The sequence below is a fragment of the Pseudomonas sp. ASL9 genome (assembly GCF_056680335.1).
The window spans coordinates 1,557,136-1,614,025 of the sequence record NZ_CM155277.1; the positions used below are offsets into that span (position 1 = coordinate 1,557,136).

Below are 56,890 nucleotides of genomic sequence, written 5' to 3' on the forward strand. Positions count from 1 at the left end.
TAAAATTGCAAGATCACTGCAGATCGACGCATTTTAGCGGATTGTCCTACAAAAACGCTCTATCTCGCGTAATTCCAGCTATGGCGCTTAGGCGAAAATGTTGGTAATTTCCGCTCGGTGATCAACACGGAGTTCTAATAATGAAAAAAGTAATGCTCAAGACCACACTTAGCCTCGCCATTGGCATGGTATCTACTCAACTTCTCGCTTCAGGCTTTGCAGTCAACGAGCAGAGCATCAGTGGTATGGGCACTGGTTTCGCGGGGCGCTCTTCATCTGCCGATGATGCAAGCACTGTATTTGGCAACCCTGCTGGCATGTCGCGCCTCAAGAGTGAACAAATCAGTCTCGGTGCTGCCGTTCTCGATGCGAGCACCGATATTCGTAACGGGCATAGCACTTTTGGTGGCACCGAAAAAGGCGATATGGTGCCGCTCATCGCCGTACCTATGGGCTACTACGTCAAGCCAATCGATGATCACTGGGCGGTCGGTGTTGGCATTTACTCCCCCTTCGGCCTAGTCACTCAATATGAAAGCGGCTTCGCAGGGCGTTACTTCGCTAAAAAGAGCGACGTAAAAGTCGTCACTTTGCAGCCGACCATCAGCTATGCCTTCAACGATAAAATTTCCATTGGTTTCGGTCCGACCATCAACCGCATCGACGGTCAACTGACCTCAGCCACCCCGACAATAACCCCGGCTGGCATGGGCCCTGACGGCGAGGTCAAGGTCAAAGGCAACGATACCGCCCTGGGTTACAACATCGGCATTCTGGCTCAGGTCACTGACCGTGCTCGTGTTGGCCTGACCTACCACTCGATGGTCACCTACAAGCTCGAGGGCAACACCACGATCGACGGCCCGGGCTTTGGTCCCTTCAGTGGCAGCAAGTACGACGCAGCACTCGACCTCAATACGCCTGAATCTGCAGACTTGTCGGTTACCTATGACTTGAACGACGACTGGACCCTTTACGCCGGTAGCACCTACACCCGCTGGAGCCGCCTGCAAGACATCACCGTAAAAAACAGCGGTGTCCAGCCGCAATTGGGCGGCGGTGCAGGACCACTCGGCACTATCGTTGAAGAACAGAACTGGCATGACACCTGGGCGCACGCCATCGGTGCTGCCTACAAGCTCAACAAGCAGTGGGTCTTGCGTACCGGCTTCTCGGTTGACCAGTCGCCCACCAACAACACCGACCGCTCCCCACGCATTCCGACTGGCGACCGCATGGCCATCAGCTTCGGTGCTGGTTACAGCCCGACAGACAACGTGACCATCGACCTGGCTTATTCCTACCTCAAGGAAGAAGACGTCAAGGTCAATCTGGCGAGCCCGACCAAGGGCGCCTACAGCTCGACCTACAGCAACAGCGCCAACGGTTTCGGTACGTCTGTGACCTACCGCTTCTGATGAGCCCGTTCGCGGCGGGCTGAAAGGCTCGCAGCCGAATACGAAAAAGCCCTGCATCCGTGACGGATGCAGGGCTTTTTCATGGTCGCGAGTTAAGGCCCACGTGGTCAGGGTTTGGACGTAATGGCCTTCTCAACCGCCGCAATGAAGGCGGAATCATCTGGTTTGGTCAGGCTGGAAAAATGGGCGATCACGTGGCCTTGACGGTCAATCACGTACTTATAGAAATTCCAGCGCGGCTCGCTGCTCTGCTCGGCCAGCACCTTGAACAGATGGGTGGCATTCGGGCCTTTGACCTGCTGTGGCTCGGTCATGGTGAAGGTAACGCCGTAATTGACGTAGCAGACCTTGGCGGTTTCCGCACCGTCCTTTGACTCCTGCTTGAAGTCATTGGAGGGCACGCCGATCACTTCCAGACCCTGCCCCTTGTAGCGTTGATTCAGCGCCTCAAGGCTTTTGAACTGCGGGGCAAAACCACAAAAACTTGCGGTATTTACCACCACCAGCGGCTTGCCCGCAAAGCGCTGGCACAGGTCAATAGTCTCTTTGGCGCGCAACTTGGGCAGTTCGCCCTGCAACAGCGGCGGGCACTCTGCAGCCACTGCAGCGCCGCCCATGGCAAGCAGCAAAACGGGAATCGACAACCAGCGAATTGTCATGACGGCACCCCACAACTTTGATAGAGGTCAATGTGTCTGAAAGGTAAAATTCGCTTCCTTAGCAGGTGCTCATGCCCAACTGCAGCACCCCCAAACCGACGTGCTGCCAGCCCCACCACACCAGCGCCAGCAGCAAAAAACCAAGGATCATGCCGCCGAGCCATGGCCAGACGCTGTTCACAGCACCACGGCCTGAGCCTGCAACCGCGCAACGGGCCGCTCACGCACCGGCCAATTCAGGGCGGCAGCCAACAGGCTGAGCAGGATCGACACGTGCCAGATCAAATCGTAATTCCCCGTGCGGTCATACACCACGCCACCCAACCAGCCACCCAGGAAGGCACCCAATTGGTGGAACAGGAAGACGATACCACCGAGCATCGACAAGTTGCGCACCCCGAACAAGGTGGCGACCGTACCGTTAGTCAGCGGCACAGTGGAGAGCCACAGCAGGCCCATGGCGACGCCGAACAGGTAGGCCGTGGTCTCACTCAGCGGAATCCACAGGAACAAGGCAATCACCACGGCGCGAATAAGGTACAGACCGGTCAACAAACGCGGCTTGGAGACGCGCCCGCCCAGCCAACCAGCGGTGTAGGTGCCGAAGATATTGAACAGACCGATCAGGGCCAACACCGTGGTGCCGACTTTGGCTGGCAGGTGTTGATCGACCAGGTACGCAGGCAGATGCACACCAATGAAGACCACCTGAAAACCGCAGACAAAAAACCCTAGGGCCAAGAGCCAGAAACCCGAGTGTGTGCAGGCTTCATGCAAGGCTTCACGCAGGGTTTGCTCGTGTCCGGTCAATGGCAACGGCACGTCTTTGAGCATCGCCACCAACGGCAGGATCAACGCCACCAGCACGCTCAGCACCAGCAATGCCCCCGACCAGCCAAGCCAGCCAATCAGGCCGAGGGAGCCGGGTAACATAGCGAACTGACCAAATGAACCGGCCGCACTGGCGATGCCCATGCCCATGCTGCGTTTCTCGGGCGGCAACGCCCGACCGACCACACCCAGAATCACCGAAAACGAGGTACCGGACAGACCGAGACCAATCAATACACCGGCGCTCAGGGACAAAGACAACGGCGAATCGGCCATGCCCATGCATGCCAGGCCCAAGGCATAAAGAACCCCGCCGACAAACACTACTTTTGCCGCACCGAAGCGATCCGCCAGTGCACCCGCGAACGGCTGGGCCAGGCCCCAGATCAGGTTCTGGAACGCAATGGCAAAGGCAAACACCTCACGCCCCCAACCAAACTGAGCACTCATGGGCGCCAGAAACAAACCGAAGCCATGCCGAACACCCAAGGACAATGCAAGGATCAACGCACTCCCCAACAAAATCCAACCACTGGTACGCCAGACCGATGTCATTTTTATTCTCCGGCTCGCTCATCAAACTCTGCAAGTAGGCGTATTAGGCCCGTAATCCAACCGCCGAAAATTACGCTTCACGCACAGCGACTGTCAATGAATCAGACAGAGAGGGTGGCTGGCGAGACGCCTTTGCAGCGGGACGCGCAGTTATAGGCCTGCTCCTATCAAAAAATCTTTAAATCATTGGTTTTAAATGATTTTTTTCTGACGCAGTAGATCAACTGTGGGAGCAGGCTTGCCTGCGAAGAGGCTCTATCAGCCGCTACACATCCAACTGCAAAATCGCCACCCGCAATAGCACCTCACTGGCGGTAAAGCGCTGATCGACCGGAGCTCGTCAGATAGCCCTCGTCAAGCCATTCGCAGGCAAGCCTGCTCCCACAACGATCACCTATACCCTGTGTGAGCAGCTTGCCAGGGTTCAAACCAGCGCCAACACCACCAAGACCGCCACTTCCAGCAACTCCAGGAGTGCACCTGCGGTATCACCGGTGGTGCCGCCAAGTCGGCGCAGCATCAGGTGACGCAGCCAGAAAAAGCAAACACAGGCCACCAACAGAGCGATCAGACCGCTCGCTCCCGCCAGTAACACGCACCCTATAGCGGTCGACAGAAGAACCTGCTGACCCAGCGTACGCGGCAGGTGATCGGCCAGCGCTTGCCCCAGCCCGCCCGCCCGCACATACGGCGTGCCAAGAAACAAGGCAAGCATCGCGCTGCGCCCAATCAATGGGGCCAGCAATAAGGCCACACTCTGGTGGCTTTCGATCAATGCCAGCAGTGCGCAGAATTTAAGCAGCAGCACCAGCACCAGGGTAACGACCGCAATCGGCCCGCTACGCGGGTCTTTCATGATGCTCAGGGTGCGTTCGCGGTCACCAAAGCCTCCGAGCCAGGCATCAGCGCTGTCGGCCAGTCCGTCCAGGTGCAGACCACCGCTGAGCAACACCCAGGCCGTCAACAACAAGGCCGCATGCAGCATCGACGGCGTACCGCTCAACAGTGCGTTGAGGCCCATCAGCAGTAGCCCGAACAGCAGCCCTACCAACGGATAGAATAACAACGACCGCCCCAATGCTTGCGGCTGCGGCATGCCAGGCAGGCGAATGGGCAGGCTGCTGAGAAACTGCAGAGCAATCCAGAAGGGCGACAGGTTCATTCGCTCAACACGCAACCACTGCCGACCTGAAGCGTCAGCAGTGCGCCATGCCCGACTTCAACCTGAAGCAACTGTTCACGGGGCAGACCTCTGGCCTGAGCCAGCAACAGGCGCATGACCCCGCCATGACTGATCAGCAACACGCGCTGACCGGCATAAGCCTGATGCAAACGCTCGACCGCCGCCAATACCCGTGCGGAAAACGCCGTCAGCGGTTCAGCCTTGGGTGGGGTGAACGCATAGGGATTGGCCCAGAACAGCCCCAGACTCTCAGCATCGGTCTCCATCAGTTGCGCAGCGCTGCGCCCTTCCCACTCACCGAAATGCAGCTCCTGCAGATCCGCGTCCATGTGCAGCGGCAGGGCCAACTGATCAGCCTGCTCTTGGGCAAAGCGGGCGCAGCGTTGCAGCGGCGAACTGACGATTCGATCCCAAGGGCCAGTCTCGGCAACCGCCGCACGCATCTGCGCCCAGCCCACAGCGGTCAGAGCGTCGTCGAGACTGCCGCGTAGGCCACCGCCCAGCTCGGTTTCACCGTGACGCAGCAGATCCAGGCGCAAGGTCATGCCGGGCGGTCTGCCACTGCTGCTTCGGCGAACGTCGCCATCCCATTGTGCAGCTCACAGGCCAGACGCAACAAAGGCACGGCCAACGCTGCGCCACTGCCCTCACCCAGGCGCAAGCCGAGGTCGAGCAAGGGTTCGGCCTGCAAGGCCTCCAGTACATGCCGATGGCCCGGCTCGGCGCCACGATGGCCGAACAACAGCCAGTCGCGACACGATGGATTCAAGCGCACCGCAACCAATGCGGCGACGCTGCAAATAAAGCCATCGACCAGCACCGCGATGCCTTCCTGAGCACAGGCGAGATAGGCACCCACCAGCGCTGCAATCTCGAAGCCACCCAAACAGAACAAACTGCACAGCGGATCGCCCGCCTGTTCAGCGTGCAACGCCAACGCGCGCTCAATAACCAACGCCTTGTGCGTAACGCCCGCAGCATTGAGACCCGTGCCTGGCCCGACCAGCAACTGCGCGGGGCATTCGAGCAAGGCGCACGCCAGCGCGCTGGCTGCCGTGGTGTTACCGATGCCCATCTCGCCGCCAATAAACAGTTCTGTACCGGAGGCGAGCGCACGGCGAACACTGTCGCGCCCTGCCTCCAGCGCGAGCAAACCTTGCGCGTCGGTCATTGCCGGTCCTTCGACGAAGTTCGCGGTGCCCGCACCCAATTGCAAATGCCGGACACCCGGCAAGCTCAACGGCGATACCGTGCCCAGATCGACCACTTCCAACTGCGCCGAAAGCTGACGCGCCAGCACGCTGATTGCCGCGCCACCGGTCACGAAGTTATGCAGCATTTGCCCGGTGACTTCCTGAGGAAAGGCCGAAACTCCCTCGGCGACAACGCCATGATCGCCCGCAAAAATGGCGATCCACAGGTTGTCGACACAGGGCTTGAGCCGGCCCTGCAACCCGGCGAGTTGCACCGCTACCCGCTCCAACTGCCCGAGGGAGCCGGCCGGTTTGGTCAACTGTTGCTGACGTGCCAAGGCCTCTTCACGCGCCTGACCATTGATTGCCTGCGCAGGCTTCAGCCACCAGGAATTGCTCATATTACGGATCCTTTCAAGGTCAAGGGCAGGCCAGCAACGGTCAACACCACACGCTGACAACGTTCTGCCAAGGCTTGATGCAGCCAGCCGGCCTCGTCGACGTAACGGCGGGTCAGTTCCCCGAGAGGCACGACGCCCAGCCCGGTTTCGTTGCTGACAAAAATAATTTCACCGGGCAACCCGGCAAGGCACGTCAACAGTGCCTCGCGCTCAAGCGCCTGGCGTTCGAGGTCTTCGAGCATCAGCAGATTGGTCAGCCATAAGGTCAGGCAATCCACCAACAGGCAACGCCCGGCACTGGCATGCTCGACCAGTACCCGCGCCAGTTCGAGCGGTTCTTCAATCAAGCCCCAGCTGTCAGGGCGACGTTGACGATGGATTGCCACGCGCTGGCTCATTTCGCCATCCAACGGCTGACTGGTGGCAATATAGATGACGTCAAGGCCGCTTTGGGTGGCCAATCGCTCAGCCAATCGACTTTTGCCCGAACGAGCGCCGCCTAAAATCAGTTGCAGCATGTCAGTTGCTCTCCAAATCAGCGCTGTCCAAACCACACAGGGTCCGCAGGAACGCACCGTCGAGGTGGTTTTCCACCAGGTCGGCCAGTCGCTCGATGTCGCGCTCGCGCAGCGCGTGGTAGTCGACGTGCTGCACATTCTCCAGGCCCGCCCAGCGCAGTAATGCAGCACACGCTGGCGGCGACTCGAACAGGCCATGCAGGTAGGTGCCGAGAATCTGCCCATCTGCGCTTTGCACACCGTCGCATCGACCATCGTCCAACTGCACGGCGGCATGCTCCAGTGCCGCGCCAGTGGTCACCCCCGCGTGAATTTCGTAACCGCTCACGGGCGCCCCTTCCAGCGCGAGATGGCCACGCACATTGCGCAGCTGTTTTTCTTCTTCAAGCACGGTATTTATATCCAGCAAGCCCAACCCGGCACTGGAACCGGGCGCGCCCTCGAGCCCCAGCGGGTCATGCAGCTGCTGGCCGAGCATCTGCAGGCCACCACAAATACCCACTACCTTGCCGCCATAACGCAGATGCCGAGCGATGGCGATGTCCCAGCCGTTGTTGCGCAGGAAAGCCAGATCACTGCGCACGCTTTTCGAGCCAGGCAGGATAATCAGGTCCGCAGACGGGATCGGCTGACCAGGGCCGACAAATTGCAGGTTAACCTGCGGATGCAGGCGCAGCGGGTCGAAATCAGTGTGATTGCTAATGCGCGGCAATACCGGCACCACCACATTCAACACCTGCTCGACCTTGCCGGTCTGGCGCTGATCGAGGCCGTCTTCGGCCTCCAGGTGCAAATCCATCACGTACGGCAGCACGCCGATCACCGGTTTGCCGGTGCGCGCTTCCAGCCAGTCGAGGCCCGGTTGCAGCAGGGCGATATCGCCACGAAAACGGTTGATGATGAAGCCTTTGACCCGCGCCTGTTCACTTGGGGACAGCAGTTCCAGGGTGCCCACCAGATGGGCAAAGACCCCGCCTCGATTGATATCGGCAATCAACAGCACGGGGCAATCCACCGCTTCGGCGAAGCCCATGTTGGCAATGTCGCCAGCACGCAGGTTGATTTCGGCGGGTGATCCGGCGCCTTCGACCATGACCACCGGATAGGCCGCACTCAAGCGTTGATGCGAGGCCAGTACCGCCTGCATCGCGATCTCTTTATAGCCGTGATACGCCACCGCATTCATGGTGGTCACTGCTCGGCCATGGATGATGACCTGCGCGCCCGTGTCGCTGTTGGGCTTGAGCAACACCGGGTTCATGTCGGTGTGCGGCTCAAGCCCCGCGGCCTGGGCCTGCACCGCTTGTGCTCGGCCAATCTCGCCACCGTCCGCCGTCACCGCGCTGTTGAGCGCCATGTTCTGCGGTTTGAAAGGCACCACGCGAACGCCCTGACGGGTCAACCAGCGACAGAGCGCGGTCACCAGCGTGCTTTTACCGGCGTCTGACGTCGTACCCTGCACCATCAAGGTGGTCATGGTATTTCCTTGCTGTATTCGCTGAGGACTTGTTCGAACCGTTGCCAATCGGCTTCTTCCGCCGGCAGACCGAAGCGCACGCTGCTGTGGTGCGGGCTGTTGGTGTTCAAGAACAGGCGCAACAGAATCCCGCGCTGAGCACAGAACTCATACAACCGAGCAGCGTGAGGGGTCGTCAACCATTGAAACAGCGCGCAACCGCCCTGAGGTTTCAAGCCATGACGACTCAGCAGTTCAGCCAGGCGCTGGCTGGCTTGCTCGGTGCGCAAGCGTTGCAGGCGATGCCCTTCGACATCGCTCAAGCACACTTGCCCCAGCACTCGCGTCGGCCCGCTGACCGCCCAGGGACCTATCTGCCGCGCCAGCAAGTTGAGCAACTGAGGCTCGGCAAGGACGAAGCCCAGACGCACACCCGCCAACCCGAAGAACTTGCCGAACGAACGCAACACGATCAACCCGACGCGCCAGGTTTCGGCACTCAGGCTCAACGGCGGCGTGTTATCCATAAACGCTTCATCGACCACCAGCCAGCCACCGCGCTGGGCAAGGTGCGCGTGCCATTCCAGCAAGCGCTCAGGGGCGATGCTAAGCCCGGTGGGGTTGTTCGGATTGACCACCACCAGCACGTCGAGACTGTCGATGAAAAAATCTACTTCGTGCTCGAACACTTCGCGCACGCGAAAGCCATTGGCACGCCAAGCTTCGGCATGTTCGGCATAACACGGCGATAGCACACCGACCTTGCCCGAGCGACGCAAACGCGGCAACGCCTGAATCGCAGCTTGCGAACCAGGGACCGGTAGCACGCGGGATGCACCATAGTAAGCACAGGCCGCCCGCTCCAGACCGTCGTCGGTTTCCGGCAAACGCGCCCAGGCCCGCGCCGGAATTTCCGGGATCGGCCAGGGCCAAGGCGCGATACCACTGGACAGGTCCAGCCAATCGGCCTCAGCAATGCCGTAGTGCAATGCCGCACCGCGCAAGCGACCGCCGTGCTCAAGCATAAAATTCAGTCCCCAAGCACAGAACCAGCAACCACAACCACACCCCGCGCTGAACCAATTGCCAGCCGCGATCAATCGACTGAGCATCAGCAGGCACGCCTTCGCCCAATTGCGGACGCAGGTGTACTTCACCGTGATAGATCGCCGCCCCGCCCAACTCCACGCCTAGCGCGCCCGCGCCAGCCGCCATCACTGGACCGGCATTCGGGCTGTCCCAGCCGGGTGCCTGAGAGCGCCAGCAGCGCAGCGCCAATCGGGTTTTTCCCAGCAGCGCGTAGGTCAACGCCACCAGCCGTGCCGGAATGTAATTCAACACATCGTCGATCTTTGCCGCAGCCCAGCCAAACCGTTCGAAACGTTCATTACGATACCCCCACATGGCATCCAGGGTATTGCTCAAACGATACAACACCACCCCCGGCACGCCAGCGACAACAAACCAGAACAAGGCGGCGAACACTGCATCGCTGCCGTTTTCCAGGACTGACTCGGTGGCCGCGCGGGCGACTTCGGTTGAGTCCAGCTCCGCGGTCTGCCGGCTGACCAGATAACTGACCCGGCGTCGCGCTTCGTCCAGATCATCGCTGCGCAAGGCTTGCGCCACCGGCTCGACATGCTCCCCCAGGCTGCGCAGACCCAGCGCGCAGTACAGCGCCAGAACGTCCACTACCCAACCTATATAAGGCAGCCAACTGAACAGCGTCGCCAACAGTGTCAACGGGATGACTGCGATGAACCAGGCAGTGACGCCATGACTGCGCCAGCCACGCCCAGCCGAATTGAAACGCTGCTCGATCCGATCGGCAAAGCGCCCAAACGCCACCAGCGGGTGCGCCCGTTTTGGCTCGCCCAGCAGCGCATCCAGCGCGACCCCGGCGACGCTCAATAACGCCACGCTCATGGACTCACTCCCCACTGATTTTCATACAGCAATTCACTCAGCGGACGCGCCTGCGCCCATCCCTCAAGCACCAGCATCGGTGCCGGGTAAAACTCAGCCACCGGTCCCAGGCACAGAATCGCCAGCGGTTTGGACCCCTCCGGCATGCCCAACAGGTCAGCCAACGCTTGCGGTTCGAACAACGAAACCCAGCCCATGCCCAGCCCTTCGGCACGGGCCGCCAGCCACAAATTTTGAATCGCGCAGGACAAGGATGCCATGTCCATTTCCGGCAAGGTGCGGCGGCCAAAAATATGCCGCTCGCGATCATCCATCAGCGCCGCGACCAGCACTTCCGCGCAATCGTTAATGCCTTCGACTTTGAGCTTCATGAAATCGTTGGAGCGCTCACCCAAGGCTTCTGCGGTAAGAATCCGCTCTGCCTCGACCTGCGCCTTGATGCTCTCCCGCAGCGACCGGTCGCTGATGCGAATAAAGCGCCATGGCTGCATCAATCCCACGCTGGGCGCTTGATGCGCGGCCTCCAGCAATCGCGCCAGCAGTTCCGGAGCCACGCTGCCTCCGATGAAGTGGCGCATATCGCGACGCTCGGCAATCGCTCGATACACTGCCGCACGTTCGTCGGGGCTGAAAGCCAGATCATTCATGGTTTGAAAAGCGCCGCAACCGCTTGAGGGTTAGAAGGGAAATAGAAGTGTACGTAAGACGCCGTCATGCGCCCGTCACGATAGACCGCCTCGGCACCGCGCCCACCGTTGGGGCTCAGGCCGCGAGCGATGGGCTGCAACTCAGTGCTGGTCAGTGAGTGGTGGTAGGTGTGCCCCCGCAGCAAGCCTTCCGGCAGTTCGACCGCTTGCAAGGCCAGCGCGGCCAAGCGCTTTTGCATCACCGCTTCGCCCGCCAGCAACCCCACCAGCTCCGCACGCTGACCGTCAACATCGGTCAAGGCATCCAGCAGGTAAAGCATGCCGCCGCACTCAGCCAGCAGTGGTTTACCTGCGGCGTGATGGGCGCGAATGGCGGCCAGCATCGGCAGGTTTTGACCCAGCGCGACGTGGTGCAATTCGGGGTAACCGCCCGGCAGATAAAGGCTGTCAGCATCGGGAATGAGCGCGTCGTGGATCGGTGAGAAGAACGACAATTCAGCGCCCATGGCTCGTAACAGGTCGAGGCTGGCACCGTAGGTAAAGGCAAACGCCTCGTCCCGAGCGACGGCAATGCGTACACCCTCAAGCAAGGGTTCAGCGGTGACGATGTCGGGCGCGGCGAACTCGACCGCTGGCGGCAAGGACACCTCGCAGGTACTGGCCAAGGCCGTAGCGGCCGCATCGAGCCGTGCGTCCAGATCATTCAGTTCGCTGGCCTGGACCAGCCCCAAATGACGGCTGGGCAATTCGATCCCGGTTTCTCGCGACAACGCGCCGTACCAGCGCAAGCCCTCAGTCAGGCTGCCTTCGAGCAATTGCGCGTGGCGCACGGTGCCGACGCGATTGGCCAATACCCCGGCAAACGGCAGGTCCGGCTGATAACGCGCCAGGCCCAAGGCCAACGCACCGAACGTCTGGGCCATCGCGGTGCCGTCGATCACGCCCAGCACCGGTACGCCGAAGTGGCGCGCCAGGTCTGCGCTGGACGGCGTACCGTCGAACAAACCCATGACTCCTTCAATCAGAATCAGATCGGCCTCACCGGCGGCTTCCCACAACAGACGGCGGCTTTCGTCAGCGCCGACCATCCACAAGTCCAACTGATAGACCGGTGCGCCACTGGCACGCTCGAGAATCATCGGGTCGAGAAAGTCCGGGCCACATTTGAACACCCGAACCTTGCGCCCTTGATTGCGGTGCAGTCGGGCCAGTGCGGCAGTCACGGTGGTCTTGCCTTGGCCAGACGCTGGCGCGGCGATCAACACCGCCGGGCAGTGACGCGGCGCTCTCATGAAGGGCTACTCATAGTTCGATGCCTTTCTGCGCGCGAATACCCGCCTGGAAGGCATGCTTGACCACGGCGATCTCGGAGACTGTGTCCGCCAGGTCGATCAATTCAGGTTTGGCGCCACGGCCGGTCACCAACACATGCTGCATCGGTGGACGGCTTTGCAGATCACTGAGCACCTGCTCCAGATCCAGATAGCCGTGTTTGAGGGCGATGTTCAGTTCATCGAGCACGATCAGGCCGATGCTCGGGTCGCGCAGCATTTCCCGGGAGACTTCCCACGCAGCTTCGGCGGCGGCGATATCGCGCTGGCGGTCCTGGGTTTCCCAAGTAAAGCCTTCGCCCATGACGTGATAACGCACCTGCTCAGGGAAGCGACGGAAGAACAGCTCTTCGCCCGTGCTGTTGCGACCTTTAATGAACTGCACGACGCCACACTGCATACCGTGGCCCATGGCGCGGGCGAGCATGCCAAACGCAGAACTGCTTTTGCCTTTGCCATTACCCGTCAGTACCAGCAACAGCCCGCATTCATTCGGCGAGCTGGCAATGCGCTCGTCCATCACGGCTTTTTTACGCAGCATGCGCGCCAGATGGCGTTCGTCACGTTCGGGGGATTCGTTCATCTCAGCTCTCCGTTTGAGCAAGGCACGCGAAAGCAAACGGAAGGCACAAGAATTGACTGCCAGCACGGCCAGAAAAAACCGTGCGCAGAGCATCGCCCGCCGTGATGCTGTTGAATGGATCAGGCCGGTCTCCGGACTCATGAGCGGGCGTTGCCCTACTGCACGCCTTCCCACATCATTTAAGACGCAGTGACTGAATGTGCAGCGTTGACTCATTTACCGTTGCGGGGGCAGCGCCGGAATCGGTCGCTAGACGCGCCCTCACCGGCTTCCCTGTTTCACTCCGCCAATCATCGATTGCAGAGCACCTGAAACACGTCGCGAAGGGTAGAGGGTTGGGGGTATAGCGTCAATCGAAGTGCCGTTTGCTTTCACGTAATAATGCCGTACCAGGCGACAAGCTGCTGTTACCTGAGCGCGCCTCGCCGGTGGACTGACATTGAATACGAGTCTCTTTCGCGCGATCTACTAAGCTCGCTAACTATCAACGTGCCCATAGATAAGGTTGAACCTCAACGGCTCAACCTTCTCTATCTCTTGGTATGCACCCTTTGTTTTTCATGGAGATCACCATGTTCACACTCCGACCTCAGCTGGCAGTGCTGCTTGTACTGGCGGCCGGCCTTGCGGCTTGCGGCGAGATGGCCACCCTGCAAGTGGCAGACGGCACCGGCCCGGCACCGACGCTGCCGGAGCCGAACAAGACCCTGATGCCTACCGTGAACATCGCCCCTGCCATGGGCTGGGCACAGGGTGCAAAACCTATCGCGGCGCCAGGCACCCAGGTATCCGCTTTTGCCGAAGACCTGAATCACCCACGCTGGTTGTACGTACTGCCTAATGGCGATGTACTGGTCGCTGAAACCAATTCACCCACCAAGCCCGATGACGCAAAGGGCATTCGTGGCTGGATCATGAAAAAGGTCATGGGCCGTGCGGGCGCGAGTGTAGCGTCGGCCAACCGGATCACACTGTTGCGCGCCAAAAACCATGACGGCGTCGCTGAAACCCGCACCGTATTCCTGGAAAACCTCAATTCACCCTTCGGTATGGCCTTGGTCGGCAACGATTTATATGTCGCTGATACCGATCAATTGCTGCGTTTCCACTATGTAAACGGGCAAACCTCGATTACCGACAAGCCGAGCGTAGTGACGAATCTGCCCGCCGGGGCGATCAATCACCACTGGACCAAGAACGTCATCGCCAGCAAGGACGGTAAAAGGCTGTACGTCACCGTTGGCTCCAACAGCAATGTCGGTGAGAACGGCCTGGACAAGGAAGTCGGTCGTGCCGCGATCTGGGAGGTCGATGCCGCGACGGGCGCGCACCGAATTTTTGCCTCCGGCCTGCGCAACCCCGTTGGCATGGATTGGGAACCGCAGACGGGCAAGCTGTGGACCGCCGTCAATGAGCGCGACGAAATCGGCAGCGATCTGGTGCCCGACTACGTGACCTCAGTGAAGGATGGCGCTTTTTATGGCTGGCCGTTCAGCTACTACGGCCAGCATGTGGATGTGCGCGCCTCTCCACAGAACCCGGCCTTGGTGGCCAAGGCCATCGCGCCGGATTACGCAGTCGGACCCCACACTGCGTCGCTGGGTATGGCCTTCGCCCATGGAAAATCGCTGCCGGCACCGTTTACCCATGGCCTGTTCGTCAGCCAACACGGCTCGTGGAACCGCAAACCCCACAGTGGCTACAAGGTGATATTCATACCGTTCGCCAATGGCAAACCCAGCGGCACACCTGTGGACCTGCTGACCGGCTTTCTCACCGCAGACGAAAAAGCCCAGGGCCGTCCGGTAGGCGTGGTCAGTGATCAGCATGGCGGGGTGTTGGTGGCCGACGATGTCGGCAACAAAATCTGGCGGGTGACGGCGGCGAAGTCACAGTAACCGGGCCGCCTTCGACGCCGCGCTGTCGCGCAGCAAACTTGGTGGCGATTTGTGTGTCGTGATCGGTGATGGTGTGTCGCCTTCGCAGGCAAGCCTGCTCCCACAGGATTTTGATCTGCCTTTGGGATTTTGTGTGAATTGAGTATCGAATTACGGCAAGACCCCTTTTCCAGGAGGCCGAGCGCAGGCGTTGCTCAGGGGGTAACGAGGCAAGGATGCCGAGTAAGCCGCACGGGGCCAGGGACGGCCCCTTGCGGCGACCCCCGGAGCAACGCCGGAGCGAGGGAAATCCGAGCCTAAGCGAGGATCCGTATGGAGGGGCAAGCCTTTTGGCGGGACCTTTTTGCGGTTCGGCGTTCCGACGCTTGAAAAAGGTTCCTCGCTGTAAGAGCGAAACCGTAATTCCAGCACATCCAAATACCGGATATACACATAAAAAACAGCGCCAACACATTGTTTTTAAAAGATTAAAAAAGCAGTCTGACAAGAGGAGATCGCTTCGGATCAGGGGTTATTACGCGCCAAATGCTCTGGCTCGATGACGCGTTTGGCGTTGAGGTAGACTTTCTGCCAATAAACGTTGGCCAGACTGTCCAGACGCACTGTGCCGCCCGTCGCCGGCGCATGCACGAAACGCCCTTCCCCGACGTAAATACCAGCGTGGCTGACCTGTGAGCCGCCTCCGGTAGCGAAGAACACCAGATCCCCTGACTGCAACGCATCGCGACTCACATCCGCCGCCCGCATCACGATCAACTCATGGGTCGAGCGTGGGAGCGCAATGCCCGCCGCGTCGCGGTAGACATAGCCTATCAAGCCACTGCAATCGAAACCCGAATCAGGTGTGTTGCCGCCCCAGCGGTAAGGCGTGCCGACCAAACCCAAGGCACGCAACAACACTTCTTCTGCAGCGGGCGAGGAATAGTCGGAAACGACAGGCGCCGCAGGTCGCATAACCCATGGCTTTGAAGGTGGCGGAGCGTGCCCGGCACACGCGCTGAGCAGCGCAATGGCCAATGTAATCAACCCTAGGCGTACCGTAATCGACATAAACACAACAACCTGATCTGGATGCGGCTTACTCTGCCGAGAGGCGGAACTGCGTGTAATAAGCCGGTGGCTGCTTACACGCCCCGGTAATTACTGGTGCTGGGTCTGGATTGTAGTCGGAGCCATGGCTAATGCTCGCTTGGCTTCGATGAAGGTCTTCTTCCAGTAAGTGTCGTCCAGGCTATCGACCCGAACACCTCCGCTGCGTTTGCTGCTGGAATGGATGAATTGATCATCGCCCAGGTAGATACCGGCGTGGCTGACACGACCGCGACCTTTGGTGCTGAAGAACAGCAGATCACCCGGCTTCAGGTTATTGCGAGCAATCAGCGGAGCATTCAGGTTAATCATGTCGCGAGTGGAGCGTGGCAGGGTCATGCCCGCCTCTTCACGAAAGAGGTAGTTGATGAATCCGCTGCAATCGAAACCGGCTTCGGACGTACCACCGACGCGGTAACGGGTACCGATCAGGGACATGCCGCGTTCAAGGATGCTGTCGGCAAGAACCGGCATACGGTATGGCTTGCTGTCAGCAAACTCAGCCAGTTCTTTTTCGGTGATCAACTCTTCCGACAGCACGGAATCAGATCCGTCGGCCATCTGGGAGGAGCGTGCAGACTGTGCAGTAATCGAGGTATGAGCCTGATTCTGGACCTGCTGCTGGTTCGAGGCAGGCATGTTAGCCGCACAACCAAAAAGGAGTGAAACCAGTGCGAGGGGCACGAGGGGTGCAAAGCGAGCTAGCATGGGCACGACCGTGGCTGATATGTAAAGAAGCCGAGACTATGCCTTCTATCATCCTCATTTGCAAATTCAATCGAGCTAAATGTGACTTACCAGCGCTTCCATAACCTCTAAGGCTCTACAGCCCAGGAAAACATCCATGGCCGCACTGCGGTCGGTCGGCGTCGGATTTATCTCGGCGGTAAAGCCTCCGGACACCCGTGTACGCAGCACCGGCTCGTAAATATACGGGAAACTCGCGGTGGTGCCGATGCTCAACACAGCGTCGAACCCCTTGGCCATTTCTTCGTACAAAATCTCCAGCGCCCGCTCGGGCAACATTTCTTCGAACAACACCACTGGCGGGCGCAATACCCCATGGCACTGCTTGCACAGCGGTGGCAATGGCCGTTGCAGGTGCTCGCTCAGTTCCGGGTCGACAGCGCCACAGGATTGGCAAAACAACGGTGCCAGTTGCCCATGGATCTCGATCAAGCGCTCAGGCGGGCTGCCAGCAGCACGATGGTAGCCATCGACGTTCTGCGTCAGCACCCAGCACTCAGGCTTGATCCGTTGCAATTGCGCGATGGCGTAATGCGCGGCATTGGGTTGCGCGCCGAGACAGGCTTTGCTCAGCTCGGCGATATATTTCCAGCACAGCGCAGGGTCGCGACGCAGCATCGGACCGGATAACGCCATTTCGATGGGCAGACCATCCGCTGTTTTTGCGTTGTACAACCCACCCACACCGCGGTAGGTCGGCAGACCAGAATCGGCCGACAAGCCCGCGCCGGTAATAATCAGGATGCGCTGAGCATGACGTAGCGCCGCCGCTGTTTGCAGCAACAGCTCGCGATCTACCACGGCCGCGTTACCAACCCAGCGTTTCTTTCAGGAAAGGAATGGTCAGCTTCCGTTGCGCTTGCAGAGAAGCCTGGTCGAGACGTTCGAGCAACTCGAAGAGCGCGCTCATGCTGCGGGTGCCTCGGGTGAGGATGAAATGACCGACTTCATCGGTCAGGTGCAGGCCACGGCGCGAGGCGCGCAACTGCAAGGCGCGCAGCTTGTCTTCGTCGGACAGACCCCGCATCTGGAACACCAGAGCCATGGTCAGCCGCGATTTGAGATCGAGAAGTTTGACCGGCAATTCCCGAGGAGACTGGGACGCTGCAATCAACAGGCGACGGCCGCTGTCGCGCAGCCGATTGAACAGGTGGAACAGCGCCTCTTCCCACTCAGGCTTGCCAACCACCACTTGCAGGTCATCCAGGCAAACCAGCTCGTACTGTTCAAGGTTATCGAGCAGCTCGACACCTTGATCGATCACGTCAGCCAAAGGTAGATAGACCGCCAGCTCGCCCAGTTGCTCGAAGCGCAGGCAGGCAGCCTGCAACAAGTGCGTTCGCCCCACGCCGTCCTTGCCCCAGAGATAAATAAGGCTTTCGGTCCAGCCAGCATCGGCTTCGCACAGTCGCTCGACATAGCCGAGTGCTGCGGCATTGGCGCCGGGATAATAATTGATGAAGGTGGCGTCATCACGCAGACGAACACCCAAGGGCAGCTGAATCGGTTTCATGCTGGCTGAACGGCTCAAGCGAGCCGCTAGGGGCCTCTGTGTAAAGTGAGCAAAGTTTATACCGGTGTCGCTTTGCGCACAATGCGGCAGACCACAAGCAAAATCAATGGTTTGCGTTTGCCTCGCGTCATGCGCCGTATCAGACAGATCACCTACAGCTCAGGATCTCCCATGCCGCCGTAAATATCCGACTCTTTATAGAGGTCATGTACATGGCGCACCAGGACCATGATGACGGCGGCCACCGGCAGCGCCAGAAGCACACCCGTGAAACCGAACAGCTCACCGCCCGCCAGGATCGCGAAGATGACCGCCACGGGGTGCAGACCAATTCGGTCCCCCACCAGCAACGGGGTAAGGACCATCCCCTCCAAGGCCTGACCGACCATGAACACCGCGACGATTCCCATCATCGGGTACAGGTCGCCGCCAAACTGGAACAGCCCGGCGATGACGGCGGCACCAATGCCGATCACAAAGCCCATGTACGGCACAATCGCCGCAAGCCCTGCAATCACACCGATCAACAGGCCCAACTCCAGCCCCACCAGCATCAAGCCAGCGGCATAGATAAAGCCCAGGGCGACCATTACCAACAACTGACCACGAATAAAAGCACCGAGGACCTCATGACACTCGCCTGCCAGTTTGACGATCTGCCCTTCACGATGGCGCGGCAACAGGTTGCGAACCCTGCCCATCATCACGTCCCAGTCGCGCAACAGGTAGAACCACACCACTGGGATCAGCACCAGATTGGTCAACCAGCCCATCAGCGCCAGGCTGGATGCGGTCGCCTGAGCCAGCACCATGCTGACGATATCGCCGGTCTGCCCCATGTGCTCGGAAATGGCGGCCTTGACCTTGTCGAACTTCCAGAAACCATCAGCCAGGCCCAATTTGGCCTGAGTCCATGGCAATGCCGTGTGCTGCAACCAATCGAGCATCTGTGGCGCCAGCTCATACAGGCGGAACAACTGCTTGGCCAGCATCGGCACCAGGACCAAGAGCAAGGCCATGAAAACCATCGTGAACAAGCCGAAAACCACGACCACACCCAACGTCCGCGACAACCCGGCAGCTTCCAGCCGGTCCACCAGAGGGTCAGCCATATAGGCCAATAGCAGCGCGATCAAAAAGGGGGTCAGGATCGGATGCAGTAAAAAAACAAACACACACAGCAGGACAATCCCGCCAATCCAGAACCAACGACGTGAGTCAGCCATTACCGCCCCTCAAACCCAAGAATAAAACCGAACAAGGCACGCTTCCCCCCCCGTTACCAACGAAAGTGCAACTGCGGCAGGGAGGACGGCTGAGTCACAGGGACAGCGCCATCGACCGGAGGCTGTTGCGCCGGGACAGCGGCACTGACCTCGCCCGCAGGGACTTCCTGCAATTTGGCCAGCGACAACTGCGAACGAAGCTGATCGGCACTGCCGCTGACCTCATAGGTAATGCGATCACCATTCACCGACTTCAGCTTCGCACCGAATGGATCGAGCAAGCGACTCAGCTGAGCGTAACGCTCAAGGTTCATACCTTGCACTTCCAGCACCAGTCCGGTCGACGCCCCCGGCTTGACCACATAACGCGGTGCCAGACGTTCGCTGACCGCCAGCAGTACGGCGTCGGCCAAGGCTCCGATGTCCGCACCAGTGGCTATGCCCTGCTCACTCTGCTGACCTAGCCACAAGCGCCATTTACCCTGCCATTGGCCATTCTCTTCACGGGCATGCACCGCCAGCAAACCATCCGCGCCATACCGCTCGGAAGCGCCCTTTAGCGGTGCGGGGTCGGTGCCTTCGATATTCTTGGCCGTTCCTACAATCTGCTCGCTCAAATCCGCCAAAGGCAGGCGCAGCGGCAAACCCCGGTGCTGCGCCGCACGACGCAAGGGTTCGGCAGCGCCCTGACCGTCGCCAATCAGGTTGGAGCCATCAGTGGCGTCGCTCAACCACCAACCGAGGAGCGTTGGGCGATTGGTGCCCCACACCGACAGCCCGGCTTGATGCAGCGTGCGCTCAGTGCTGACCGGATCGAAATCCACCAGTAAGCTTTCTGGCGGACCCGCTTCGTAGCCGTACTGAGTGATGATCTGTTGCGGGTCCTTGCGCACCCCGGCCAAGCCAGGGTTTTGCAGCGCTTTGGGATCACCCGTCAGCCGCAGGACCATGGTTTCTAGCGCACGCTGCGTGGCTTGGGTACGCTCATCAGGGGTTTGCCCACTGACCGTCTCACGCACCTGATACAAATTACTCACGGTTTCAGCGAGGCTGGGCAGGCTGATCAATGATAGGCAGCCCACAAATAAACATTTAGAAAGATGCATGGAAGGTTCCCGACGGGCAAAAGCGGCATGAAAAAAGCCGCGTAAAAACGACAGACATGGTTGAGACCACACATTGAGCTGAATCATTCACACAAAATCATTGCTACACCTTATACAGCCGCCGACAAACGAGCCAGCATGAGCGCATGCATCGATTATTTTGGACTGAAGAAGCCTGCCCGTCGGCCTAAGGATGGCCGCTGCCCTGTAAGCCTGATAAAATCGCGCGCCTTCGCAGACTGACGATGGCGGTGGCCCTGAAAACGCAGCGTTCCTTTTATGCAGCGTTTTTCGAGAGGCCCTGCCGACTTCGGTCGATTTCCCGAACCCCCTTAAAGGCCTGGATTATGAGCAAGCAACCCTCCCTGAGCTACAAAGACGCCGGTGTAGACATCGACGCCGGTGAAGCATTGGTCGAACGCATCAAGAGCGTCGCCAAGCGCACCAAGCGTCCGGAAGTCATGGGCGGCCTGGGTGGCTTCGGCGCCCTTTGCGAAATCCCTGCTGGCTACAAGCAGCCTGTATTGGTCTCCGGCACCGACGGCGTGGGCACCAAGCTGCGCCTGGCGCTGAACCTGAACAAACACGACACCATCGGCATCGACCTGGTCGCCATGTGCGTCAACGACCTGGTGGTCTGTGGTGCCGAGCCCCTGTTCTTCCTCGACTACTATGCCACCGGCAAGCTCAACGTCGAGACGGCTGCTCAGGTCGTGACCGGCATCGGTGCCGGCTGTGAACTGGCCGGCTGCTCGCTGGTAGGCGGCGAAACCGCAGAAATGCCTGGCATGTATGAAGGCGAAGACTATGACCTGGCCGGTTTCTGCGTCGGCGTCGTGGAAAAAGCCGACATTATCGACGGCTCGAAAGTCGCAGCCGGGGATGCTCTGCTCGCCCTGCCGTCTTCCGGCCCGCACTCCAACGGTTACTCGTTGATCCGCAAGATCATCGAAGTGGCGGGTGCCAACATCGAAAACATCCAGCTCGATGGCAAACCGCTGACCGAACTGCTGATGGCACCGACTCGTATTTACGTCAAGCCGTTGCTCAAGCTGATCAAGGACACTGGCGCAGTCAAGGCCATGGCCCACATTACCGGCGGCGGCCTGCTGGATAACATCCCGCGCGTACTGCCCGCCGGCGCTCAAGCGGTGGTCGATATCGCCAGCTGGCAGCGTCCTGCCGTGTTTGACTGGTTGCAACAACAAGGCAACGTCGCTGAAACAGAAATGCACCGCGTCCTGAACTGCGGCGTGGGCATGGTCATCTGTGTCGCCCAGGAACACGTCGAAACGGCGTTGAACGTCCTGCGCGAAGCCGGCGAGCAACCGTGGGTCATCGGTCAGATCGCCACTGCCGCTGAAGGCGCTGCGCAGGTCGAGCTGAAAAACCTCAAGGCACATTGATGTCAGAGCAGATGCCTGCAATGTGTGATGTGGTCGTACTGCTGTCCGGTAGCGGCAGCAATCTGCAAGCCATGATCGACAGCTTCAAGGGCGTTGACGACCCTGTCCGGATCAGCGCGGTGATTTCCAACCGCGCCGATGCGTTCGGTCTGCAGCGCGCCAGGGACGCAGGCATCGAAGCCCGCGTCCTCGATCACAAGGCGTTCGAAGGTCGAGAGGCCTTCGATACCGCGCTGATCGAGCTGATTGACACCTTTAAACCCAAGCTGGTGGTACTCGCTGGTTTCATGCGTATATTGAGCGCGGCATTTGTTCGCCACTACCAAGGCCGCCTGCTTAATATCCATCCGTCTCTGCTGCCGCTTTACAAGGGCTTGCACACCCACCAGCGCGCGCTGGACGCCGGAGACCGCGAACACGGCTGCAGTGTGCATTTCGTCACAGAGGAACTCGATGGTGGTCCACTGGTCGTACAGGCAGTAATCCCGGTAGAGTTGAACGACTCGCCAGCCAGCCTGGCGCAGCGGGTTCATGCTCAGGAACACCAGATTTATCCGCTGGCAATACGCTGGTTCGCCGAAGGAAGACTGAGCCTCGGTGAACAGGGTGCATTATTGGATGGCCAGCTACTCGCGGCCAGTGGCCACTTGATTCGAATCTAGGAGATATTATGCGTCGCGCCTTGCTCTTCGCTTTCGCCCTGCTCGCACTGCCTGCTGTTCAGGCCGCAGACCTTCAGCCGTATTCCGCCAGTTACACCGCTGACTGGAAACAACTGCCCATGAGCGGCACTGCCGAGCGCAGCCTCACGAAAAACGACAACGACACCTGGACCCTGAGTTTCAAGGCTTCCATGATGATCGCCAGCCTCAGCGAGGTCAGCACGCTCAAGGTCGACAAGGACACGCTGCTGCCACAAACCTATAACTTCGAACGTGGCGGTCTTGGCAAGTCCAAGAAGGTCAACATGGCCTTCGACTGGACAACCAAGACAGTGACTGGCTCGTATAGCGGCGACGTGGTCAACCTGCCGATCAACCCCGGCATCCTCGACAAGTCGACGTATCAGTTGGCCCTGCAAAAGGACGTCGCTGCCGGCAAGAAGAGCATGAGCTACCAAGTCGTCGACGGTGACTCAGTAGACACCTACGACTTCCGGGTACTCGGTTCGGAGAAGGTCGACACCAAGGCCGGCAAGGTCGATGCGATCAAGGTCGAGCGCATACGCGACCCAGCGCAAAATAAACGCATCACCGTCATGTGGTTCGCAAAGGATTGGAATTACCTGCTGGTTCGCCTGCAACAGGTCGAAACCGACGGTAAGGAATACAACATCATGCTGCAGGACGGCACCGTCAACGGCAAAACAGTCAAAGGCAGCTGATTGACCTGAGCTCGCCAGCACTGCCCAAGCCTCCGCTTTTCAGCGGGGGCTTTTTATTGCGTGGATTTGAGCCTGCCCGACAGGCGCTGAAGACCCAATCCAATGGTGGGACCCAGGTGAAACTGAACGTAACCTGTCTGAAACGCCGGCATTTCGAATAGGCAACTTCCCTGGAACCCATACAGCCTGAGCCCTGGAGCTATTCTTCCATTTCCCGCAAAGGTGTATTACAGATCCCAGCTATTTACCTCGATAGCTAGCTAACTATATAACAGAGGCCTGCGACGTCTTGCCGCAGTTACCAAGAGTCAGGAGCTTACAAAGATGACCGTAAAAGTTACCGAACGCGACGCTTCCCACCTCTCCCACGAAAGCGTGGCCGCTGGCCAGCAGATCTGGGATGTGCATCAGCAGGACTTGCTGGTTGGGATGTTCCATAACGAGACGGACGCTCATCAATACAAAGCAGAACTGGAAACACTGGAAAGCCAGCGCACCACGTAAGACGTTATTTCGGAATCGTTGTAAAAACAAAACCCGCAGAAGCGGGTTTTGTTTGTCTGGGGCCTGGGTTTACCACATCAGGTCATCAGGCACCTGATAGGCCGCATAGGGATCATCAGCATCCGGTGCTTCGGTCGGCGTGTTGAGCAGCACGACTCGACGTGGGTCGCGCTCCTGGATCTTCAGCGCCGCTTCACGCGGGATGATCTCGTAAGCGCCGCTATGATGAACGATGGCCAGTGAGCCGCTACTCAGCTTGTTACGCATCAATGCATTGACTGAGATGCGCTTGACCTTCTTGTCGTCAACGAAGTTGTAGTAGTCCTCGGTGGTCAGCTTGGGCAGCCGCGACACTTCGATCAACTGCTTGACCTGAGCGGTGCGGGCTTTGAGCTCGACCTTTTCCTGCTGTTGACGATTGAGCTCCTGATCACGCTTGGCCTTTTCGGCCATGGCATCCTGCGCGGCGCGCTTTTGCGAGTCATCGGCTTCGATCTGGCCCTTGTGCACCAGACGTTGTTCTTTTTGCTTGTCTTTGCTGACCTGCTTGGCCTGCTTTTGATTGACCAGACCTGCTTTGAGCAACTGGTCGCGAAGGGAAATGCTCATGATGCGTTCTTTTCCTGACGTTTGGCTTCGCCCCAGAGAGCGTCCAGTTCTTCGAGTGTGCAATTTTCAATGGGGCGATGGGTCTGGCGCAATGCCTGTTCGATAAATCGGAAGCGTCTTTCGAATTTAGTGTTCGCCGCACGCAAGGCGCTTTCAGGATCGACCTTAAGGTGTCGGGCCAGATTCACCACCGCAAACAGCAGATCACCGACCTCGTCCGCGATGGCCGGAGCGTCGTTATCAGCCATGGCTTCAAGCACTTCATCAAGCTCTTCACGCACCTTGTCGACGACCGGCAAGGCGTCTGGCCAATCGAAGCCGACCTGCGCCGTGCGCTTTTGCAACTTCGCCGCACGGGACAAGGCCGGTAGCGCGCCTGGCACATCATCGAGCAAGGATAATTGCTCAGGCACATCGGACTTGGCCGCGCGCTCTTCGGCTTTGATTTCTTCCCAACGCTGCTTGACCTGGGCCTCGTCCAGATGCGGCGTTTCCAGCGGCGCATACAGATCGCCAGTAGGAAACACATGCGGGTGACGACGAATCAGCTTGCGGGTGATGCTGTCGACCACGCCCTCGAATTCGAAGCGCCCTTCTTCACGTGCCAACTGGCTGTAATACACCACCTGAAACAGCAGATCGCCCAACTCGCCCTGTAAGTGATCGAAATCGCCGCGCTCAATGGCATCGGCGACTTCGTAGGCTTCTTCAAGGGTGTGGGGCACGATACTGGCGTAGGTTTGTTTGATATCCCACGGACAGCCAAACTGCGGATCACGCAGACGGGCCATGAGGTGTAGCAAGTCTTCGAGGTTGTACATCGATTGTTCTCATTCAAACCAAAGCCAGCGCAATCCCCCCTGTAGGAGCTGCCGCAGGCTGCGATAAGGCCCACCGGGCCTTCATTTTGTGACCGCTTCGCGGTCAATCGCAGCCTTCGGCAGCTCCTACAAGGGTCGCAGGTACTTAGGGTATGCGGTTACGCCGCGTCTCGATGATGTTCGGCAACTGGGAGATCCGTCCCAGCAGTCGTCCTAGCGCATCCAGCCCCGGAATCTCGATGGTCAGCGACATCAATGCCGTGTTGTCTTCCTTGTTCGAGCGGGTGTTGACCGCCAGCACGTTGATCCGCTCATTGAGCAGGACCTGGGAAACGTCACGCAGCAAACCGGAGCGGTCGTAGGCACGGATGACGATGTCCACCGGATAGGTAAGCACCGGCACCGGCCCCCAACTGACCTGGATAATCCGTTCAGCCTCGCGACTGCCCAGTTGCAGCACTGAAGCGCAGTCCTGGCGGTGAATACTCACGCCACGGCCCTGAGTGATGTAGCCCACAATGGCATCACCGGGCAGCGGCTGGCAGCAACCGGCCATCTGCGTCATCAGGTTGCCGACGCCCTGAATCTGAATATCGCCACGCTTGCCTGGCTTGTAACCCGTCGCTTTGCGTGGGATCAGCTCCAGCTGTTCATTGCCGCGTTCCGGCTCGACCAGTTGCTGCGCGGCGTTGACGAGCTGCGTCAGACGCAGGTCGCCGGCACCGAGGGCGGCGAACATGTCTTCGGCGGTCTTCAGGTTGGCTTTTTCCGCCAACTTGTCGAAATCCACCTGCGGCAACGCCAAGCGCCCCAGCTCACGCTCCAGCAGGGTTTTACCGGCCGCAACGTTCTGGTCACGCGCCTGCAATTTGAACCAGTGGACGATCTTCGCCCGCGCCCGCGAGGTGGTGATGTAGCCAAGGTTCGAGTTCAGCCAGTCGCGGCTAGGCGTACCGTGTTTACTGGTGATGATCTCGACCTGCTCACCAGTCTGCAGGCTGTAGTTGAGCGGCACGATACGGCCGTTGATCTTCGCGCCACGGCAGTTGTGACCGATTTCGGTGTGCACGCGATAAGCGAAGTCCAGCGGCGTCGAGCCTTTGGGCAAATCGATGGCATGGCCGTCCGGGGTGAACACGTACACACGGTCGGGCTCGATATCGACCCGCAACTGATCCGCCAACCCGCCTATATCGCCCAGTTCTTCATGCCACTCGAGCACTTGGCGCAGCCAGGAAATTTTCTCTTCGTACTGATTAGAGCCTGATTTGACGTCGGTGCCCTTGTAGCGCCAGTGCGCGCAGACCCCCAGCTCCGCCTCTTCGTGCATGGCGTGGGTGCGAATCTGCACCTCCAGCACCTTGCCTTCCGGCCCGATCACGGCGGTGTGCAGCGAGCGGTAGCCGTTTTCCTTGGGGTTGGCGATGTAGTCGTCGAACTCCTTGGGAATGTGCCGCCAAAGCGTGTGGACAATACCCAGCGCGGTATAGCAGTCGCGGACTTCCGGCACCAACACGCGCACCGCACGTACGTCGTAGATCTGGCTGAATTCCAGACCTTTGCGCTGCATTTTGCGCCAGATTGAATAGATGTGTTTGGCCCGGCCACTGATGTCGGCTTTCACACCGGTGCTTAGCAGCTCGTTTTCCAGTTGGCCCATGACATCGCTGATAAAGCGCTCGCGATCGAGGCGGCGTTCATGCAGTAATTTAGCGATCTGTTTGTATTGATCGGGCTCTAAGTAGCGGAAGGACAAATCCTCCAGCTCCCATTTGATATGCCCGATACCCAACCTGTGCGCCAGTGGCGCATAGATATCAAACACTTCCCTGGCCACGCGATTGCGTTTTTCTTCGTCGGCGTTCTTGACTGCCCGAATCGCACAAGTACGTTCGGCCAGCTTGATCAGCGGGACGCGCACGTCGTCGACCATCGCCACCAGCATCTTGCGCAGGTTTTCCACCTGGGCCTGAGACCCCATCACCAGCGACTGGCGCGGGCTCAGACTGGCACTGATCGCTGCCATGCGCAGCACGCCATCGATCAATTTGGCCACCGTCAGGCCGAAACGCTGACTGACATCCGGCAGCGGGATCTTGCCCTCGCGCACGCCACGGTAGATAACAGCCGCAACCAGTGAGTCCTGATCGAGCTTGAGGTCAGCGAGGATCTCTGCGATTTCCAGGCCGGCCTGAAAACTGGAGGTACCTTCTGCCCATAGATTCTTTGAAGCGTTGTCCTGTTGCTCGGCATGGCGGGCAAACTCACAAGCCTCTTTCAAGGCCTGTCGGTCCAACACAAGGTCGACACTGACTATATGATCTAGCCATGCATCAAGATTGATACTGCCATCGGTGTTGATCGGCTGGTGCGCTCTCACCTGTACCATGTTGCTTACCTTCCCTACGGCGCGATAAAAAGCGCCTTTAGTCGCTGGGTTTCTTGAGCAAACGCTCCTTGCTGGGCAGGCAAGGGCTGTGCGTTCGCGGGCCAGTCGGATTAAACGAGATTCCTTGTGAGCTGCGGACTCATTTCATTAAGCCGTGCCGCTCACTTACTCGCTTCAAATAAAGCCATCGCCTCGACATGGGCCGTTTGCGGGAACATATCAAGGATTCCGGCGCGTTTTAATCTGTAGCCCTGCTTGATCAATTCGACAGTATCGCGCGCCAAAGTTGCGGGGTTGCATGACACATAAAGCAACCGTTTAGCGCCCAATGTCGAGAGCTTGCGTACCACCTCGAAAGCACCGTCACGCGGTGGGTCCAAGAGTACCGCAGAAAAGCCATTTGCGGCCCAGCTCGCAAGTGCCAACGGCTGGGTCAAATCGGCCTGAATGAACTGCACATTATGCAAATCATTGCTCGCTGCATTACCTCTGGCACGTTCGACCATGGTCTCAACGCCCTCTACCGCCACCACTTCGCGGGCCTGTTTGGCCAGCGGTAGCGCGAAGTTACCCAGCCCGCAGAACAGATCCAGAACCCGCTCATCGGCCTTGGGCGCCAGCCAGTCCAGCGCCTGGGCGATCATCGCGGCGTTGACCGCCGCGTTGACCTGAATGAAATCACCCGGCCGGTAGGCCAATTGCAAATCCCACTGTTCCAGTCGATAGCCCAATGACTGACGTGGGTCGACCGGTTGCGGCTCGCCTTCGCCATGCAGCCACAGTTGCGCATCATGGGCCTGACAGAACGCTTGCAGCGTCGCCCGATCGGCCTCGACCAACGGCGCAGTATGGCGCAGGAGCACGGCCGTCGATGAACCGCTGAACAACTCGACATGCCCAATAACCTGCGGCTTGCTGAAACGACGCAGCATGCCTGGCAGCTCGGTCATTATCGGTTGCAAGGCCTGTACCAGCACCGGGCATTCTTCGATGGCGATGATGTCCTGGCTGGACGCAGCCCGGAAACCCACATCAAGCCGTTTGGCCTTGGCGTCCCAGCGTACGGCGACCCGAGCCCGACGCCGATAGGCGAATTCCGGACCGGTCAACGGCGGCGCCCACTCCTCGGGCTCGACACCCGCAACCCGGGTCAGCTGCTCAGCGAGCATGCGCTGTTTCAGGGCAAGCTGTTCGCTATGAGGCAAATGCTGGACGCTGCAACCGCCACACCGGCCGAAATGCGCGCAGGGTGCGGGCCGGCGCAGCGGGCTGGCCTTGAATACGCGCTCAGTGCGGGCTTCCACGACTTTGCCATGGGCGTTGAGTACCCGCGCCTCGACCTCTTCACCGGCCAGACTCCCCGCCACAAACCAGGTGCGGCCTTCGACAAACGCTATGCCGCGTCCGTCGTTAGCCAGGCGTTCAATGATCAACCGTTGTTTCTTGCCGGTCGGCACTTGGGGCGCCTTGGTGCCACCCGTGGGTTGGAAGCGCAGGCCTCTCTCTTGCTTGGCCATCAGTTAGGCACATCGTAGACGCCGGTCGACAAGTAACGGTCGCCCCGGTCACAAATGATAGCGACCATGACCGCATTCTCGACTTCACGGGACAGGCGCAACATGCCGGCTACGGCACCACCGGACGACACGCCGCAGAAGATGCCTTCTTCGCGGGCCAATCGGCGCATCACGTCTTCGGCTTCGGCCTGGGCCATATCGACGATTCGGTCGACGCGATCGGCTTGATAGATCTTCGGTAGATACTCTTCCGGCCAGCGACGAATGCCAGGGATGGAGGCGCCGTCCATGGGTTGCAGACCAATGATCTGCACTTGGGGGTTTTGCTCCTTGAGGTAACGCGAGACGCCCATGATGGTGCCCGTGGTGCCCATGGAACTGATGAAGTGGGTGATGGTGCCGCCGGTCTGCTGCCAGATTTCCGGGCCAGTGCTGACGTAATGCGCTTCTGGGTTATCCCCGTTGGCGAACTGATCGAGCACCTTGCCACGGCCTTCGGCCTGCATACGTTCAGCCAGGTCGCGGGCGCCTTCCATGCCCTCGTCCTTGCTGACCAGAATCAGCTCGGCGCCATAAGCGGTCATCGCCGCTTTGCGTTCGGCACTGGAGTTGTCCGGCATGATCAGGATCATCCGGTAGCCTTTGATCGCAGCAGCCATGGCCAGCGCGATGCCGGTGTTGCCTGAAGTCGCTTCGATCAGGGTATCGCCCTGATGGATCTGCCCACGCAGTTCGGCGCGAGTGATCATCGACAGCGCCGGGCGGTCCTTGACCGAGCCGGCAGGGTTGTTGCCCTCAAGCTTCAACAGCAGGGTATTGGTGGTGTCACCGGGCAGGCGTTGCAAACGAACCAGCGGGGTGTTGCCGACGCAATCGGCGATGGTTTGATACTGCAGGGTCATGGTGTCTTCGCAATCAGACTGCGGGGGTGCCTATCATAACGGCAAACGTCTAAACCCCATATCACGCAAAGTGCGCTGCATAGGGCAAAAAGATATAAGCAACCAATGCGGACTCAACTGCGTTATATAAATAGCCTCGCGAATGAATTCGCTTCCGCCGGGATTGTTGCCTGGACCGTGTAACGCTGACGGCCGACCTGGATTAAGTGAGCGTTGGGTAATTTGCCGGGATTGCCCGCAAGCAACTCGCTACACTGCGGGAATATTGATCGCGGGATGCGGTCTTGAACAGAGTGTGGCGTGGGTGCTGGAGTAAATAACGTGCTAAACAAGCTGGGTATCAAAGGTCGTGTGCTGCTGTTGACCACTGTCCCTGCCCTGTTGATGGCAGTGGTGCTGGGCGGTTATTTCACGTGGATGCAACTGTCCGACCTGCAAACCCAACTGCTGCAACGCGGTGAAATGATCGCCGAAGAACTGGCGCCCCTGGCCGCCCCGGCGCTGGGCCACAGTGACCGGGTACTGCTTGAGCGTATCGCCGGACAAGCGCTGGAGCAGACCGATGTGCGCGCCGTGTCCTTTCTCGGTGCCGACCGCAATCTGCTGGCCCACGCCGGGCCAAGCATGATCAATCAGTCACCCATCGGTAACAGCACTCACTTGCTGCAGCGCTCCGGCAACGACGCCACCCGCTATCTACTGCCGGTGTTCGGCCGTCAGCGTCATCTGAGCGGCGACATCATTCCCGAAGAGGCCGACCGCCTGCTTGGCTGGGTCGAGTTGGAGTTGTCCCATAACGGGACCTTGCTACGGGGTTATCGCAGTCTGTTCGCCAGCCTGCTCCTGATCGCCACAGGGCTGGTTCTGACGGCGATTGTGGCGGTGCGCATGAGCCGCACCATCAACGTGCCGATCAGCCGGATCAAGCTGGCAGTGGCACAACTCAAGGACGGCAACCTCGAAACCCGCCTGCCTCCGCTGGGCAGTATAGAGCTGGATCAGTTGGCCTCCGGCATCAACCGCATGGCAGCCACCTTGCAAAATGCCCAGGAAGAATTGCAGCTCAGCATCGATCAGGCCACCGAAGACGTACGGCAAAATCTGGAAACCATCGAAATCCAGAACATCGAGCTGGACCTGGCGCGCAAAGAAGCGCTGGAAGCCAGCCGGATCAAATCCGAATTCCTTGCCAACATGAGCCACGAGATCCGCACCCCGCTCAATGGCATCCTCGGCTTTACCCATCTACTGCAAAAAAGCGAGCTGACCCCCCGCCAACTGGATTACCTGGACACCATCGAAAAGTCCGCCGACAACCTGCTGGGCATCATCAACGAGATTCTCGATTTTTCAAAAATCGAAGCCGGCAAGCTGGTGCTCGACAGCGTTCCATTCAACCTGCGCGACCTGCTGCAGGACGTTCTGACCATCCTTGCTCCGGCCGCCCATGCGAAACAGCTGGAACTGGTCAGCCTGGTCTATCGCGACACGCCCTTGTCGCTGCTCGGCGATCCGTTGCGGCTCAGGCAGATTCTGACCAATCTGGTCAGCAATGCGATCAAGTTCACCCGCGAAGGCACCATCGTCGCCCGCGCCATGCTCGAAGATGAACAAGAAGACAGCGTACAACTGCGCATCAGCGTGCAGGACACCGGCATCGGCCTGTCAAGCCAGGACGTTCGAACGCTGTTTCAAGCCTTCAGTCAGGCAGACAATTCGTTGTCGCGACAACCGGGCGGCACCGGGTTGGGGCTGGTGATTTCCAAACGACTGATCGAGCAGATGGGCGGCGAAATAGGCGTCGACAGCACGCCGGGGGAAGGCTCGGAATTCTGGATCAGCCTGAACCTGCCTAAAACCCACGATGACCTGGAAGACCTGCCTGCCCCGCCTCTCCTCGGGCGCCGGGTCGCAGTGCTGGAAAATCATCAGTTGGCACGACAGGCCTTGCAGCATCAGCTGGAAGATTGCGGTTTGGAAGCGGTGGTGTTCAACAACCTGGAAAGCCTGATCAACGGCGTCACAGCGGCGCATCAGACACCGCAGTCCTTTGATTTGACGGTGCTAGGCATCACCGCCCATGAGCTCACACCTGAACGATTGCGCCAACACATCTGGGACCTTGAAAACCTTGGCTGCAAAGTGCTGGTGCTGTGCCCGACCACCGAGCAGGGGCAATTTCAGTTGGCCGTGCCCAACGCCCACAGCCAGTTGCAGGTAAAACCTGCCTGTACGCGCAAGCTGCGGCGCAGCCTGGCCGAACTGATCAGCCCCAGACAACAGCGCAGCGATACCGCCCAACCCCTGTCCAGCCGGGCGCCGCACCTGCTCTGCGTCGATGACAATCCGGCCAATTTGCTGCTGGTACAAACGCTGCTCGAAGACATGGGCGCCAAAGTGCTGGCCGTCGACAGTGGCTATGCCGCAGTGAATGCGGTACAGAAAGAGGCCTTCGACCTGGTGCTGATGGACGTGCAGATGCCCGGCATGGACGGGCGTCAGGCCACCGAAGCGATCCGTGCCTGGGAGGTCGAGCGGCAAAGCACCTCTCTGCCAATCGTCGCCCTCACCGCCCACGCCATGGCCAACGAAAAACGCGCCCTGCTGCAAAGCGGCATGGACGATTACCTGACCAAACCCATCAGTGAACGGCAATTGGCCCAGGTGGTACTCAAATGGACCGGTCTGGCGCTGCGTAATCAGGCGCCAAAACGTCACAACGAAAACATGCGTAACGGTGCGGGTCTGCATGTGCTCGACCCTGAAGAAGGCTTGCGCCTGGCGGCAGGCAAGGCTGATCTGGCGGCAGACATGCTGGCGATGCTCCTGGCCTCACTGGACACCGACCGTGAAGCCATCCGCTGCGCCCGCGATACCCACGACAAACTGGCATTGATCGAGAGGGTGCATCGCCTGCATGGTGCAACCCGTTATTGCGGGGTTCCGCAACTGCGTGCGGCCTGTCAACGCAGTGAAACCTTGCTCAAGCAGGATGCACCCGAGGCCATAGCCGCCCTCGACGAGCTGGATATGGCCATCACACGACTGGCCCTCGAAGCGCGGGTGACCGCTTGATCTGCGGCAATGGAAAATTCGAAGGATTGTGTAATCCCTATTGTCAGAACTGACGTCTTCGCGGCGGGACGCGTAGTTGCAAGCCTGCTCCCACAGTGAATCTGAGTTTTGTCACAACATCGTGTGCCTGACCTCGATCCTGTGGGAGCAGGCGTGCCTGCGAATGCCGTCACACAGGAGTGTTTGTCATGCGTACCCTTTTATTCAGCAGTCAGAACTACGACCGCGACAGTTTTCTCGCGGCCCGCTTACCGGGGGGCGTGGAGCTGCATTTCCAACCGGCACGCCTGAATCTGGACACGGTTGAGCTGGCGCACCACTGTCCGGTGGTCTGCGCCTTCATCAATGACGACCTCAGCGCGCCGGTGCTCGAACAACTGGCCGCAGGCGGTACGCGCCTGATCGCCTTGCGCTCGGCAGGTTACAACCATGTGGATCTGGCGACCGCGCGCACACTCGGGCTCAGCGTCGTGCGCGTGCCCGCCTACTCTCCGCACGCCATAGCCGAACATGCCGTGGCCTTGATTCTGGCCCTCAACCGTCATCTGCACCGTGCGTACAACCGCACCCGCGATGGAGACTTCACCCTGCATGGGCTGACCGGCTTCGATCTGGCGGGTAAAACCGTGGGCGTCGTCGGCACCGGTCAGATCGGCGCGACCTTCGCCCGGATCATGTCAGGGTTCGGTTGCACGCTGTTGGCTCACGACCCCTACCCTAACCCGCAGGTCGAAGCCCTGGGCGCGCGCTACTTGAGCTTGCCGGAACTGCTGGCGCAGGCACAAATCATCAGCCTGCACTGCCCGCTGACCGCGCACAGCAAACACCTGATCAACAGCGCATCCCTGGCGCAGATGCAACCCGGCGCGATGCTGATCAACACCGGTCGTGGTGCATTGGTCGACACGCCAGCGCTGATCGACGCGCTGAAAAGCGGGCAATTAGGCTATCTGGGACTGGATGTGTACGAAGAAGAAGCGCAACTGTTCTTCGAAGACCGTTCCGACCTGCCCTTACAGGACGATGTGCTGGCCCGCTTGCTGACATTTCCCAACGTGATCATTACCGCTCATCAGGCTTTTCTGACCCGCGAGGCGCTGGGAGCCATTGCCCAGACTACTCTGGACAACATCGCGGCGTGGGCCGAGGGCTCGCCGCAGAATCTGATCGAGGGTTAATAACAGGCTGCGTGCTAGGATGCGCGCAGATTTGGAGGACCCATGGTCGAACACGATTTCCGCTACAGCCTGCTTAACCCACAACACACACTGACAGAGGTCCGCGCACTGGCCCCCGGTCGTTATCAAGTCACCGGCAACGGCGGCTCGATCCACGCTGATGATGTGCTCTTGGTCACCCTTAAAGGCAGCAAGGACTTGTCCATGCGCCTGACCGTGGACAAAGTCCGGCACCTGATCAACCCTCGCGGCCAATGGGTCGCGGTGACGCAGGGTCCGGTCTTCGCTGAACTGGCGATTCATCAGTGGAAGGTCAGTTGCAACGGTTGCGCGAAAGAGCTGAACGTCGAGTTCGCAGTCGACGCCAAGCTCGGCATCAAAGCGCAAAAGCCCGCAGCCGTCGCTCGCATTGCCGAGCTGGGCTGGAAAACCGAGGGTGACAAGCACTTTTGCTCGAAGTGCCAGGAGAAAGCCGCATGATTCGCGCGGTCCTGCTTGGCCTGCTCGGTAGCACCCTGATGGGCTGCGCCGATAAACCAGTAGAGTTGACCCGCGATCGGGGCTACATGCTGGAATGGATCGGTGAAAATCCGCTGATCGACCGCAGCCACCTGACCATGACCCTCGGCGAGGATGGTCGTGCTTACGGTACTGCGGGCTGCAATCATTGGTTCGCGCCGTTTACGGTGGAGAACGACACGATCAGTTTCGGCATGGTCGGCAGCACCCGCAAGATGTGCGCGCCAGCCTTGATGGAGCAAGAACAACGCTTCCTCGATGCCCTGACCAAAGTGCAACGCTGGGACATCTCGCCGATCGACCAACTGCGGCTGTGGCCTACCGAAGGCAAACCGCTGCGATTCTGGCTGGAAGACAGCTGATTTAACTGCACCGCCTTCGCGAATGAATTCACTCCCACAGAAGATATGCGATCCCCTGTAGGAGTGAATTCATTCGCGAATGGCTCGCGGTGACTGACCTGCGCTACCCCTCGCTCCGCAATGCCGCCAACCGCTTGCTTACGCCATCTGCCGTCTGCTCGCCGAGCAACTGCTCCCGCACCTTACCCTTGTCGTCGATGATGTACGTCACCGGCAGGGCTTCGTTGTGGGGCAGATCGTAATGTTCGGCCGGGTCCTGGACCAGGACGGTGAACGTAATACCCAGAGCCCCCATGGCGGATTTCAGGTCCTCGCCTTGCAGGCCGTCGAAGTTGACCCCGAACACGCTTACCGGCTGGTCTTTGAGCTGATTGGCCAGCGCGTTGAGTTCCGGGATCTCCGTACGACATGGCCCACACCACTCAGCCCAGTAATTGATCACTAGCCAATGCTTGTCGATCCGTTCACTGGCAACCTGCTGCCCGTTTTGATCGGGCCCCAGATCCGCACCACAACCACTGAGCAGCAAACTGCCGATGAGCGTCACTATCGCAGCCAATCGCCTTGTCATGTGCCATTCCTTTATCAAGATATTCACTTTAACTGCGACCAATCACCGCCCAAGGTTCAGGAGCAGACCTCACACAGGTAGAATAGCCGCCACATTACGCAAGATGCGACCCGCAAATGACCGATCTGACGCTTTATCACAACCCGCGCTGCTCGAAATCTCGCGGTGCGCTAGAACTGCTCGAGGCCCGAGGCCTGACGCCTACCATTATCCGCTACCTGGAAACCCCGCCAGACGCCGCGCAATTACGCGACCTGCTGGGCAAACTGGGCATTGGCGCCCGGGAATTGCTGCGCACCGGCGAAGATGAATACAAAACCCTGAACCTGGCGGATACCCGCCTGAGCGATGAGCAACTGATCGCCGCAATGGCTGCGCACCCAAAACTGATCGAACGGCCGATCCTGGTCGTTGGCGACAAAGCCGCCATCGGCCGTCCGCCAGAAAGCGTGCTGGAGATCCTGCCGTGAGTACGCCGTACATTCTGGTTTTGTTCTACAGCCGCAACGGCTCGACCAGCGAGATGGCCCGGCAGATTGGTCGGGGTATCGAGTTGGGCGGCATGGAAGCGCGGCTGCGCACCGTGCCCGCGATTTCGTCCGAAATTGAAGCTGTTGCGCCCAGCATCCCCGAGCAAGGCTCTTTATATGCCAGCCTCGACGACCTGAAAAACTGCTCCGGCCTGGCCTTGGGCAGTCCGACGCGTTTTGGCAACATGGCCGCGCCACTTAAATATTTTCTCGATGGCACCAGCACGCTGTGGCTGACCGGCGCCTTGGTCGGTAAGCCCGCCAGCGTGTTCACGTCCACCGCCAGCCTGCACGGTGGCCAGGAAACCACGCTGATGTCGATGCTCTTGCCGTTGCTGCACCACGGCATGCTGGTCACCGGCCTGCCCTACAGCGAAGCCGCGCTGCTGGAAACCAGCGGCGGCGGTACGCCGTATGGTGCCAGCCACCATGCCGGTGCTGACGGCAAACGCGCGCTGGATCAACACGAGATCACCCTGTGTCGCGCCCTCGGCCAGCGTCTGGCTAAAACCGCATTGTTGTTGGAGACGCCTCGTGGCTAAAAAGCCTAAAGTTCTGCCCGCGCTGGAATGGCTGGAGCCGCGCGTGCGTCTCAGCCGGATCGCCAGCCTGATCTGCTTTTTCGGCCTGATCCTACTGCTGGCCGCGCATGACCTGATCTTCGCCGACCTGCATGGCGCGCGCCCTTGGGTGATCCTGCTGATCGAACTAGTGCCGTTGATGGTGCTCATCCCCGGCATGCTCTCCGGCAGCGCCCGTGGTCATTCGTGGACCTGTTTTGTGATCAACCTGTATTTCATCAAAGGCGCACTGGCCTTTTTCGACCCCAATCGCAGCCTGTTCGGTGCCTTGGAGATGCTGGCGAGTCTGGCGGTGTTCATCAGCGCCTTGCTGTATGTGCGCTGGCGCTTTCAGTGCGACCGCAAGCTGGCAGGGGAAGGTGCGGTCTGACAGCCCCCTTCGCGAATGAATTCGCTTGGAATTGCACAATCCTTGTGGGAGCGAATTTATTCGCGAATGACTTGATCCGATGTCAGTGGTTGACGGTATACGCCAGCATCAACGACAGCTGACACATCGGCCGGCCACTCTCGGCGTGCCACTGGTTGAACGCGCCTTGCACGGTGGCGAGGTCCTTGAGGCTGGTGGGCACTTTGTCGATGATGCCCTGCGCATTGAGCCCGGCGACCACGTCGTAGGTCGGGATGAACGTGTCTTTGCCGACCATGCGCAGAAAACTCGGCGCTGACATCCCACCCAGTTGGTGCCCGTGCTTGGCCAGATACTTCCACAGGCCAACGATATCGGTCACCGGCCAATCCGCGATGAAATGACCGAAGCTGCCCTTCTCTTTGCTGATGTCCAGAATCATCTGCGCATTGCGCGGCACGCTTTTCAGTTTGCCCAAATGACGAATGATCCGTGCGTCCTGCATCAGGCGTTCCAGGTGTTCGGCCCCCATCAGCACGACCTTCTCCGGATCGAAGCGAAAGAACACTTCTTCGAACATCGGCCATTTGGCGTCCACCAGACTGTGCTTGAGACCTGCGCGAAACACCCGACGGGCGAGCGCCGACAGGTAACGATCATTGCTGATTTGGCGAAGTTGCACCGAGGAATTGGGGACGGGCAAATGCGCTTCGAGCGCCGAGGCCGACCCAAAACGGTTCAGGCAATATTCATGAAGCCATTTGTAATCGCGCATGCCCTTTCCTACTGACAATTGATAGAGGTCTGACACCTTGCCAAGGTCAGGTGTCATGCAGCAAATAGAACAGAGCGTCGGGGTCGGTCAGAGGTTCACGATATCGACGAAGCGCGAGGCCGCGGTTTCATCGATACGCAGGTGGGTGAAGTCGAACAGATTACGGTCCGCCAGCTGCGACGGCTGCACGTTCTGCAAGGCGCTGAAGATGCTTTCGGTGCGCCCCGGGGTTTTGTGTTCCCACTCCAGAAGCATGTCCTTGATCACCTGGCGCTGCAGGTTTTGCTGAGAACCGCAGAGGTTACACGGAATGATCGGGAAGGCTTTGAGATCGGAAAAAGCCTGAATATCGCTCTCGGTGCAGTACGCCAGGGGGCGGATAACCACATTGCGGCCATCATCAGCCCGTAACTTTGGCGGCATGGCCTTAAGCGTGCCACTGAAAAACAGGTTGAGAAAAAAGGTCTCAATGATGTCGTTGCGGTGATGACCCAGCGCCATCTTGGTCGCACCGATTTCGTCGGCAAAGGTGTACAGCGTGCCCCGGCGCAGACGCGAGCATAGAGAGCAGGTGGTCTTGCCTTCAGGAATAAGCTCTTTGACCACCGAGTAGGTGTCTTTTTCGACGATGTGGTACTCAACGCCCAGCGCCTTGAGGTACGCAGGCAGCACATGCTCGGGGAAACCTGGCTGCTTCTGGTCCATGTTCACGGCCACAATGTCGAACTTGATCGGCGCCACTTTCTGCATATGCAGGAGCACGTCGAGCAGGGTGTAGCTGTCTTTACCGCCAGACAGGCACACCATGATTTTGTCGCCCTCCTCAATCATGTTGAAGTCGGCCACGGCTTCGCCCGCGAGCCGACGCAGGCGTTTTTGCAGTTTGTTCTGAGTGACTGAAAGGGTGCCCATGGCGCTGATATCCGCTAGCGGTGACGCAGTAAAAAGCCAGCATTTTACGCGACAAGGGTCATAGGTGCATGCCGATTTAGTGTCGGCACTGAAATAGCGCGTCGCGATTAACAGCGGCCGTTAGAGCGCAAACTACTCTAAAGCGCCGCTTCTTCCCTTCCTATACTGCGTCTTAAGGTCCCACCCATTCCTGTAGCGAGGCTGTGGCCTTATACCTGCCGTGGCACTTAAGTCCGACAGGCGCTCCGCTGGGGGGCGACGGTAAAATAAAAAGGAGTGACCGGCATGATCCATCACGTTATCGGACTGTTCACCCATCCTGATCAAGAATGGCAGCAAATACGTGGCGAAAAAGAAGAAAGCATAGGCCACATGTACCTCACTCACACCCTGATTCTCGCGGCGATTCCCGCCATATCAGCGTATATCGGTACGACCCAGGTGGGCTGGGTAATCGGCAGTCGAGCGGCGGTCATGCTGACCCCCGTAAGCGCGCTGTGGATGACCATCATGTCCTATATCGCCATGCTCGCTGGCGTGGCGGTCATGGGCGCGTTCATACACTGGATGGCACGTACTTATAACGCCAGCCCGAGCCTGGCGCGCTGCGTCGCCTTCGCCACCTACACCGCAACACCGCTATTCATCGGCGGCTTGGCGGCACTGTATCCACATATGTGGCTGGGGATGATCACGGGTGTGGCGGCCATCTGTTACACGGTCTATCTGCTGTATGTCGGCTTACCGACGTTCATGAAAATCCCTTCCGATGAAGGTTTCATGTTCTCAAGCTCCGTATTGGCCGTGGGCCTGGTGGTGCTGGTCGCCATCATGGCGTTCACCGTCGTACTATGGGGCGTCGGTGTAGGGCCTGAATACACCAATTGAACGCATTTGAATGACAGTTAACCGCTGATCATGAGCCGCCCTTTGAGGCGGCTCATTTGTTAAATGACGACCATTGGGCACCTTCAGTTTTCAGCCAATCAGGGCTTTACGGCATACTTGCCACCTCTGGAGAGCCTTTAAGAATGCCCGAACAGCTCAATACCCGCCTCGAAGTCTGTTATCAACAAGCCGAAGCCTTTTTCAAACGCCCCTTCAAACGTCCGGTGGTCAGCCTGAAGCTGCGCGGTCAAAAAGCGGGCGTCGCCCATCTGCATGAGAACCTGCTGCGCTTCAACCCACAGCTGTACCGAGAGAACAGTGAAGACTTCCTCAAGCAGACGGTCGCCCACGAAGTCGCTCACTTGATCGCCCATCAATTGTTTGGCGAACGCATTCAGCCCCATGGCGAAGAATGGCAGTTGATCATGCGCGGGGTGTACGAACTCCCGCCCAATCGTTGCCACACGTATGCGATCAAACGCCGCAGCGTGACCCGCTACATCTACCGCTGCCCCTGCGCCAGCAGCGATTTTCCGTTTTCCGCCCAGCGCCACATGCTGGTCAGGAAGGGTCGACGTTATTTGTGCCGTCGCTGCCGCGAGACGCTGGTGTTCAGTGGAGAAGTGCGGGTCGAGTGATGCGGCGTGTCAGGGGCACCGCGTACAGCCATTCGCGAAAGCGGTCACGCTATAACCCCTGCCACCCGCAACTCAGCGATCCGCTCAGCGCTATAGCCCAAACCCGCCAACACTTCCTCACTGTGCGCACCCAACCTCACACCGATATGACGGGGCTCAGGCAATCCCTCGGAGAATTTCAGCGGACAGGCAATCTGCGCCTGCAAGCTACCATCTTCACGAGGTACTTGGCTGACCAACTCCCGCGCCTGCAATTGTGGGTGCTTGACTGCCTCGGCAACGCTTAGCACCGGCTCGACACACGCATCCAGACCGGCGAAGCACTCGCGCAACGCATCGAAGGAGCGCTTCTCGAATTCGACCTTCAATTCGCGTTTTAACGACGCTTGAACTTCGGGGCTCGGCGACAGGCCTAGCGCGGCCAGTTCCGGACGTCCCAGGGCGACGCACAGTGGTTGCATGAACGCAGGCTCCAGACTGCCCACGGAGAACCAACGGCCATCGCGACTGCAGTAGTAGTCATAAAAGCTGCCGCCATTGAGCATCTGACTTTCCCGGGCAGGCTCCACGCCGCACGCCAGATAGCCAGCCCCGGCCATCGCATTGAGGCTGAACACGCAGTCGGTCATGCTGACATCGACATATTGCCCGAGCCCCGTTTGCTGACGCGCAACCACCGCAGCCAGCAGGCCGATCACCCCATGCAGCGACCCTCCCGCCACATCCGCCGCCTGAATCCCCAAGGGAATCGGCCCGCCATCCTGGCGCCCGGTATAGCTGGCGATCCCGGACAGTGCCAGGTAGTTGATGTCATGCCCGGCGCGATCCCGATAAGGCCCCGTCTGGCCGTAACCGGTGATCGAGACATAAATCAGCTTCGGGTTGATCGCCCTCAAGGCTTCGTAGCCCAACCCCAAGCGATCCATGACGCCCGGTCGAAACTGTTCAAGCACGATGTCGTATTCAGCCACCAACTGCCTGACCACCTCCAGCGCTTGCGGCTGTTTCAGGTCCAGGGCGAGGCTGCGTTTATTGCGATTGAGGTAGGCGTGGCTGGCAGAAGTCCCATGATCGTGGGGCGGCAATACCTTCAGCAGATCCATGCGTGTCGGCGACTCGATGCGCAGCACTTCGGCGCCCATGTCAGCCAGCAGCAACGACGCGAACGGGCCCGGCAACAATGTGGAGAAATCGAGAATCTTGAGCGATGTCAATGGTCCTTGCATGTGTACCCCTTAGCAGCCTTGTATCCAGACTTCATACCTGAGGTCTCCACAGTAAGCAGCTCATTGCTACGCTTCAATGGCCTCACCACTCATCATCGCTGACTGATTCGATCAAACGCCACGCGTAAAAAAACCCATCCGAAGATGGGTTTTTTCATCACTGCGCAGCGTTATGCAGTTTTATGCGAGGCCGTGGATGCAGGTGCAGTTGGAATCGCCCCTTCATTCACGCCCAGATCATCTTCTGGACCGGCATTGGAGATCCCGCGACCACCGGAAGACAATTCGATGTGCAGTTGGTCTTCGTCCAGCTCCTTGACCCACTTGGCCACGACCAAGGTCGCAACAGCGTTACCGACCAGATTGGTCAGCGCGCGGGCTTCGGACATGAAGCGGTCGATACCCAGGATCAGCGCCAGACCGGCAACCGGCAGGTGGCCAACGGCAGACAGGGTGGCGGCCAACACGATGAACCCACTGCCCGTGACGCCGGCTGCGCCCTTGGAGGACAGCAACAACACCACCAGCAAGGTGATCTGGTGAGTGATGTCCATGTGGGTGTCAGTCGCCTGGGCGATGAACACGGCAGCCATGGTCAGGTAGATTGCAGTACCGTCGAGGTTGAAAGAGTAGCCGGTTGGAATAACCAGACCGACGACCGATTTCTTCGCCCCCAGGCGCTCCATCTTGATCAGCATGCGCGGCAAGACGGATTCCGAAGAGGACGTACCGAGTACGATCAGCAACTCTTCACGGATGTAACGGATCAGCTTGAGTATGCTGAACCCATGAGCCCGAGCGATGCCGCCCAGCACCACCAGCACAAAGATCACGCAGGTGATGTAGAAGCACAGCATCAACTGGCCGAGCTGCACCAGCGAACCTACACCGTAGGCACCGATGGTGAAGGCCATGGCGCCGAAAGCACCCAGCGGCGCCAGCTTCATGATCATATTGATGATGTTGAACATCACGTGGGCGAAGCGATCAATGAAGTCCAGCAGCGGCTTGCCGTAAGCACCCAGGCGATGCAGGGCGAAACCGAAAATCACCGAAAACATCAACACTTGCAGGATATCGCCGTTGGCGAAAGCGCCGACAATGGTGTTCGGGATGATATTGAGCAGGAAGCCGGTGATGCTCTGGTCAGCGCCTGCAGCAACGTAGGCCGCGACTTTGGAGGCGTCCAGGGTAGACGCGTCAATATGCATGCCGGAACCCGGCTGCACGATATTGACCACGACCAGGCCGATCAGCAGCGCAATAGTGGAAACGATTTCGAAGTACAGCAGCGCGTAACCACCGGTTTTACCGACTGACTTCATGCTCTGCATGCCAGCGATACCGCTGACGACCGTGCAGAAAATGATCGGGGCGATGATCATTTTGATCAGTTTGATGAACCCGTCACCCAGCGGCTTGAACGCCACACCGGTTTGCGGATAAAAGTGGCCAATCAGAACACCGATAACAATGGCTACGATGACCTGGAGATACAGGGATTTATACAGTGGCTGACGAGTCGTCATTGCAAGTTCCTCAAGAGCACCGTCAGGCATCATCCATCTGATGCACGCGATGCCATAAAGCGCTAACCCTCCTGCACTGGAGGGATTTGTTTTGTCGAGTTGCGGGGCGGACCCTTCGCAAACCTCTTGGTGTCTTATAGCAAAGCCCGCGCCACTTTCTAGAAAACCGCTTTGGGTCAATTAATCCAGGGGCCTGCGCCAGCATTGGAGCCATTAGCGGCCTAAAATATGGCGGTTTTCCGCCGGTTACCACAAAAACACCCTCTGCATTGGCGGTTATCCGCCTTGTCCATGACCCATCCGATGGCTACCATCGACCCGTCCCCGGATGAGCACCCTTAATGCGCCAACGCACAATAGCCAGCCATTTCGCTCGCGCCGCCCTCAGTGGTGCGCAACGACGTGGCATTGAGTGTTCGAGCCTGCTGCTGCAATCGGGCATTGCGCCTGAGCTGTTGAGTGAACCTCGCGCCCGGATCGCTCCGGAGCAGTTCGCTCGCCTGATCCAATTGGTCTGGCAGCACCTGGACGACGAATACATGGGCTTCGGCCAGGGCCCGAGCAAGCGCGGCACGTTTGCCATGATGTGCCATGCGCTGATCCACTGCCGCAGCCTCGAAAAAGCACTCAGTCGCGGCTTATTATTTTATAGCCTATTCCCCGATGCTCCGCGCCTGAGTTTGCACCGCGAGGGCGATTGGGCGCGGCTGAGCCTGGACGATTCCGCACTGCGGGACCCGGATCATTTTCTCAGCGAATGCCTGATGGTGATCTGGCATCGCCTCGGCAGTTGGCTGATCGGCCAGCGCATCCGTCTGGAGCAAGCGACATTCAGTTATGACACGCCAGAACACAGCCGCGAATATGAACTGCTGTTCCCTTGCTCGACCCTGTTCAACGCCGAGAGCACCAGTCTGCTGTTTCACACGCGCTACCTGAACATGCCGCTATTGCAGGACGAGCGCACGCTCAAGCGCTTTCTCGAACGCTCCCCCGCCGACCTGCTGGCTCGCCCCGACGATGGCGACAGCCTCAGCAATCAACTGCGACGCCTGCTCAGCCGTGACTGCAATCGCTGGCCCGATCTGGAAAGCGTCGCCGAGCAGATGCACATCAGCCCGCAGACCCTGCGCCGGCATCTGCGTGAAGAAGGTACGAGTTTTCAGGGATTGAAGGATCAACTGCGCCGCGACATGGCGATTTATTACTTGAGCCACGCCGAGCTGTCACTGCAACAGATCGCCGAACAGTTGGGGTTTTCCGAACCGTCGGCCTTTCATCGTGCGTTCAAGAAGTGGACCGGGCTGACACCGGGAGCTTACCGGGCTCAGGAGGTCTGACTGGTTGGCACCGCCCCCTCAGTAGCGGCGTGCCAGATATATATATATATATATACCGCGTGAAGCCATTCGCGAATAAATTCGCTCCCACACAGCCTGTACTGTGGGAGTGAATTCAAGGTCACCGGACGCTTCAACTGGCCGGAAAATGAATCCGGAATGCTGCCCCGCCCAAGGGTGAATCATCCAGGGTCAGGCGAGCGTTGTAGCTTTCGATGATGTCTTTAACCACCGCCAAGCCGATACCCTGCCCCGGATTCTGCCGATCCAGCCGCTCACCACGCTGTAAAATCCGCGCCCGATGGCTCTCAGGTACGCCTGGGCCATCGTCTTCGACGCACAACTCACTGCCGGACTGCGACAGACGCATGCTGATGCGTACTCGGCCCAGGCACAGGCGATAAGCGTTTTCCAGCAGATTGCCGAGCATTTCCAGCAATGCGCCCTGCTCCATCGGCACCTGGCATCCGTTAGGCAGATCAAAATGGACGCGGACTTGCTTGTCGCGATAGACCTTGTCCAAGGTATTACACAGGCTTTCGACCACCGGCCGCAAAACCACGTGGTGCCGCACCAGCCCACTTTTGCGCAGGCTGGCACGTTGCAACTGGTAACTGATCTGCTGACTCATGCGTTCGATCTGCGATTGTAGGAGGCGTGCCTGCTCCAGCTCTTGCGGACGTTTGGCCATGGTTTCGCTGACGCCTTGCAACACCGCCAGCGGCGTTTTCAAGCTGTGGGCCAGGTCGCCCAGGGAATCACGGTAGCGGATGCGCTGCTCGCGCTCGCTGAGCAGCAGACGGTTCAACGAGCCCGTCAGGCGCAACAACTCTATCGGGTGCTGCTCGCTCAGGCTTTCCCGATCGCCCGCCTCCACTTGGTCCAGCTCCTGGCTCAACCCCTTCAACGCTTGCAGGCCCCAGGTCAGGCCCATCCAGAGTAAGGCCAGCAACACCACCAAGGCAGCACCAAAGCCCAGATAGAGTTTCTCGCGTAGCGCAGAGATGATCACTTCGTATTCGCGCACTGGCTGTAAAGCGACGATGCTGAACGCTGCACTTCTGCCGCCAAGCAGTTTGATTTCTACGTCATAGACGAAAAACTCTTCGCCGTTGGCTTTCTTGATCTTGGCGAACTGATTACCCGACCCGTCATAACGCGGGCGGTAGTCGATGTCTGCTTTTCCGGTAGCTCGCGAACGCCAAACCAGTTCGCCATTACGGTCGTAGATATAACCGAGCAAGCGGCTGTCGGGCAGATTGAATTGCTCGCCCGGCAACAGCAGGGGCATCAGCAAATGGCCTTCCTCGACCCGTGCAGCGGAAATCATCGTGGTCACGTCCGAGGCCAGGCGCTGCTCAATGGCGTCCTGCAGGGCCAGGCTGTAAGCACCCTGCAACGCTGGCAACAGCGCCAGCATGAAGATCACCGCCAGAATCGTGGCGGCCATCATCAGCCGTAGGCGCAGCGAACGAATCATCGACAGCGCTCAGTGAACAGATAACCCAAACCACGCACTGTTTCGATGGGTTTGAACCCCAACGAGCCCTCCAGCTTACGACGCAAGCGTCCGACCAACACCTCGATCACATTCGGATCGCGCTCGTCGTCATCAGGATAGAGCTGCTCCATCAAGCGCTCTTTGGCGACCACCTGCTGATGGTGACGCATCAGGTATTCGAGAATCCGGTATTCGTAGGCGGTCAGCGCCAGAGGCTGTTCGTCCAGAGAGGCCTGCTTGCGGTTCAAGTCCAGCAGTAACGGGCCAGCAATGATCGTCGACTGGATAAAACCACTGGAGCGGCGCAACAAGGCATTGAGACGCGCCTCCAGCTCTTCGAACTGGAACGGCTTGACCACATAGTCATCCGCGCCGGCGGCCAGCCCTTCGACTTTGTCCTGCCAGTTGCCTCGGGCAGTAAGGATCAGGATCGGGAACGCCTTGCCTTGGGAGCGCAATTGGCGAATCAAGTCCAGCCCGCCCATGCCAGGCAAGCCCAAGTCGATGACCGCCAGGTCATGGTTGAACTGCCCGGCCTGATACAGCGCCTCCTCGGCATTGGCCACCGCCTCGACCACATGGCCGCTCTCGGTCAGTCGGGTTTGCAAGTGATGGCGCAACAACGCCTCATCCTCAACCACCAGCAGTTTCATGAAGCTCTCCCAGACAAAATCATTCCTCTCCAGGCTAAGATTATTACAACGTGCCCCATAGAACATCGCCCAGCCCGCTGAGTGTGCGGGCTGGGCGGAAAATGTCCAGCAACAGTCTTCTGGTCAAAAGGTGAAAGTGGAGCGCCGCGTCGGGTCGAAGCTGCCGAGCAGCATGGCGTGGCTCAGTGGAATACCGTTATAAGTGCCCGTAACGTCAAGGTGACTCGAGCGATAGTGATTCCGGACAGCCTTCAGATCGGCACCCGGTTTGTCGATTTTCGCGCCAGTTTTCGCCTGAACGAGATTGCCGGTAGCGTCAGCGGCGTGGGCAGCGGTGCTACCACCCAGAAAAGCCAAAGCATAAAAAAGCCTATTGGAAGTGAGCATAGTGATGTTCTCTTGCGCCAAGCGCTATTGGGGGTACACCGCAAGACTAATCACCCCGCCCTGAACACCCCCTGAACACGCCCTGAACCTAAGCTGAACGGAGCCACCCCCTCTGCGCCGAACAATCGGCTAGGCTCTAGACGACAAATCCACACACCTTAATGACAACAGGAGTCACCGACCATGCGTTTCTGGATAGCTTTAGTGATGGTGGCCCTGAGCGGGCTGGCTCAGGCCGCGATCAAGACTGAAACCATCAACTATCAGAGTGAAGACGGCACCAAACTGATCGGCTATTACGCCTACGACGAGGCAATCAAGGGCCCACGCCCCGGCGTGCTGGTAGTACACGAATGGTGGGGCCTGAACGACTATGCCAAAAGCCGCGCCCGTGAGCTCGCTGCATTGGGCTACAGCGCCATGGCCGTCGACATGTATGGCGAAGGCAAAAACACCGAACATCCCAAAGACGCCATGGCCTTCATGATGGAGGCGATGAAAAACAGTGCCGGCGCTGCTCAGCGCTTCGACGCAGGGCTTGCGCAGCTCAAAAAACAACCACAGACCAACCCGAACAAAATAGCCGCCATTGGTTACTGCTTTGGCGGCGGCGTAGTGCTTGACGCTGCGCGCCGTGGTGAGCCCTTGCTCGGGGTGGTAACGTTCCACGGCATGCTGGCCACCAAGACACCTGCTGCGCCCGGAAGTATCAAGGCCCGCATTCTGGTGGAACACGGAAACAGCGACACCATGATCACCCCGGACAGCGTCGTGGCCTTCAAGTCAGAAATGGACAAAGCCGGGGCCGACTATAAGTTCGTCGGCATCGACGGCGCCAAACACGGCTTCAGCAACCCCGACGCCGACCGCCTGGGCAAAGGCCCCAATGCCCCGGACATCGCCTACGACAAAGCCGCCGACAAGCATTCATGGGCGGACATGCAGGCATTTTTGAAGAAGGTGTTTGGCTGAATACCTGATCCTGCAAGAGATCTATGGCGGGCCTCAATCTGTAGGAGGCCTCGCCGCGTCTTCGACGCTGCGCTGTCGCGGAGCAAACTGGGTCCCTGTAGGAGCTGCCGAAGGCTGCGAAAAGGTCGGCACGACCTTCAGCAATCCAGAGTTTACGACTGCTATGCAGCCGATCGCAGCCTTCGGCAGCTACTACAGGGTCAGCGTTTGGCTAAAAATTTAATAATATTTATTCTTTATTTTTCAATTGGTTATAGGTTGTTTGATGAGAGATGACTTGTCTGCGAATAGCTTAACGCGGTGTATCTGACACACCGCCTTCGCGGACAAGTCCGCTCCTACAATTAATCTATGCCCGACGCAGCCCCAGCGACACACACTAGAGATCGGATGGGTGTCCAACTTCTGGGGCGCAGTTCAATTAATCTGTGCCCCTACCCAGCCCGCCTCCGACACGGCAAAATGCCGGGCATGACTCAGCCCTTGACCCTCCCCGCCTGTTGCCCCGCGCTCATCAACCAGTGGCCGCTGCCCTTTGCCCTGCCTGGCGCGGTGTTGGTCAGCGGCGTGTTCGATCCGCACGCTCTGGTTGAAGGCGACTTTCAGCGCTGCCTGATTGAATCGCCCGCCAGCATTCAACGCTCCGTCGCCAAACGTCAGGCCGAGTTTCTGGCCGGGCGTTTATGCGCCCGGGAAGCTTTGCAGCAGCTTGACGGCCGGCTCTATGTGCCGAGCACTGGCGAAGACCGCGCACCTATCTGGCCAGCGGATATCTGTGGCTCGATCACCCACAGCCACGGCTGGGCGGCGGCCATCGTCGGACACCAACAGCAATGGCGCGGTTTGGGTCTGGACATGGAACACCTGCTCGACAGCGAACGCGCCCGGCGCCTGGCCGGGGAGATTCTGACCGACGATGAATTGCAACGGATGGCTGCAGGCCCAGAGGAACAGGTTGCACTGCTGGTCACCCTGACCTTTTCCCTGAAAGAAAGCCTGTTCAAGGCGATCTACCCCCTCGTGCAAAAGCATTTCTATTTCAAAGACGCGCAATTGCTGGAGTGGTCGGACAGCGGCAGCGCCCGTCTGCGCTTGCAGATCGACCTGTCCAGCGAGTGGCGCAACGGCACCGAACTGGACGCACAGTTCAGCGTGCAAAAGGGTCAGTTACTGAGTCTGGTCAGCATCGCCGCGCGTTGACTTACGGCTTTTCCTGCTGACGTGGCCACGCGAGGCTGAAGCAGGCGCCGCCTAGATTTTTGCTTTGACTGATCAGCGCCCGACCGTTGTGCCAGTAAATGATTCGCCGCACGATCGACAGGCCCAGGCCATGCCCCCCCGAAGCGCGGGTGCGACTGTCATCCAGGCGCATGAAGGGCGTAAATATCCGCTCCCACGCGTTTTCCGGCACACCAGGACCATCGTCCTCGATGTCGACGCGGCAGCGCAATTGACCGACCTGATAACTGACGGTGACCCGGGATTCGGCGTGACGCATGGCGTTGCTCACCAGATTCTGCAATGCCCGGTGCAGATAACGCGGCTCAGCCTCGACCCACGCCCCATCGTTGTCGGCCGCCGCCAGGCACTGCCCACGCGTGACAGTGACGTTGCCGCGCAACGGTGCCAGTTCGGCGATCACCTGATTGACCAACGCATCCAGATCGATGCGCTGGAAACTCAGGGTAGGCGAACCCTGCTCCAATCGCGCGTACGTCAGCATCTCATCCACCAGCTTGTCGAGATCCTGAATATCGCTGTCCATGCCGAGCCTGTATTTATCCCGGGCCTCTTGGGTGGTCGCCTCGCCGATCATTTCCAGACCGAAACGCAAACGCGCCACCGGCGTGCGCAGTTCATGGGAGACCGCGCGTACAAGCTCCCGCTGCATTGCCAGCGAGCGCTGCAAATGCTCAGCCATGCCGTTGAACGCCGCCGCCAGCCTGCCAACCGAGTCAGCTCCGGTCGTCGGCACGCGGGTTTCCAGGCTGCCCTTGGCAATGCGCGTGGCCGCCGACTCCAGGCCCAACAGACGTCGTTCGAGCCGACGTACCAACAGGTAAACCACCACGCCGATAAAACACAGGCCCAGAAACGCAATCAGCACCAGCAACTCAGGCGGATAAGGGTTCATTTGGTAAAGAGGCCCGATTTCCAGCACCCACGGCGTATCGACCATGCCCGCGAACACGCGGATCGAATCACCGCCCTTGCCCAGCGCCATCACGGTATCGCCTTCATCGACCCGACGCCGCTGATCCTCATCGACATCGGCCTGCTCAAGACGGATCAGGCTGATGTCAAAACCAAAGCCCTTGTCCCGCTTCAGGGCAGCCAGGCGGCTGGGCTGTTCATCGATGGGGAAGCGCACCAGTTCGTCGGTCAGCAGATAAATCGTCGCCCGCGCCAATTGCTCGCTGATTTGCTGCACTTCACCGGTCAACACCAACTGCTCAGCCTCGCTGACCAGCCGAAACACCTTGGCCGCATGGGGCCCGGTTTGTTCGACCACCGCCTGCCCGTGCAGCAAACGACTTTGATCACCGCTGTCGAGATGGGCTTCACTGACCGTTTGCAGGGCCAATGGAATCCCCAGCAAACGCTCCCACACCGCCAGCGAACGACGACGGTCGATGGCGTTCATCGGTTGCAGATTGTCGGCCATCAGGGTGAAGGTGCCGTGGGCCAGGCGCTCGCGGTACTGCTCGCCGCGTACCTGATTGACCAGGTGCAGGGTCAGCACACCCAGCAACGCCACCAGCACCAACACGCCCAGCATGCCGCCGTAGATGCGCAGGAAGATGGAGTTCATGGCGTCAGGTGTTCAGCACGTAGCACGTCAGGTCTTGTGCCGCTTCCGGGACGAATAGATAACCTTTGCTGCGAATGGTCTTGATCAAGCGGGGATGAATCGGATCGTCGCCGATTTTGGGTCGAATCCGCGAGATGCGCACATCGATGGAGCGATCCTGACCGTCATAACCGAAGCCGCGCAGCACGGTGAATATTTCTTCGCGGGAAAGAATGCGCCCGGCGTTGACCACCAGCAGCCATAGCAAGTCGAACTCGGCGCTGGTCAATTCGATGCTGTTGTCTTGCAGCCAGGCTTCGCGCAAAGCGTTGTCGACGACCAGCGGGCCGAACACCAGACGCCGGGGGTTCGTGGCCGCCTCAGGCTCAGGCCCTTCGCTGCGCCGCAACAACGCATGAATGCGCGCCAACAACACACGAGGGTGCACGGGCTTGCAGACAAAGTCGTCGGCGCCCATGTCCAGACCCTGAATGTGATCGGTGTCATCCGTGCGTGCGGTGAGCATCAGGATCGGGCCGTCGTAATGATCGCGCACCTTGCTGCAAATGCTCAGGCCGTCTTCGCCAGGCAGCATCAGGTCGAGAATCACCAGATCCGGCTGCTCGGCGATGATCCGTGCAGCAGCGCGAGCGCCATCGCCTTCGATCGTCACCTGCAGACCATTACTCTCAAGGTAGTCACGGGTCAGTTCAGCCAGACGCTGATCATCCTCGACAATAAGCACCTGCCAGGCTTCTTGCTCCACGGGTTACCTCTTCTGCCACTGTTCTTATTAGGAGAGACATCTTTAACAGAATCATCGCGCCGAACAGCCTTTGTCAGCGCGAGATCGACGGCGATTGTAGCAACCGCTCGCCCCTAGCACACGACATGCCAAAATAACCTTGCGAACAGTGTTTTCTGTGATAGGGTTCGCGCCCGCAAAAACCCGTATAAACCAAAAAAACAGTGACAGACGGCCCAGTCCAGCAGCAGCGCGGCCTACACGCGACTTCACGATTTCATACACGAATTACCCACAGCTTTATCCACAAGGCCACGTTGCAATCCATCCCCAAAACGCTTTATCTTGTATGTCGCGGCGAAAAAAACCCTACATGTAGGGTTTTAGACCAAAAACCAAACACATTTCAATCGAGAAACTCAAGCAGTTTTCTTGTGTCAGTTTGGTTGAACTTAAGCATTTTTCAGTAGACCAAACCGCTAAGGCGGATGGCAACCTCTCTACCTCCAGCATCCGGGTAAATAGGTACACGTGTTGCGATAAAAACGAACACCCTCCAAAAGATTTCTGGTAGCGGGGATTGCCCCGACACCATCGACTTCAAAGCCCAGGAATGGCGGCAAAAGCCTTCCTTATCCGTTTTGGGGTCTTTATAGCGGACGTTTGTCAGCTGACTGCCTCAAGACGGAACGGTGGGCACGCATTCAGTGCCCAAACAAACATAGAGAACGTGGAGACACCCATGCAAACCGACACAACCCGCGAGAATCCGCAGGCCACTGCGCCGCAGGCTGGCGAATCCCTTCAGGATCTGTCCGCTACCGCACCTGGTCAGCTGCGCGTGATCAAGCGCAACGGCACTGTCGTTCCTTATACCGATGACAAAATCACCGTCGCCATCGCCAAAGCGTTTCTTGCAGTTGAAGGCGGCACCGCTGCTGCCTCGTCGCGTATCCATGATACCGTTGCGCGCCTGACCGAACAGGTCACTGCCACGTTCAAACGTCGTATGCCTTCGGGCGGCACTATCCATATCGAAGAAATCCAGGATCAAGTCGAACTGGCCCTGATGCGTGCCGGCGAACAGAAAGTCGCCCGCGACTACGTGATCTACCGTGATTCGCGCGCCAAAGAACGTGCTGTTCGCTCTACCGAAGAACCCGTACAAGCGCACCCGTCGATCCGCATCACCCGCGCCGACGGCAGCCTTGCTCCGCTGGACATGGGTCGCCTGAACACCATCGTCACCGAGGCCTGCGAAGGTCTGGCAGAAGTCGATCCGAAGCTGATCCAAAGCGAAACCCTGAAAAACCTCTACGACGGCGTAGCGCTCAAAGACGTCAACACCGCCCTGGTGATGACCGCGCGCACCCTGGTAGAGCGCGAGCCTAACTACTCGTTCGTGACCGCTCGCCTGCTGATGGACACCTTGCGTGCCGAAGGCTTGAGCTTCCTGGAAGTGGCCGACAGCGCCACCCACCACGAAATGGTCGACCTGTACGCCAAGGCTCTGCCGTCCTACATCGCCAAAGGCATTCAGCACGAATTGCTGAACCCGATTCTGGCCACCTTCGACCTGGAAAAACTGGGCAAGGCGATCAACCACGAGCGTGATCAGCAGTTCACCTACCTGGGCCTGCAAACCCTGTACGACCGTTACTTCATCCACAAGGATGGCGTGCGTTTCGAACTGCCGCAGATCTTCTTCATGCGCGTGGCCATGGGCCTGGCGATCGAAGAGAAGAACAAAGAAGACCGCGCCATCGAGTTCTACAACCTGTTGTCGTCCTTCGACTACATGTCGTCGACCCCAACCCTGTTCAACGCCGGCACCCTGCGTCCACAGCTGTCCAGCTGCTACCTGACCACCGTACCGGATGACCTGTCGGGCATTTACCACGCCATCCACGACAACGCCATGCTGTCCAAATTCGCAGGCGGTCTGGGTAACGACTGGACCCCGGTTCGCGCGCTGGGCTCTTACATCAAGGGCACCAACGGCAAATCCCAGGGCGTCGTGCCGTTCCTCAAAGTGGTCAACGACACCGCCGTAGCAGTCAACCAGGGCGGCAAGCGCAAAGGCGCAGTCTGTGCTTACCTGGAAACCTGGCACATGGACATCGAAGAGTTCATCGAGCTGCGCAAGAACACCGGTGATGATCGTCGTCGTACCCACGACATGAACACCGCCAACTGGATCCCTGACCTGTTCATGAAGCGCGTCTTCGATGACGGCCAGTGGACCCTGTTCTCGCCATCGGAAGTGCCAGACCTGCACGACCTGACCGGCAAGGCCTTCCAAGAGCGTTACGAGTACTACGAAGCCCTGTCCCAGTACCCTGGCAAGATCAAACTGTTCAAGACCATTCAGGCCAAAGACCTGTGGCGCAAGATGCTTTCGATGCTGTTCGAAACCGGCCACCCATGGTTGACCTTCAAAGACCCGTGCAACCTGCGCAGCCCGCAGCAGCACGTCGGCGTGGTCCACAGCTCGAACCTGTGCACCGAAATCACCTTGAACACCAACAAGGACGAAATCGCCGTTTGCAACCTGGGCTCGATCAACCTGCCGAACCACATCGTCAACGGCAAGCTGGACACCATCAAGCTCGAACGCACCGTCAACACCGCCGTGCGCATGCTCGATAACGTGATCGACATCAACTACTACTCGGTGCCGCAAGCGAAGAACTCCAACTTCAAGCACCGCCCCGTCGGTTTGGGCATTATGGGCTTCCAGGACGCGCTGTACCTGCAGCACATCCCGTACGCCTCCGACGCTGCCGTCGAGTTCGCCGACCGTTCGATGGAAGCTGTCAGCTACTTCGCCATCCAGGCTTCCTGCGACTTGGCCGACGAGCGCGGCGCTTACGAGACGTTCCCGGGCTCGCTGTGGTCCAAAGGCATCCTGCCGCTGGATTCGCAACAGATCCTGATCGAACAACGTGGCCAGAAGTACATCGACGTTGACCTGAACGAAACCCTGGACTGGGCGCCTGTCCGTGCCCGTGTACAGAAAGGTATTCGTAACTCCAACATCATGGCCATCGCACCGACCGCGACCATCGCCAACATCACTGGCGTATCGCAGTCGATCGAACCGACGTATCAAAACCTGTACGTGAAATCGAACCTCTCCGGCGAGTTCACCGTGATCAACCCGTACCTGGTTCGCGACCTCAAGGCTCGCGACCTGTGGGACTCGGTCATGATCAACGACCTGAAGTACTACGACGGTTCCGTACAGCAAATCGACCGCATCCCACAGGAACTCAAAGACCTGTACGCCACCGCGTTCGAAGTCGACACCAAGTGGATCGTCGATGCCGCCAGCCGCCGCCAGAAATGGATCGACCAGGCGCAATCGCTGAACCTGTACATCGCCGGCGCATCGGGCAAAAAACTCGACGTGACCTACCGCATGGCTTGGTACCGTGGCCTGAAAACCACTTACTACCTCCGTGCCCTGGCCGCGACCAGCACCGAGAAGTCGACCATCAGCACCAGCAAGCTCAACGCAGTCTCGAGCGGCAACCACGGCGACGACTCCGTACTCGCCGCCCCTGCCGGTCCGGCGCCAGTGCCTAAAGCCTGCTCTATTGATGAGCCGGATTGCGAAGCCTGCCAATAAGTAACAGGGGGCGCCTCTAACAGGCGCCCTTACTCCGGCGATTCCCTGTAGGAGCTGCCGAAGGCTGCGATCAACCGCACCAGCGGTTACAAGGACCGAAGGTCCTTCAACCTTCGCAGCCTTCGGCAGCTCCTACAAAGGCTCGCGCCTGAGCCCCACAATAATTTCATGTTTTTTGCGTGCAGCACCGTAACGCAAGCAACACACCTCAAGATCCACAGGCCAGTCGAACCGACTGACCCTCACGCAGGAGACGAACATCATGCTGAGCTGGGACGAATTCGATAAAGAAGACGGCGAAGTAGTCGCCAAAGCGACCAACGCCGGGCACGCCAACGAAGCCAACATGGACCGCCTCGACAGCGCCGGTGGCGCCGCCGCCCTCGCCGCCCGCGCGGTCACGAACACCGATTCGGCCGCGATCATCCGCGCCAAGGCCGCCCTGGACAGCCTCGACGTCGCCGAAGGTCTGGCTGAACTCGAAGGCACCAGCGCTCGCGTTGCCGTTGACGAAAAGATGATGATCAACTGCCGCGCCGACCTCAACCAACTGGTCCCTTTCAAATACGACTGGGCCTGGCAGAAGTACCTCGACGGCTGCGCAAACCACTGGATGCCGCAAGAAGTCAACATGACCGCCGACATCGCCGTCTGGCGTGATCCGGAAGGCCTGACCGACGACGAACGCCGCATTGTCATGCGCAACCTCGGCTTCTTCTCCACCGCCGACTCCCTGGTTGCCAACAACCTGGTACTCGCCGTATACCGCCTGATCACCAACCCGGAGTGCCGCCAGTACATCCTGCGCCAAGCCTTCGAAGAAGCGATCCACACCCACGCCTACCAGTACTGCATCGAATCGCTGGGCATGGACGAAGGCGAGATCTTCAACATGTACCACGAGATCCCATCAGTCGCCAAAAAGGCAGCCTGGGGCCTCAAATACACCCGTTCGATCTCCGATCCGAAGTTCGAAACCGGCACCGTCGACACCGACAAAGAACTGCTGCGCAACCTGATCGCCTACTACTGCGTGCTGGAAGGCATCTTCTTCTACTGCGGCTTCACCCAAATCCTCTCCATGGGCCGTCGCAACAAAATGACCGGCGTCGCCGAGCAGTTCCAATACATCCTGCGCGACGAATCCATGCACCTGAACTTCGGCATCGACGTGATCAACCAGATCAAAATCGAAAACCCACACCTGTGGGACGCTGAAATGAAGGAAGAAGCCAGCCAAATGATCCTCCAGGGCACCCAACTGGAAATCGAATACGCCCGCGACACCATGCCTCGCGGCGTACTGGGCATGAACGCGGCAATGATGGAGGACTACCTCAAATTCATCGCCAACCGTCGCCTGTCGCAGATCGGCTTGAAGGAAGAGTATCCAGGCACGACTAACCCATTCCCATGGATGAGCGAAATCATGGACTTGAAGAAAGAGAAAAACTTCTTTGAGACCCGGGTTATTGAGTATCAAACAGGTGGGGCGTTGAGCTGGGATTGATTCTGGCTTGATAGCTTAGCGAATGTTTGAAATGGAAAAGCCAGAAGCGGTTGCTTCTGGCTTTTTTGTTTGGGGGATTCTCGGTGGTGAGATAGACACCCACCCACTGTATGAGCGGACTTGTCAGCGAAGACTGAATAATAAACGCCAACACCCCAACTGCTTAAACATCGATTTACCGCGAGGTACTCACTCAGCTGATGGGCTTGTAACATCAGGCGCCTGCTTCAATTCAATAACCGTGTCGCACTCAGCTACTGCAGCCGCCGTCACAAAAATAAACGGCTTCTCTATTGCGAAAAATGTGATCACGGAAGAGGCTGAAACTAAAACAAGCACAACCGGCAATAAAACAACATAGTGAAATACGTCACCCTCTTCAACAGGGATCACATCAAACACCGAAAACAACACA

The 56,890-nt window shown here is 58.9% G+C and carries 56 protein-coding genes and 1 riboswitch (1 of these 57 cut by a window edge); of the genes, 21 read left to right on the forward strand and 35 right to left on the reverse strand.

Features of this window, described 5'->3' with window-relative positions; translation table 11 throughout:
* The first annotated feature begins 140 nt into the window (after positions 1–140).
* Positions 141–1,418 carry an OmpP1/FadL family transporter gene (locus tag AC1ME2_RS07260; RefSeq protein ID WP_480440094.1) on the forward strand — a complete coding sequence of 426 codons (1,278 nt, stop codon included), beginning with the start codon at positions 141–143 and terminating at the stop codon, positions 1,416–1,418.
* A gap of 107 nt (positions 1,419–1,525) precedes the next feature.
* On the opposite strand, the gene AC1ME2_RS07265 is transcribed toward AC1ME2_RS07260, so the two are convergent.
* The 13 genes from AC1ME2_RS07265 to cobO form a co-directional block, all read right to left on the reverse strand.
* A complete protein-coding gene (locus AC1ME2_RS07265) occupies positions 1,526–2,077 on the reverse strand; it encodes a glutathione peroxidase (RefSeq protein ID WP_480440095.1) in 552 nt (183 codons plus the stop codon).
* Positions 2,078–2,135: 58 nt separating this feature from the next.
* Positions 2,136–2,258 (reverse strand): hypothetical protein, encoded by a 123-nt coding sequence (locus AC1ME2_RS07270; RefSeq protein ID WP_480442423.1) that lies wholly within the window; start codon positions 2,256–2,258, stop codon positions 2,136–2,138.
* On the reverse strand, positions 2,255–3,463 hold the full coding sequence (locus tag AC1ME2_RS07275; protein ID WP_480440096.1) for an MFS transporter: 1,209 nt from the start codon (positions 3,461–3,463) through the stop codon (positions 2,255–2,257). The genes AC1ME2_RS07270 and AC1ME2_RS07275 overlap by 4 nt, the downstream gene beginning before the upstream one ends.
* A 424-nt stretch (positions 3,464–3,887) precedes the next feature.
* Positions 3,888–4,619, reverse strand: coding sequence for an adenosylcobinamide-GDP ribazoletransferase (locus tag AC1ME2_RS07280; protein ID WP_480442044.1), 732 nt, complete (start codon positions 4,617–4,619; stop codon positions 3,888–3,890).
* 2 nt (positions 4,620–4,621) lie between these two features.
* The gene (gene cobC / locus AC1ME2_RS07285; RefSeq protein WP_480440097.1) at positions 4,622–5,191 is read right to left on the reverse strand and encodes an alpha-ribazole phosphatase family protein; all 570 of its coding nucleotides are present in this window, start codon (positions 5,189–5,191) and stop codon (positions 4,622–4,624) included.
* On the reverse strand, positions 5,188–6,240 hold the full coding sequence (cobT, locus tag AC1ME2_RS07290) for a nicotinate-nucleotide--dimethylbenzimidazole phosphoribosyltransferase (RefSeq protein ID WP_480440098.1): 1,053 nt from the start codon (positions 6,238–6,240) through the stop codon (positions 5,188–5,190). The genes cobC and cobT overlap by 4 nt, the downstream gene beginning before the upstream one ends.
* Positions 6,237–6,758 (reverse strand): bifunctional adenosylcobinamide kinase/adenosylcobinamide-phosphate guanylyltransferase, encoded by a 522-nt coding sequence (gene cobU, locus AC1ME2_RS07295; protein ID WP_480440099.1) that lies wholly within the window; start codon positions 6,756–6,758, stop codon positions 6,237–6,239. Before cobU ends, cobT begins: the two co-directional genes overlap by 4 nt.
* 1 nt (position 6,759) lies before the next feature.
* Positions 6,760–8,235 carry a cobyric acid synthase gene (locus tag AC1ME2_RS07300; protein ID WP_480440100.1) on the reverse strand — a complete coding sequence of 492 codons (1,476 nt, stop codon included), beginning with the start codon at positions 8,233–8,235 and terminating at the stop codon, positions 6,760–6,762.
* Entirely contained in the window at positions 8,232–9,239 is a 1,008-nt protein-coding gene (gene cobD, locus AC1ME2_RS07305) for a threonine-phosphate decarboxylase CobD (protein ID WP_480440101.1), read from the reverse strand. Before cobD ends, AC1ME2_RS07300 begins: the two co-directional genes overlap by 4 nt.
* The gene (gene cbiB, locus AC1ME2_RS07310; protein ID WP_480440102.1) at positions 9,232–10,140 is read right to left on the reverse strand and encodes an adenosylcobinamide-phosphate synthase CbiB; all 909 of its coding nucleotides are present in this window, start codon (positions 10,138–10,140) and stop codon (positions 9,232–9,234) included. The genes cobD and cbiB overlap by 8 nt, the downstream gene beginning before the upstream one ends.
* Positions 10,137–10,787: a 5,6-dimethylbenzimidazole synthase gene (bluB, locus tag AC1ME2_RS07315; RefSeq protein WP_480440103.1), complete on the reverse strand. Its 651-nt coding sequence runs from the start codon at positions 10,785–10,787 to the stop codon at positions 10,137–10,139. Before bluB ends, cbiB begins: the two co-directional genes overlap by 4 nt.
* Complete coding sequence (locus AC1ME2_RS07320) at positions 10,784–12,079, reverse strand: cobyrinic acid a,c-diamide synthase CobB (protein ID WP_480440104.1); 1,296 nt, start codon at positions 12,077–12,079, stop codon at positions 10,784–10,786. Before AC1ME2_RS07320 ends, bluB begins: the two co-directional genes overlap by 4 nt.
* Before the next feature lie 10 nt (positions 12,080–12,089).
* A complete protein-coding gene (gene cobO / locus AC1ME2_RS07325) occupies positions 12,090–12,701 on the reverse strand; it encodes a cob(I)yrinic acid a,c-diamide adenosyltransferase (protein ID WP_330200354.1) in 612 nt (203 codons plus the stop codon).
* A 105-nt stretch (positions 12,702–12,806) separates the two neighbouring features.
* Positions 12,807–13,028, reverse strand: a riboswitch (cobalamin riboswitch).
* 245 nt (positions 13,029–13,273) lie between these two features.
* On the opposite strand from cobO, the gene AC1ME2_RS07330 reads away from it, so the two are divergent.
* Entirely contained in the window at positions 13,274–14,599 is a 1,326-nt protein-coding gene (locus AC1ME2_RS07330) for a PQQ-dependent sugar dehydrogenase (protein ID WP_480440105.1), read from the forward strand.
* Positions 14,600–15,103: 504 nt separating this feature from the next.
* Here AC1ME2_RS07330 and AC1ME2_RS07335 read toward each other — a convergent pair.
* From AC1ME2_RS07335 to AC1ME2_RS07360, 6 genes are all read right to left on the reverse strand, one after another.
* Positions 15,104–15,649: a C40 family peptidase gene (locus AC1ME2_RS07335; protein WP_480440106.1), complete on the reverse strand. Its 546-nt coding sequence runs from the start codon at positions 15,647–15,649 to the stop codon at positions 15,104–15,106.
* A gap of 90 nt (positions 15,650–15,739) precedes the next feature.
* Positions 15,740–16,396, reverse strand: coding sequence for a C40 family peptidase (locus AC1ME2_RS07340; RefSeq protein WP_480440107.1), 657 nt, complete (start codon positions 16,394–16,396; stop codon positions 15,740–15,742).
* A gap of 75 nt (positions 16,397–16,471) precedes the next feature.
* Entirely contained in the window at positions 16,472–17,236 is a 765-nt protein-coding gene (locus AC1ME2_RS07345; protein ID WP_480440108.1) for an NAD-dependent deacylase, read from the reverse strand.
* Between the two features lie 7 nt (positions 17,237–17,243).
* Positions 17,244–17,948, reverse strand: a complete 705-nt coding sequence (hda, locus tag AC1ME2_RS07350; protein WP_480442046.1) for a DnaA regulatory inactivator Hda — start codon at positions 17,946–17,948, stop codon at positions 17,244–17,246.
* Between the two features lie 152 nt (positions 17,949–18,100).
* Positions 18,101–19,174: an AI-2E family transporter gene (locus AC1ME2_RS07355; protein WP_480440109.1), complete on the reverse strand. Its 1,074-nt coding sequence runs from the start codon at positions 19,172–19,174 to the stop codon at positions 18,101–18,103.
* Between the two features lie 53 nt (positions 19,175–19,227).
* Complete coding sequence (locus tag AC1ME2_RS07360; protein ID WP_480440110.1) at positions 19,228–20,280, reverse strand: DUF2066 domain-containing protein; 1,053 nt, start codon at positions 20,278–20,280, stop codon at positions 19,228–19,230.
* Positions 20,281–20,627: 347 nt separating this feature from the next.
* On the opposite strand from AC1ME2_RS07360, the gene purM reads away from it, so the two are divergent.
* From purM to AC1ME2_RS07380, 4 genes are all read left to right on the forward strand, one after another.
* A complete protein-coding gene (gene purM, locus AC1ME2_RS07365) occupies positions 20,628–21,686 on the forward strand; it encodes a phosphoribosylformylglycinamidine cyclo-ligase (protein ID WP_480440111.1) in 1,059 nt (352 codons plus the stop codon).
* Positions 21,687–21,697: 11 nt separating this feature from the next.
* On the forward strand, positions 21,698–22,348 hold the full coding sequence (gene purN / locus AC1ME2_RS07370) for a phosphoribosylglycinamide formyltransferase (protein ID WP_480442048.1): 651 nt from the start codon (positions 21,698–21,700) through the stop codon (positions 22,346–22,348).
* A gap of 8 nt (positions 22,349–22,356) precedes the next feature.
* On the forward strand, positions 22,357–23,070 hold the full coding sequence (locus tag AC1ME2_RS07375; protein ID WP_480440112.1) for a DUF3108 domain-containing protein: 714 nt from the start codon (positions 22,357–22,359) through the stop codon (positions 23,068–23,070).
* A gap of 324 nt (positions 23,071–23,394) precedes the next feature.
* Positions 23,395–23,574, forward strand: coding sequence for a hypothetical protein (locus AC1ME2_RS07380; protein WP_480440113.1), 180 nt, complete (start codon positions 23,395–23,397; stop codon positions 23,572–23,574).
* A 69-nt stretch (positions 23,575–23,643) separates the two neighbouring features.
* Here the strand turns inward: AC1ME2_RS07380 and AC1ME2_RS07385 are convergent, their stop codons facing one another.
* The 5 genes from AC1ME2_RS07385 to cysM all read right to left on the reverse strand — a co-directional run bounded on the left by AC1ME2_RS07385 (position 23,644) and on the right by cysM (position 29,812).
* Positions 23,644–24,183, reverse strand: coding sequence for a DUF2058 domain-containing protein (locus AC1ME2_RS07385; protein ID WP_480440114.1), 540 nt, complete (start codon positions 24,181–24,183; stop codon positions 23,644–23,646).
* Entirely contained in the window at positions 24,180–25,004 is an 825-nt protein-coding gene (gene mazG, locus AC1ME2_RS07390) for a nucleoside triphosphate pyrophosphohydrolase (RefSeq protein ID WP_480440115.1), read from the reverse strand. The genes AC1ME2_RS07385 and mazG overlap by 4 nt, the downstream gene beginning before the upstream one ends.
* A gap of 145 nt (positions 25,005–25,149) precedes the next feature.
* On the reverse strand, positions 25,150–27,393 hold the full coding sequence (gene relA, locus AC1ME2_RS07395; protein ID WP_480440116.1) for a GTP diphosphokinase: 2,244 nt from the start codon (positions 27,391–27,393) through the stop codon (positions 25,150–25,152).
* Positions 27,394–27,554: 161 nt separating this feature from the next.
* Entirely contained in the window at positions 27,555–28,910 is a 1,356-nt protein-coding gene (gene rlmD, locus AC1ME2_RS07400; RefSeq protein ID WP_480440117.1) for a 23S rRNA (uracil(1939)-C(5))-methyltransferase RlmD, read from the reverse strand.
* A complete protein-coding gene (cysM, locus tag AC1ME2_RS07405; RefSeq protein ID WP_480440118.1) occupies positions 28,910–29,812 on the reverse strand; it encodes a cysteine synthase CysM in 903 nt (300 codons plus the stop codon). The genes rlmD and cysM overlap by 1 nt, the downstream gene beginning before the upstream one ends.
* Before the next feature lie 321 nt (positions 29,813–30,133).
* Between cysM and AC1ME2_RS07410 the strand changes: the two genes are divergently transcribed.
* The 4 genes from AC1ME2_RS07410 (at position 30,134) to AC1ME2_RS07425 (ending at position 34,946) form a co-directional block, all read left to right on the forward strand.
* On the forward strand, positions 30,134–32,887 hold the full coding sequence (locus AC1ME2_RS07410) for a response regulator (protein ID WP_480440119.1): 2,754 nt from the start codon (positions 30,134–30,136) through the stop codon (positions 32,885–32,887).
* Between the two features lie 188 nt (positions 32,888–33,075).
* Positions 33,076–34,065: a 2-hydroxyacid dehydrogenase gene (locus AC1ME2_RS07415; RefSeq protein WP_480440120.1), complete on the forward strand. Its 990-nt coding sequence runs from the start codon at positions 33,076–33,078 to the stop codon at positions 34,063–34,065.
* 42 nt (positions 34,066–34,107) lie between these two features.
* Positions 34,108–34,545: a hypothetical protein gene (locus tag AC1ME2_RS07420; RefSeq protein ID WP_480440121.1), complete on the forward strand. Its 438-nt coding sequence runs from the start codon at positions 34,108–34,110 to the stop codon at positions 34,543–34,545.
* Positions 34,542–34,946 carry an META domain-containing protein gene (locus AC1ME2_RS07425; RefSeq protein ID WP_480440122.1) on the forward strand — a complete coding sequence of 135 codons (405 nt, stop codon included), beginning with the start codon at positions 34,542–34,544 and terminating at the stop codon, positions 34,944–34,946. Before AC1ME2_RS07420 ends, AC1ME2_RS07425 begins: the two co-directional genes overlap by 4 nt.
* A 103-nt stretch (positions 34,947–35,049) precedes the next feature.
* Here the strand turns inward: AC1ME2_RS07425 and AC1ME2_RS07430 are convergent, their stop codons facing one another.
* Positions 35,050–35,517: a TlpA disulfide reductase family protein gene (locus tag AC1ME2_RS07430; protein ID WP_480440123.1), complete on the reverse strand. Its 468-nt coding sequence runs from the start codon at positions 35,515–35,517 to the stop codon at positions 35,050–35,052.
* A gap of 116 nt (positions 35,518–35,633) precedes the next feature.
* Between AC1ME2_RS07430 and arsC the strand changes: the two genes are divergently transcribed.
* From arsC to AC1ME2_RS07445, 3 genes are read left to right on the forward strand one after another with little or no spacing between them, the layout of a single operon-like run.
* The gene (gene arsC / locus AC1ME2_RS07435; RefSeq protein ID WP_480440124.1) at positions 35,634–35,987 is read left to right on the forward strand and encodes an arsenate reductase (glutaredoxin); all 354 of its coding nucleotides are present in this window, start codon (positions 35,634–35,636) and stop codon (positions 35,985–35,987) included.
* Positions 35,984–36,589 (forward strand): NAD(P)H:quinone oxidoreductase, encoded by a 606-nt coding sequence (gene wrbA / locus AC1ME2_RS07440; protein WP_480440125.1) that lies wholly within the window; start codon positions 35,984–35,986, stop codon positions 36,587–36,589. The genes arsC and wrbA overlap by 4 nt, the downstream gene beginning before the upstream one ends.
* Positions 36,582–36,998: a DUF2069 domain-containing protein gene (locus tag AC1ME2_RS07445; RefSeq protein ID WP_480440126.1), complete on the forward strand. Its 417-nt coding sequence runs from the start codon at positions 36,582–36,584 to the stop codon at positions 36,996–36,998. The genes wrbA and AC1ME2_RS07445 overlap by 8 nt, the downstream gene beginning before the upstream one ends.
* Positions 36,999–37,080: 82 nt before the next feature.
* Here the strand turns inward: AC1ME2_RS07445 and AC1ME2_RS07450 are convergent, their stop codons facing one another.
* Positions 37,081–37,752, reverse strand: coding sequence for a DNA-3-methyladenine glycosylase I (locus tag AC1ME2_RS07450; protein WP_480440127.1), 672 nt, complete (start codon positions 37,750–37,752; stop codon positions 37,081–37,083).
* 87 nt (positions 37,753–37,839) lie between these two features.
* Positions 37,840–38,664 (reverse strand): tRNA 2-thiocytidine(32) synthetase TtcA, encoded by an 825-nt coding sequence (gene ttcA, locus AC1ME2_RS07455; protein ID WP_480440128.1) that lies wholly within the window; start codon positions 38,662–38,664, stop codon positions 37,840–37,842.
* 285 nt (positions 38,665–38,949) lie between these two features.
* Here ttcA and AC1ME2_RS07460 point away from each other — a divergent pair, with 285 nt between their 5' ends.
* Together AC1ME2_RS07460 and AC1ME2_RS07465 are read left to right on the forward strand one after the other, a co-directional pair.
* A complete protein-coding gene (locus tag AC1ME2_RS07460; protein WP_480440129.1) occupies positions 38,950–39,552 on the forward strand; it encodes a Yip1 family protein in 603 nt (200 codons plus the stop codon).
* Between the two features lie 143 nt (positions 39,553–39,695).
* Positions 39,696–40,190 carry a SprT family zinc-dependent metalloprotease gene (locus tag AC1ME2_RS07465; RefSeq protein WP_480440130.1) on the forward strand — a complete coding sequence of 165 codons (495 nt, stop codon included), beginning with the start codon at positions 39,696–39,698 and terminating at the stop codon, positions 40,188–40,190.
* A 44-nt stretch (positions 40,191–40,234) separates the two neighbouring features.
* Here the strand turns inward: AC1ME2_RS07465 and AC1ME2_RS07470 are convergent, their stop codons facing one another.
* Both AC1ME2_RS07470 and AC1ME2_RS07475 read right to left on the reverse strand, forming a co-directional pair.
* Positions 40,235–41,416, reverse strand: coding sequence for a CaiB/BaiF CoA transferase family protein (locus AC1ME2_RS07470; protein WP_480440131.1), 1,182 nt, complete (start codon positions 41,414–41,416; stop codon positions 40,235–40,237).
* Between the two features lie 170 nt (positions 41,417–41,586).
* The gene (locus AC1ME2_RS07475) at positions 41,587–42,945 is read right to left on the reverse strand and encodes a dicarboxylate/amino acid:cation symporter (protein WP_480440132.1); all 1,359 of its coding nucleotides are present in this window, start codon (positions 42,943–42,945) and stop codon (positions 41,587–41,589) included.
* 341 nt (positions 42,946–43,286) lie between these two features.
* On the opposite strand from AC1ME2_RS07475, the gene AC1ME2_RS07480 reads away from it, so the two are divergent.
* Complete coding sequence (locus tag AC1ME2_RS07480; protein WP_480440133.1) at positions 43,287–44,285, forward strand: AraC family transcriptional regulator; 999 nt, start codon at positions 43,287–43,289, stop codon at positions 44,283–44,285.
* Positions 44,286–44,418: 133 nt separating this feature from the next.
* Here the strand turns inward: AC1ME2_RS07480 and AC1ME2_RS07485 are convergent, their stop codons facing one another.
* The 3 genes from AC1ME2_RS07485 to AC1ME2_RS07495 all read right to left on the reverse strand — a co-directional run bounded on the left by AC1ME2_RS07485 (position 44,419) and on the right by AC1ME2_RS07495 (position 46,826).
* Positions 44,419–45,765, reverse strand: coding sequence for an ATP-binding protein (locus tag AC1ME2_RS07485; protein WP_480440134.1), 1,347 nt, complete (start codon positions 45,763–45,765; stop codon positions 44,419–44,421).
* Entirely contained in the window at positions 45,762–46,439 is a 678-nt protein-coding gene (locus AC1ME2_RS07490) for a response regulator (protein WP_480440135.1), read from the reverse strand. Before AC1ME2_RS07490 ends, AC1ME2_RS07485 begins: the two co-directional genes overlap by 4 nt.
* A 123-nt stretch (positions 46,440–46,562) precedes the next feature.
* Positions 46,563–46,826, reverse strand: coding sequence for a hypothetical protein (locus tag AC1ME2_RS07495; protein ID WP_480440136.1), 264 nt, complete (start codon positions 46,824–46,826; stop codon positions 46,563–46,565).
* A 183-nt stretch (positions 46,827–47,009) separates the two neighbouring features.
* Between AC1ME2_RS07495 and AC1ME2_RS07500 the strand changes: the two genes are divergently transcribed.
* The 3 genes from AC1ME2_RS07500 (at position 47,010) to AC1ME2_RS07510 (ending at position 48,998) form a co-directional block, all read left to right on the forward strand.
* Entirely contained in the window at positions 47,010–47,798 is a 789-nt protein-coding gene (locus tag AC1ME2_RS07500; RefSeq protein ID WP_480440137.1) for a dienelactone hydrolase family protein, read from the forward strand.
* A complete protein-coding gene (locus tag AC1ME2_RS07505; protein ID WP_480440138.1) occupies positions 47,791–48,021 on the forward strand; it encodes a hypothetical protein in 231 nt (76 codons plus the stop codon). Before AC1ME2_RS07500 ends, AC1ME2_RS07505 begins: the two co-directional genes overlap by 8 nt.
* Positions 48,022–48,269: 248 nt before the next feature.
* Positions 48,270–48,998: a 4'-phosphopantetheinyl transferase family protein gene (locus AC1ME2_RS07510; protein WP_480440139.1), complete on the forward strand. Its 729-nt coding sequence runs from the start codon at positions 48,270–48,272 to the stop codon at positions 48,996–48,998.
* 1 nt (position 48,999) lies between these two features.
* Here the strand turns inward: AC1ME2_RS07510 and AC1ME2_RS07515 are convergent, their stop codons facing one another.
* Positions 49,000–50,610, reverse strand: coding sequence for an ATP-binding protein (locus tag AC1ME2_RS07515; protein ID WP_480440140.1), 1,611 nt, complete (start codon positions 50,608–50,610; stop codon positions 49,000–49,002).
* A gap of 4 nt (positions 50,611–50,614) precedes the next feature.
* Positions 50,615–51,355, reverse strand: coding sequence for a response regulator (locus AC1ME2_RS07520; protein WP_480440141.1), 741 nt, complete (start codon positions 51,353–51,355; stop codon positions 50,615–50,617).
* A 721-nt stretch (positions 51,356–52,076) separates the two neighbouring features.
* Here AC1ME2_RS07520 and AC1ME2_RS07525 point away from each other — a divergent pair.
* Positions 52,077–54,965, forward strand: coding sequence for a ribonucleoside-diphosphate reductase subunit alpha (locus AC1ME2_RS07525; RefSeq protein WP_480440142.1), 2,889 nt, complete (start codon positions 52,077–52,079; stop codon positions 54,963–54,965).
* A gap of 262 nt (positions 54,966–55,227) precedes the next feature.
* Positions 55,228–56,475 carry a ribonucleotide-diphosphate reductase subunit beta gene (locus AC1ME2_RS07530; protein WP_480440143.1) on the forward strand — a complete coding sequence of 416 codons (1,248 nt, stop codon included), beginning with the start codon at positions 55,228–55,230 and terminating at the stop codon, positions 56,473–56,475.
* A gap of 189 nt (positions 56,476–56,664) precedes the next feature.
* Here the strand turns inward: AC1ME2_RS07530 and AC1ME2_RS07535 are convergent, their stop codons facing one another.
* Positions 56,665–56,890 carry the 3' end of an acyltransferase family protein gene (locus tag AC1ME2_RS07535; protein WP_480440144.1) on the reverse strand. The gene runs 965 nt beyond the window's last position, so only the last 226 of its 1,191 coding nucleotides appear in the window; the start codon falls outside the window, past its right edge — the gene reads right to left on this strand; the stop codon is at positions 56,665–56,667.

Excerpts from the sequence above, each read along its gene's own strand:
- AC1ME2_RS07260 (WP_480440094.1), top strand. The coding sequence starts at position 141 with ATGAAAAAAGTAATGCTCAAGACCACACTTAGCCTCGCCATTGGCATG.
- AC1ME2_RS07265 (WP_480440095.1), bottom strand. The coding sequence starts at position 2,077 with ATGACAATTCGCTGGTTGTCGATTCCCGTTTTGCTGCTTGCCATGGGC.
- AC1ME2_RS07275 (WP_480440096.1), bottom strand. The coding sequence starts at position 3,463 with ATGACATCGGTCTGGCGTACCAGTGGTTGGATTTTGTTGGGGAGTGCG.
- cobC (WP_480440097.1), bottom strand. The coding sequence starts at position 5,191 with ATGACCTTGCGCCTGGATCTGCTGCGTCACGGTGAAACCGAGCTGGGC.
- cobT (WP_480440098.1), bottom strand. The coding sequence starts at position 6,240 with ATGAGCAATTCCTGGTGGCTGAAGCCTGCGCAGGCAATCAATGGTCAG.
- cobU (WP_480440099.1), bottom strand. The coding sequence starts at position 6,758 with ATGCTGCAACTGATTTTAGGCGGCGCTCGTTCGGGCAAAAGTCGATTG.
- AC1ME2_RS07300 (WP_480440100.1), bottom strand. The coding sequence starts at position 8,235 with ATGACCACCTTGATGGTGCAGGGTACGACGTCAGACGCCGGTAAAAGC.
- cobD (WP_480440101.1), bottom strand. The coding sequence starts at position 9,239 with ATGCTTGAGCACGGCGGTCGCTTGCGCGGTGCGGCATTGCACTACGGC.
- cbiB (WP_480440102.1), bottom strand. The coding sequence starts at position 10,140 with ATGAGCGTGGCGTTATTGAGCGTCGCCGGGGTCGCGCTGGATGCGCTG.
- bluB (WP_480440103.1), bottom strand. The coding sequence starts at position 10,787 with ATGAATGATCTGGCTTTCAGCCCCGACGAACGTGCGGCAGTGTATCGA.
- AC1ME2_RS07320 (WP_480440104.1), bottom strand. The coding sequence starts at position 12,079 with ATGAGAGCGCCGCGTCACTGCCCGGCGGTGTTGATCGCCGCGCCAGCG.
- cobO (WP_330200354.1), bottom strand. The coding sequence starts at position 12,701 with ATGAACGAATCCCCCGAACGTGACGAACGCCATCTGGCGCGCATGCTG.
- AC1ME2_RS07330 (WP_480440105.1), top strand. The coding sequence starts at position 13,274 with ATGTTCACACTCCGACCTCAGCTGGCAGTGCTGCTTGTACTGGCGGCC.
- AC1ME2_RS07335 (WP_480440106.1), bottom strand. The coding sequence starts at position 15,649 with ATGTCGATTACGGTACGCCTAGGGTTGATTACATTGGCCATTGCGCTG.
- AC1ME2_RS07340 (WP_480440107.1), bottom strand. The coding sequence starts at position 16,396 with ATGCTAGCTCGCTTTGCACCCCTCGTGCCCCTCGCACTGGTTTCACTC.
- hda (WP_480442046.1), bottom strand. The coding sequence starts at position 17,948 with ATGAAACCGATTCAGCTGCCCTTGGGTGTTCGTCTGCGTGATGACGCC.
- AC1ME2_RS07355 (WP_480440109.1), bottom strand. The coding sequence starts at position 19,174 with ATGGCTGACTCACGTCGTTGGTTCTGGATTGGCGGGATTGTCCTGCTG.
- AC1ME2_RS07360 (WP_480440110.1), bottom strand. The coding sequence starts at position 20,280 with ATGCATCTTTCTAAATGTTTATTTGTGGGCTGCCTATCATTGATCAGC.
- purM (WP_480440111.1), top strand. The coding sequence starts at position 20,628 with ATGAGCAAGCAACCCTCCCTGAGCTACAAAGACGCCGGTGTAGACATC.
- purN (WP_480442048.1), top strand. The coding sequence starts at position 21,698 with ATGCCTGCAATGTGTGATGTGGTCGTACTGCTGTCCGGTAGCGGCAGC.
- AC1ME2_RS07375 (WP_480440112.1), top strand. The coding sequence starts at position 22,357 with ATGCGTCGCGCCTTGCTCTTCGCTTTCGCCCTGCTCGCACTGCCTGCT.
- AC1ME2_RS07380 (WP_480440113.1), top strand. The coding sequence starts at position 23,395 with ATGACCGTAAAAGTTACCGAACGCGACGCTTCCCACCTCTCCCACGAA.
- AC1ME2_RS07385 (WP_480440114.1), bottom strand. The coding sequence starts at position 24,183 with ATGAGCATTTCCCTTCGCGACCAGTTGCTCAAAGCAGGTCTGGTCAAT.
- mazG (WP_480440115.1), bottom strand. The coding sequence starts at position 25,004 with ATGTACAACCTCGAAGACTTGCTACACCTCATGGCCCGTCTGCGTGAT.
- relA (WP_480440116.1), bottom strand. The coding sequence starts at position 27,393 with ATGGTACAGGTGAGAGCGCACCAGCCGATCAACACCGATGGCAGTATC.
- rlmD (WP_480440117.1), bottom strand. The coding sequence starts at position 28,910 with ATGGCCAAGCAAGAGAGAGGCCTGCGCTTCCAACCCACGGGTGGCACC.
- cysM (WP_480440118.1), bottom strand. The coding sequence starts at position 29,812 with ATGACCCTGCAGTATCAAACCATCGCCGATTGCGTCGGCAACACCCCG.
- AC1ME2_RS07415 (WP_480440120.1), top strand. The coding sequence starts at position 33,076 with ATGCGTACCCTTTTATTCAGCAGTCAGAACTACGACCGCGACAGTTTT.
- AC1ME2_RS07420 (WP_480440121.1), top strand. The coding sequence starts at position 34,108 with ATGGTCGAACACGATTTCCGCTACAGCCTGCTTAACCCACAACACACA.
- AC1ME2_RS07425 (WP_480440122.1), top strand. The coding sequence starts at position 34,542 with ATGATTCGCGCGGTCCTGCTTGGCCTGCTCGGTAGCACCCTGATGGGC.
- AC1ME2_RS07430 (WP_480440123.1), bottom strand. The coding sequence starts at position 35,517 with ATGACAAGGCGATTGGCTGCGATAGTGACGCTCATCGGCAGTTTGCTG.
- arsC (WP_480440124.1), top strand. The coding sequence starts at position 35,634 with ATGACCGATCTGACGCTTTATCACAACCCGCGCTGCTCGAAATCTCGC.
- AC1ME2_RS07450 (WP_480440127.1), bottom strand. The coding sequence starts at position 37,752 with ATGCGCGATTACAAATGGCTTCATGAATATTGCCTGAACCGTTTTGGG.
- ttcA (WP_480440128.1), bottom strand. The coding sequence starts at position 38,664 with ATGGGCACCCTTTCAGTCACTCAGAACAAACTGCAAAAACGCCTGCGT.
- AC1ME2_RS07460 (WP_480440129.1), top strand. The coding sequence starts at position 38,950 with ATGATCCATCACGTTATCGGACTGTTCACCCATCCTGATCAAGAATGG.
- AC1ME2_RS07465 (WP_480440130.1), top strand. The coding sequence starts at position 39,696 with ATGCCCGAACAGCTCAATACCCGCCTCGAAGTCTGTTATCAACAAGCC.
- AC1ME2_RS07470 (WP_480440131.1), bottom strand. The coding sequence starts at position 41,416 with ATGCAAGGACCATTGACATCGCTCAAGATTCTCGATTTCTCCACATTG.
- AC1ME2_RS07475 (WP_480440132.1), bottom strand. The coding sequence starts at position 42,945 with ATGACGACTCGTCAGCCACTGTATAAATCCCTGTATCTCCAGGTCATC.
- AC1ME2_RS07480 (WP_480440133.1), top strand. The coding sequence starts at position 43,287 with ATGCGCCAACGCACAATAGCCAGCCATTTCGCTCGCGCCGCCCTCAGT.
- AC1ME2_RS07485 (WP_480440134.1), bottom strand. The coding sequence starts at position 45,765 with ATGATTCGTTCGCTGCGCCTACGGCTGATGATGGCCGCCACGATTCTG.
- AC1ME2_RS07490 (WP_480440135.1), bottom strand. The coding sequence starts at position 46,439 with ATGAAACTGCTGGTGGTTGAGGATGAGGCGTTGTTGCGCCATCACTTG.
- AC1ME2_RS07495 (WP_480440136.1), bottom strand. The coding sequence starts at position 46,826 with ATGCTCACTTCCAATAGGCTTTTTTATGCTTTGGCTTTTCTGGGTGGT.
- AC1ME2_RS07500 (WP_480440137.1), top strand. The coding sequence starts at position 47,010 with ATGCGTTTCTGGATAGCTTTAGTGATGGTGGCCCTGAGCGGGCTGGCT.
- AC1ME2_RS07510 (WP_480440139.1), top strand. The coding sequence starts at position 48,270 with ATGACTCAGCCCTTGACCCTCCCCGCCTGTTGCCCCGCGCTCATCAAC.
- AC1ME2_RS07515 (WP_480440140.1), bottom strand. The coding sequence starts at position 50,610 with ATGAACTCCATCTTCCTGCGCATCTACGGCGGCATGCTGGGCGTGTTG.
- AC1ME2_RS07525 (WP_480440142.1), top strand. The coding sequence starts at position 52,077 with ATGCAAACCGACACAACCCGCGAGAATCCGCAGGCCACTGCGCCGCAG.
- AC1ME2_RS07530 (WP_480440143.1), top strand. The coding sequence starts at position 55,228 with ATGCTGAGCTGGGACGAATTCGATAAAGAAGACGGCGAAGTAGTCGCC.